At 38.8% G+C, this 57,671-nt stretch carries 48 protein-coding genes, 3 pseudogenes and 3 riboswitches (1 of these 54 cut by a window edge); of the genes and pseudogenes, 34 read left to right on the top strand and 17 right to left on the bottom strand.

Annotation, left to right across the window (positions count from 1 at the left end; all coding sequences use genetic code 11):
• Positions 1-611 precede the first annotated feature (611 nt).
• The 4 genes from CCK98_RS29855 (at position 612) to ftsZ (ending at position 4,157) form a co-directional block, all read left to right on the top strand.
• Positions 612-1,481, top strand: coding sequence for a DUF1002 domain-containing protein (locus CCK98_RS29855; RefSeq protein WP_142292207.1), 870 nt, complete (start codon positions 612-614; stop codon positions 1,479-1,481).
• Positions 1,482-1,666: 185 nt separating this feature from the next.
• Complete coding sequence (locus CCK98_RS29850) at positions 1,667-1,918, top strand: putative holin-like toxin (RefSeq protein WP_088089917.1); 252 nt, start codon at positions 1,667-1,669, stop codon at positions 1,916-1,918.
• A 93-nt stretch (positions 1,919-2,011) separates the two neighbouring features.
• The gene (locus tag CCK98_RS29845) at positions 2,012-2,779 is read left to right on the top strand and encodes a SurA N-terminal domain-containing protein (RefSeq protein WP_088089916.1); all 768 of its coding nucleotides are present in this window, start codon (positions 2,012-2,014) and stop codon (positions 2,777-2,779) included.
• A 220-nt stretch (positions 2,780-2,999) separates the two neighbouring features.
• Entirely contained in the window at positions 3,000-4,157 is a 1,158-nt protein-coding gene (gene ftsZ / locus CCK98_RS29840; RefSeq protein ID WP_088089915.1) for a cell division protein FtsZ, read from the top strand.
• A 498-nt stretch (positions 4,158-4,655) separates the two neighbouring features.
• On the opposite strand, the pseudogene CCK98_RS29835 reads toward ftsZ, so the two are convergent.
• Both CCK98_RS29835 and CCK98_RS29825 read right to left on the bottom strand, forming a co-directional pair.
• Positions 4,656-5,057 (bottom strand): annotated as a pseudogene (locus CCK98_RS29835) (BCCT family transporter).
• A 651-nt stretch (positions 5,058-5,708) separates the two neighbouring features.
• Positions 5,709-5,794: riboswitch (cyclic di-GMP riboswitch) on the top strand.
• A gap of 488 nt (positions 5,795-6,282) precedes the next feature.
• Positions 6,283-7,266 carry an LCP family protein gene (locus tag CCK98_RS29825; protein WP_088089913.1) on the bottom strand — a complete coding sequence of 328 codons (984 nt, stop codon included), beginning with the start codon at positions 7,264-7,266 and terminating at the stop codon, positions 6,283-6,285.
• Between the two features lie 337 nt (positions 7,267-7,603).
• Here CCK98_RS29825 and rfbA point away from each other — a divergent pair, with 337 nt between their 5' ends.
• From rfbA to CCK98_RS29800, 5 genes are all read left to right on the top strand, one after another.
• Positions 7,604-8,482: a glucose-1-phosphate thymidylyltransferase RfbA gene (gene rfbA / locus CCK98_RS29820; protein ID WP_088089912.1), complete on the top strand. Its 879-nt coding sequence runs from the start codon at positions 7,604-7,606 to the stop codon at positions 8,480-8,482.
• 13 nt (positions 8,483-8,495) lie between these two features.
• Complete coding sequence (rfbC, locus tag CCK98_RS29815) at positions 8,496-9,056, top strand: dTDP-4-dehydrorhamnose 3,5-epimerase (protein ID WP_088089911.1); 561 nt, start codon at positions 8,496-8,498, stop codon at positions 9,054-9,056.
• A gap of 3 nt (positions 9,057-9,059) precedes the next feature.
• A complete protein-coding gene (rfbD, locus tag CCK98_RS29810) occupies positions 9,060-9,914 on the top strand; it encodes a dTDP-4-dehydrorhamnose reductase (protein ID WP_088089910.1) in 855 nt (284 codons plus the stop codon).
• Positions 9,914-10,942 (top strand): dTDP-glucose 4,6-dehydratase, encoded by a 1,029-nt coding sequence (gene rfbB, locus CCK98_RS29805; protein WP_088089909.1) that lies wholly within the window; start codon positions 9,914-9,916, stop codon positions 10,940-10,942. The genes rfbD and rfbB overlap by 1 nt, the downstream gene beginning before the upstream one ends.
• A gap of 345 nt (positions 10,943-11,287) precedes the next feature.
• Positions 11,288-11,422 carry a BA3454 family stress response protein gene (locus CCK98_RS29800; RefSeq protein ID WP_088089908.1) on the top strand — a complete coding sequence of 45 codons (135 nt, stop codon included), beginning with the start codon at positions 11,288-11,290 and terminating at the stop codon, positions 11,420-11,422.
• A 201-nt stretch (positions 11,423-11,623) separates the two neighbouring features.
• On the opposite strand, the gene CCK98_RS29795 is transcribed toward CCK98_RS29800, so the two are convergent.
• Positions 11,624-13,339, bottom strand: a complete 1,716-nt coding sequence (locus CCK98_RS29795; protein WP_088089907.1) for a fibronectin type III domain-containing protein — start codon at positions 13,337-13,339, stop codon at positions 11,624-11,626.
• 246 nt (positions 13,340-13,585) lie between these two features.
• Between CCK98_RS29795 and CCK98_RS29790 the strand changes: the two genes are divergently transcribed.
• The 8 genes from CCK98_RS29790 (at position 13,586) to CCK98_RS29755 (ending at position 20,294) form a co-directional block, all read left to right on the top strand.
• A complete protein-coding gene (locus CCK98_RS29790; protein ID WP_088089906.1) occupies positions 13,586-14,095 on the top strand; it encodes a DUF2179 domain-containing protein in 510 nt (169 codons plus the stop codon).
• A gap of 98 nt (positions 14,096-14,193) precedes the next feature.
• Positions 14,194-14,787: a YdeI family protein gene (locus tag CCK98_RS29785; RefSeq protein WP_088089905.1), complete on the top strand. Its 594-nt coding sequence runs from the start codon at positions 14,194-14,196 to the stop codon at positions 14,785-14,787.
• A 39-nt stretch (positions 14,788-14,826) separates the two neighbouring features.
• A complete protein-coding gene (locus tag CCK98_RS29780; RefSeq protein WP_088089904.1) occupies positions 14,827-15,012 on the top strand; it encodes an AraC family ligand binding domain-containing protein in 186 nt (61 codons plus the stop codon).
• Positions 15,013-15,214: 202 nt separating this feature from the next.
• Positions 15,215-15,892: a FadR/GntR family transcriptional regulator gene (locus tag CCK98_RS29775; protein ID WP_088089903.1), complete on the top strand. Its 678-nt coding sequence runs from the start codon at positions 15,215-15,217 to the stop codon at positions 15,890-15,892.
• 16 nt (positions 15,893-15,908) lie between these two features.
• Complete coding sequence (locus CCK98_RS29770; RefSeq protein ID WP_088089902.1) at positions 15,909-17,090, top strand: PLP-dependent aspartate aminotransferase family protein; 1,182 nt, start codon at positions 15,909-15,911, stop codon at positions 17,088-17,090.
• A 52-nt stretch (positions 17,091-17,142) separates the two neighbouring features.
• The gene (locus CCK98_RS29765) at positions 17,143-18,462 is read left to right on the top strand and encodes a sugar ABC transporter substrate-binding protein (protein ID WP_256942494.1); all 1,320 of its coding nucleotides are present in this window, start codon (positions 17,143-17,145) and stop codon (positions 18,460-18,462) included.
• A gap of 66 nt (positions 18,463-18,528) precedes the next feature.
• Entirely contained in the window at positions 18,529-19,461 is a 933-nt protein-coding gene (locus tag CCK98_RS29760) for a carbohydrate ABC transporter permease (RefSeq protein WP_256942493.1), read from the top strand.
• Positions 19,461-20,294, top strand: a complete 834-nt coding sequence (locus CCK98_RS29755; RefSeq protein WP_088089901.1) for a carbohydrate ABC transporter permease — start codon at positions 19,461-19,463, stop codon at positions 20,292-20,294. Before CCK98_RS29760 ends, CCK98_RS29755 begins: the two co-directional genes overlap by 1 nt.
• Before the next feature lie 83 nt (positions 20,295-20,377).
• Here CCK98_RS29755 and CCK98_RS29750 read toward each other — a convergent pair whose 3' ends face one another.
• Positions 20,378-21,751 (bottom strand): sigma-54-dependent Fis family transcriptional regulator, encoded by a 1,374-nt coding sequence (locus CCK98_RS29750; RefSeq protein WP_088089900.1) that lies wholly within the window; start codon positions 21,749-21,751, stop codon positions 20,378-20,380.
• Positions 21,752-22,026: 275 nt separating this feature from the next.
• On the opposite strand from CCK98_RS29750, the gene CCK98_RS29745 reads away from it, so the two are divergent.
• The 5 genes from CCK98_RS29745 (at position 22,027) to CCK98_RS29725 (ending at position 27,553) form a co-directional block, all read left to right on the top strand.
• Entirely contained in the window at positions 22,027-23,109 is a 1,083-nt protein-coding gene (locus CCK98_RS29745) for an aromatic ring-hydroxylating dioxygenase subunit alpha (RefSeq protein ID WP_088089899.1), read from the top strand.
• Complete coding sequence (locus tag CCK98_RS29740; protein ID WP_088089898.1) at positions 23,102-24,553, top strand: aldehyde dehydrogenase family protein; 1,452 nt, start codon at positions 23,102-23,104, stop codon at positions 24,551-24,553. The genes CCK98_RS29745 and CCK98_RS29740 overlap by 8 nt, the downstream gene beginning before the upstream one ends.
• A gap of 17 nt (positions 24,554-24,570) precedes the next feature.
• Complete coding sequence (locus tag CCK98_RS29735; RefSeq protein WP_088089897.1) at positions 24,571-25,662, top strand: tartrate dehydrogenase; 1,092 nt, start codon at positions 24,571-24,573, stop codon at positions 25,660-25,662.
• Positions 25,663-25,901: 239 nt separating this feature from the next.
• Complete coding sequence (locus CCK98_RS29730) at positions 25,902-26,090, top strand: DUF3311 domain-containing protein (protein ID WP_088089896.1); 189 nt, start codon at positions 25,902-25,904, stop codon at positions 26,088-26,090.
• Entirely contained in the window at positions 26,087-27,553 is a 1,467-nt protein-coding gene (locus CCK98_RS29725) for a sodium:solute symporter (protein WP_088089895.1), read from the top strand. The genes CCK98_RS29730 and CCK98_RS29725 overlap by 4 nt, the downstream gene beginning before the upstream one ends.
• A gap of 452 nt (positions 27,554-28,005) precedes the next feature.
• Here the strand turns inward: CCK98_RS29725 and CCK98_RS29720 are convergent, their stop codons facing one another.
• The 3 genes from CCK98_RS29720 to CCK98_RS29710 form a co-directional block, all read right to left on the bottom strand.
• The gene (locus tag CCK98_RS29720; RefSeq protein WP_088089894.1) at positions 28,006-29,505 is read right to left on the bottom strand and encodes a sodium:solute symporter; all 1,500 of its coding nucleotides are present in this window, start codon (positions 29,503-29,505) and stop codon (positions 28,006-28,008) included.
• Positions 29,505-29,708 (bottom strand): DUF3311 domain-containing protein, encoded by a 204-nt coding sequence (locus CCK98_RS29715; protein ID WP_088089893.1) that lies wholly within the window; start codon positions 29,706-29,708, stop codon positions 29,505-29,507. The genes CCK98_RS29720 and CCK98_RS29715 overlap by 1 nt, the downstream gene beginning before the upstream one ends.
• A gap of 418 nt (positions 29,709-30,126) precedes the next feature.
• Positions 30,127-32,349, bottom strand: a complete 2,223-nt coding sequence (locus tag CCK98_RS29710) for a glycerophosphodiester phosphodiesterase family protein (protein WP_256942492.1) — start codon at positions 32,347-32,349, stop codon at positions 30,127-30,129.
• 539 nt (positions 32,350-32,888) lie between these two features.
• Between CCK98_RS29710 and CCK98_RS29705 the strand changes: the two genes are divergently transcribed.
• Complete coding sequence (locus tag CCK98_RS29705; RefSeq protein WP_088089892.1) at positions 32,889-33,548, top strand: hypothetical protein; 660 nt, start codon at positions 32,889-32,891, stop codon at positions 33,546-33,548.
• A gap of 269 nt (positions 33,549-33,817) precedes the next feature.
• Here CCK98_RS29705 and CCK98_RS29700 read toward each other — a convergent pair whose 3' ends face one another.
• Entirely contained in the window at positions 33,818-34,318 is a 501-nt protein-coding gene (locus CCK98_RS29700; protein WP_088089891.1) for a DinB family protein, read from the bottom strand.
• Between the two features lie 260 nt (positions 34,319-34,578).
• Here CCK98_RS29700 and CCK98_RS29695 point away from each other — a divergent pair, with 260 nt between their 5' ends.
• The gene (locus tag CCK98_RS29695; protein ID WP_088089890.1) at positions 34,579-34,791 is read left to right on the top strand and encodes a hypothetical protein; all 213 of its coding nucleotides are present in this window, start codon (positions 34,579-34,581) and stop codon (positions 34,789-34,791) included.
• A gap of 929 nt (positions 34,792-35,720) precedes the next feature.
• Positions 35,721-36,338, top strand: a complete 618-nt coding sequence (locus tag CCK98_RS29685; protein WP_088089888.1) for a hypothetical protein — start codon at positions 35,721-35,723, stop codon at positions 36,336-36,338.
• A gap of 357 nt (positions 36,339-36,695) precedes the next feature.
• Here the strand turns inward: CCK98_RS29685 and CCK98_RS29680 are convergent, their stop codons facing one another.
• From CCK98_RS29680 to CCK98_RS29665, 4 genes are all read right to left on the bottom strand, one after another.
• Positions 36,696-37,121, bottom strand: coding sequence for a MaoC family dehydratase (locus CCK98_RS29680; RefSeq protein ID WP_027323078.1), 426 nt, complete (start codon positions 37,119-37,121; stop codon positions 36,696-36,698).
• A gap of 360 nt (positions 37,122-37,481) precedes the next feature.
• Positions 37,482-37,961, bottom strand: coding sequence for a hypothetical protein (locus CCK98_RS29675; protein ID WP_088089887.1), 480 nt, complete (start codon positions 37,959-37,961; stop codon positions 37,482-37,484).
• Between the two features lie 399 nt (positions 37,962-38,360).
• A complete protein-coding gene (locus CCK98_RS29670; protein ID WP_088089886.1) occupies positions 38,361-39,431 on the bottom strand; it encodes an LLM class flavin-dependent oxidoreductase in 1,071 nt (356 codons plus the stop codon).
• A gap of 263 nt (positions 39,432-39,694) precedes the next feature.
• Positions 39,695-40,321, bottom strand: a complete 627-nt coding sequence (locus tag CCK98_RS29665) for a 4-hydroxyphenylacetate 3-hydroxylase C-terminal domain-containing protein (RefSeq protein ID WP_088089885.1) — start codon at positions 40,319-40,321, stop codon at positions 39,695-39,697.
• 18 nt (positions 40,322-40,339) lie between these two features.
• Between CCK98_RS29665 and CCK98_RS36875 the strand changes: the two genes are divergently transcribed.
• Together CCK98_RS36875 and CCK98_RS29660 are read left to right on the top strand one after the other, a co-directional pair.
• Complete coding sequence (locus CCK98_RS36875; protein WP_306298975.1) at positions 40,340-40,672, top strand: transposase; 333 nt, start codon at positions 40,340-40,342, stop codon at positions 40,670-40,672.
• Positions 40,599-41,465, top strand: a pseudogene (locus CCK98_RS29660) (IS3 family transposase); the annotation flags it as partial. The gene CCK98_RS36875 and the pseudogene CCK98_RS29660, both read left to right, overlap by 74 nt.
• Before the next feature lie 156 nt (positions 41,466-41,621).
• On the opposite strand, the gene CCK98_RS29655 reads toward CCK98_RS29660, so the two are convergent.
• The gene (locus CCK98_RS29655; protein WP_088089884.1) at positions 41,622-42,617 is read right to left on the bottom strand and encodes a S9 family peptidase; all 996 of its coding nucleotides are present in this window, start codon (positions 42,615-42,617) and stop codon (positions 41,622-41,624) included.
• A gap of 552 nt (positions 42,618-43,169) precedes the next feature.
• A riboswitch (guanidine-I (ykkC/yxkD leader) is annotated at positions 43,170-43,267 on the top strand.
• 66 nt (positions 43,268-43,333) lie between these two features.
• Here CCK98_RS29655 and CCK98_RS29650 point away from each other — a divergent pair.
• Together CCK98_RS29650 and CCK98_RS29645 are read left to right on the top strand one after the other, a co-directional pair.
• Positions 43,334-43,675, top strand: coding sequence for a multidrug efflux SMR transporter (locus CCK98_RS29650; RefSeq protein WP_088089883.1), 342 nt, complete (start codon positions 43,334-43,336; stop codon positions 43,673-43,675).
• Positions 43,675-43,989: a multidrug efflux SMR transporter gene (locus CCK98_RS29645; protein WP_088089882.1), complete on the top strand. Its 315-nt coding sequence runs from the start codon at positions 43,675-43,677 to the stop codon at positions 43,987-43,989. Before CCK98_RS29650 ends, CCK98_RS29645 begins: the two co-directional genes overlap by 1 nt.
• Before the next feature lie 289 nt (positions 43,990-44,278).
• Here the strand turns inward: CCK98_RS29645 and CCK98_RS29640 are convergent, their stop codons facing one another.
• Complete coding sequence (locus tag CCK98_RS29640; RefSeq protein ID WP_088089881.1) at positions 44,279-47,968, bottom strand: DUF2062 domain-containing protein; 3,690 nt, start codon at positions 47,966-47,968, stop codon at positions 44,279-44,281.
• Between the two features lie 752 nt (positions 47,969-48,720).
• Here CCK98_RS29640 and CCK98_RS29635 point away from each other — a divergent pair.
• The 5 genes from CCK98_RS29635 (at position 48,721) to CCK98_RS29615 (ending at position 54,274) form a co-directional block, all read left to right on the top strand.
• Complete coding sequence (locus CCK98_RS29635) at positions 48,721-49,941, top strand: benzoate/H(+) symporter BenE family transporter (RefSeq protein WP_088089880.1); 1,221 nt, start codon at positions 48,721-48,723, stop codon at positions 49,939-49,941.
• A 553-nt stretch (positions 49,942-50,494) separates the two neighbouring features.
• Positions 50,495-50,598: riboswitch (TPP riboswitch) on the top strand.
• A 113-nt stretch (positions 50,599-50,711) separates the two neighbouring features.
• Entirely contained in the window at positions 50,712-51,398 is a 687-nt protein-coding gene (gene tenA, locus CCK98_RS29630; RefSeq protein ID WP_088089879.1) for a thiaminase II, read from the top strand.
• Positions 51,395-51,991: an ECF transporter S component gene (locus CCK98_RS29625; RefSeq protein WP_088089878.1), complete on the top strand. Its 597-nt coding sequence runs from the start codon at positions 51,395-51,397 to the stop codon at positions 51,989-51,991. Before tenA ends, CCK98_RS29625 begins: the two co-directional genes overlap by 4 nt.
• Positions 51,969-53,540: an ABC transporter ATP-binding protein gene (locus CCK98_RS29620; protein WP_088089877.1), complete on the top strand. Its 1,572-nt coding sequence runs from the start codon at positions 51,969-51,971 to the stop codon at positions 53,538-53,540. The genes CCK98_RS29625 and CCK98_RS29620 overlap by 23 nt, the downstream gene beginning before the upstream one ends.
• Positions 53,537-54,274: an energy-coupling factor transporter transmembrane protein EcfT gene (locus CCK98_RS29615; protein WP_088089876.1), complete on the top strand. Its 738-nt coding sequence runs from the start codon at positions 53,537-53,539 to the stop codon at positions 54,272-54,274. The genes CCK98_RS29620 and CCK98_RS29615 overlap by 4 nt, the downstream gene beginning before the upstream one ends.
• Positions 54,275-54,355: 81 nt before the next feature.
• On the opposite strand, the gene CCK98_RS29610 is transcribed toward CCK98_RS29615, so the two are convergent.
• The 3 genes and pseudogenes from CCK98_RS29610 to CCK98_RS29600 form a co-directional block, all read right to left on the bottom strand.
• Positions 54,356-54,745, bottom strand: coding sequence for a VOC family protein (locus CCK98_RS29610; protein WP_088089875.1), 390 nt, complete (start codon positions 54,743-54,745; stop codon positions 54,356-54,358).
• 373 nt (positions 54,746-55,118) lie between these two features.
• The gene (locus tag CCK98_RS29605) at positions 55,119-56,960 is read right to left on the bottom strand and encodes a diguanylate cyclase (protein WP_088090591.1); all 1,842 of its coding nucleotides are present in this window, start codon (positions 56,958-56,960) and stop codon (positions 55,119-55,121) included.
• A 170-nt stretch (positions 56,961-57,130) separates the two neighbouring features.
• Positions 57,131-57,671, bottom strand: a pseudogene (locus CCK98_RS29600) (DUF5317 domain-containing protein) (it continues 57 nt past the right edge of the window).

Below are 57,671 nucleotides of genomic sequence, written 5' to 3'. Positions count from 1 at the left end.
GAGGTAAAACAACTTTATCCTGATTTAATGCGGAGTGCTTTGTATTACTACCCAAGTTGGCAACATGCCATAGAAGAAAGAAAAGTAGGTTAGAATATCTAATTTCCATCAAGACAATAGATTACCATGAACTCTGGTAACAAAAAGGTTTCGCTCCCTGTGAAGCCTTTTTGTCATGCTTAAAGTTCCTTTAAAGATTACCTAATTTGCAGTATTTTTACATAAATTCATCATTCGATTGGAATTTTTTACTATCGTTCCATTTCTTCGATTTGTCCCTCATATAGTTGTGGTCTTGGTAATTTTTCATCGTCTTTTTAGACTTCTTTCGATGTTTTACTCCATTAAATTATATTCGTTATACGTACGTCATGTTTATTAAGCTTTTTGAGGCTTACTGTAAAGGTTGTAACATTATTATCTACCATGTAAGAATCTTAATAGATTTTTAACATAAAAGTTACCCATTCTTTCAATGAAAGTCCCAACCTCTATGTTAAGATAATTCAAAGCCAATTTTTCAGGAAGTATTCTTTATTGATATTAAATATAATTGGCGAAACATTAACCATTCTTATATGAATGGTTAATGTATAAAAGGAGGTCTTTTTTTGAAACGAAAATTACAGGCAATGTTTCTTGCCATACCGATGCTTTTCTCTGTTCCTTCTATCAGCTTTGCAGACGTAGCAGAAGGAGATGTCATTGTTACATTAGGAGAAAACCTAACCGAACAGCAAAAAAATGAAATGTTAGCAGAGTTAGAGGTACCGGAAGACGCACAAATTATTACCGTATCCAATAAAGAAGAGCATGATTATTTAGGGGAGTCTATTCCAAAGGCACAAATTGGTTCCATTGCTATTTCATCAGCAAGCATCACAATGGGTGCCAAAGATTCCGGGTTAGAGGTTCAAACGAACAATATTTCATGGGTTACGGATGAAATGTATAAAAATGCCTTGACTACAGCGGGTGTAAAGGATGCAACAATTCAGATTGCCGCTCCGTTTTCTGTTACAGGTACAGCTGCTTTGACAGGAATTATGAAAGCTTATGAAACGACAACTAATGAAGAAATTCCTGAAGAAATCAAAAAAGTAGCGAACGAAGAAATGGTGAAAACAGCAGAGCTCGGTGACTCCATTGGAGCGGACAATGCTGCTGCTCTCATTGGAAAAGTAAAGGATGAAATCGCCAAGAATGAACCGAAAACAGAAGCTGACTTGCGTGCATTAATTGAACAAACTGCCACGGAGCTTGGGATTACTTTAAAAGATGCAGAGTTAGATATGTTAGTAGACTTCTTCAACAAACTGAAGGCTATGGATATTGACTGGAACCAAGTAAAAGAACAATTAAGTGTTACGACAGAAAAAATATCGACATTTTTGCAATCTGAAGAGAGTCAGTCATTTTTACAAAAGCTGCAAGATTTCTTAAATCGCTTACTTGATGAGATTCGCGTCCTCTTTGCTTAATGAACAAAGGTTAATATTGCAAACTATCTAAATAAAACTTTTTGATTTTAAGGAAAAATGAAGGGAGAAAGAAAATGGAGGAAAGTAAAGCGATTGTTGAAAGCTCAAAAAGTGATTTGGAGAAGTCAAAAATAGATGGTATATTCCCCCTTTTGGAAGGATAGGGGTAAGGAGGCGATTTATAAATGGCTACATTCGAAGTTCTGTCCTTGATACTTAGTTTTGGCATGTTTGTAATCGCTGTTTTGAAATTTCAGATCAAGATAAGATTTCTTGGACACGCTGTAAAGGCATGTTGTTTGAGACTATTCCTCGTTAAGGTGTATGTTCATTGGAAGGCTATGGGGCTTCACATACCATACAATGCAGTTGTCCCTTTTCCATATTATCCCTCCTTTATGTCATCAACATATCAAATTAAAGAAGTGGACCCTTAAGGTTTCATTTGATGTCTATGTCTAATATAATAATCACCAGATGATCTTTTTGAATGGAGAATCGTAATTCTAGGTCACGAAAGGAGAAGGATCATGAAGAAAATTATATATCCTCTTATTGCAGGAATCATCGCTATTAGTTTAACAGCTTGTGGTTCAAATGATAAAGGTGCACAATCCGATAATAGTAAAGAGCAAACTAAAACTGCTCAAACCGAGCAACAAGATCAGGAGAAACAGATAAAAGAAATGCAGAAGAAGCTAGATAAGCAAAAAATAGGGGAGAAGAAAACCGTTGCTATCATCAATGATGAAAAGGTTTTAGGTAGTGACTATAATATGGTGTTATCTTCTCTACAGATGCAAATGCAACAAATGGGACAAGATCCTACTTCTGAAGAAGCAGCCAAACAAGTGAAAGAACAAACCATCGATAACTTAGTGGGACAAACGTTGATTCTTCAAGAAGCAGATAAAAAAGGGTATCAAGCATCAGTTGAAGAAGTTGAAAAACAACTAGCTAAAATGAAAGAACCGTATAAAGAGGATAACAAATTTGAAGATGCTATGAAACAAGCAGGTTTGGGTATGACGACCCTAAAAACCAAAATTGCTAAGAATATTCAAATCATGAAGTACATGGAGAATGAAATACCAGTAGAAAAAGTAACGGATGAAGAAATTCAAGCCTATTATGACCAATCAGCCCAGCAAGGAAGTGCTGGTGGTCAAAAACTTCCAAAGCTTGAAGAAGTAAAACCACAAATCAAGCAACAACTTGAACAACAAAAACAACAAGAACAACTCAATAAACAAGTAGAAGTGCTTAAGAGAAATGCTGAAGTTCATATTAAAATCTAATGACTTCAAAACAATGACCCTTTTTTGAACGATAACTCGAATAATGGACCCTCACAAAAGGGTGCTCGTTATTCGAGTTTTTTATGTCGGGGATATCCTGCCTCCTAATCTACTAAAACATACAAATAAAGATAAAAACTTAGAATAATATGAAGAGTTCTTAGGACCTTCTTTGTATAGTGTGAAATCAAGGCAATTTGGATAACGAGGAGGAATGACCATGTTGGAATTTGATGCAAATATAGAACAATTCGCCAGGATTAAAGTCATCGGTGTTGGGGGTGGGGGAAACAACGCCGTGAATCGAATGATCGACGAAGGAGTTGAGGGTGTAGAATTTATTGCCGTTAATACAGATGCACAAGCTCTTAATCAATCAAAAGCAGAGGTCACGATGCAAATCGGTACAGCATTGACAAGAGGTTTAGGAGCAGGGGCAAACCCGGAAATAGGTAAAAGAGCTGTGGAAGAAAGCAAACAGCAGATAAAAGAAGTGTTAGAAGGCGCAGACATGGTTTTCGTTACAGCTGGTATGGGCGGTGGTACAGGCACAGGGGCAGCGCCTGCTATTGCTGAAATTGCCCGCAATCTTGGTGCCCTGACAATTGGGGTGGTAACACGTCCGTTTAAATTTGAAGGCCACAAGCGTGCAACTAACGCAGAAAGTGGAATTAACGAAATGAGGGAAGCAGTAGACACCTTAATTATTATTCCCAACGATCGCTTATTAGAGATTGTAGATAAAAAAACACCCATGATTGAAGCTTTCCGTGAAGCGGATAATGTACTACGCCAGGGTGTTCAAGGGATTTCCGATTTAATTGCTGTGCCAGGTTTAATCAATCTTGATTTTGCTGACGTGAAAACGGTCATGTCCCATAAAGGAACTGCCTTAATGGGAATTGGTATTGCCAACGGTAAAGATCGTGCTGCTGAAGCTGCGAGGAAAGCCTTAAATAGTCCGTTACTCGAAACTTCCATCAATGGAGCTCATGGTGTGATCATGAACATAACTGGCGGCCTCAATTTAAGTCTTTATGAAGTACAGGAGGCAGCCGATATAGTTGCTTCAGCTTCTCACGAGGAATTAAATATGATTTTTGGTTCGGTCATTAACGAAAACTTAAAAGAAGAAATTATCGTAACTGTCATTGCGACTGGATTCACTGAAAAAGAGGTTCCATTATTACAAACGCATTCCAAGCCATCAATGGAAGGAATGTCTAATCCAATTCAAAGGGAACGACGTAAACAACATATACAACGTGATCCGATAAACCGTGGCGAACCGGTTCAAGATTATAACCGACATTCAGAACAGCCAGAAGAATCTCTGGATATTCCAACGTTCTTGCGCAATCGAAAAAAACGATTTTGATAAATTTAAAATATGCTTTTTCCATACAGCCCTAGCGTGGGAAATGTGATAAAGGGGTTGGTGCTATCCCTTATTATCAGAGATTTTAGAAAATAGGTCTTTTAATATCCTCTTTTTCTTAATTTCAATGGGATTACCTTTCATTCAGAAAGCCATTAAAGGTAAGGATTCTAACAATAAAGGCAGTACCGTTTGTTGCACCAATAGGTTTATCCGCAACTCCTTATAGAGGAAATTAACCGATCTGTCAGAAAACTCCTGGATGAGTATTCAAAATAATTGTTAGTATATTTCAGTAGGCAACTAAAACATTCTTAATGGAATGGAAACAATTATTTTTTATGATCGAAACTACATTATATTAGAGCATGGACCAGTTTATCTGGTCCTTTTAGCGACAGACTCAGTTGTAATGTTCCAGTAACTAAGTATGAGTAGAAACAAAAAATCTTCCTGAGCAATGACACAATCAGGAAAATTTTTTGTTTAAATAGCCTTTTAAGAATGTTGCACGCTTCTTTTATTGCCTCTTTGTACGTCGACTTCACTTTTTAAACCTTTCAGTAATGAGAAGCACATGACGATCATGATAATGGCAAAAGGTAGAGCGGCTGCGATGGAAGCTGTTTGCAATACGTTTAAACCGCCAGCTAAAAGCAATACAGTAGCCAAAGCAGATTGAATGATACCCCATGTCATTTAAATTTTATTCGAAGGATTTAATGTTCCACCTTCACTTAGCATCCCCAATACAAAGGTGGCTGTATCGGCAACAGTTATATAATAAATGGCTACGATAGCGAACCCCAAAATGCTTAACACAGAACTTAATGGAAGATAATCAAAGAATGTAAAGATAGACAATGACACGTTTTTTGGTAATATATTTTGCCAGATCATGGTTACCTGTGTTTTGAACAATTTCAAGCGCGGAGCCCCAATATGGACATCCAGAGACATGTTCCGAGTGTAGGAACTACCAACACCCCAACCAATCGATTTTCCACTGCAGAAGAGAAAGTAGATTTCTAAATATAAAAAAGCGTAAAATCCTTATGAGATAAGGATTTTACGCTTTTTTTTACATGATAATGTTGAGTTTAGTCCTATTAGAAAATAAAATGAGTGATTACTTTGATCCAACCGAAAAACGCAATCCATAACGGAACACTAAGTGATGTACCCCAAATTAATCCAATTAATAGATTCCCCTGCTTGTCCATGAAATCCACTCTTATGATCGACATAGATAAACATTTATGGTTTTCGAGTTTTGCTGATAACGCTTTCAATAGTTAAGATCTCAAATAGGCCTTCCCCTACTAAGGGGTGTTAAGTTTTCAGATTGTTTCCTTATATGATACCCAAACACAGTTAGGGAAAAACGTAGAAATGTGCGAAAATTGAAAAAAAATTTCGACAATAAATGTGGTGAAGTGCGAATGGATGTGGGACTGTTGTTGCGCCACTTTATTATCAAATTAAATAGGTTTATAGGGCTATTTTTAATCCTAGTAATCGATGGTATAATATCAAAATAAACACATAGTTCGTACGAAAGGGCACTCCCATTGAAAAATGGTGTCGCAAAACTAGAGGGGCTAAAGTTTTCATAACTATGCTAGCCAGTTACCGAATATGATCGATCACCTTACTACGAATTATAAAACATACTCTAGGAGGTAATACTATGTTTATATTTATTGCAGGCTTATTTGTTGGATCGTTCTCTATGCTTTTGATTATGAGTCTAATGGTTGCAGCGAAAAGAGGAGACCAGTTAATCGAAACACACCAATAAATGAAAGCGTTTTCTAGAACAATCCCGTCTTTTTAGGGGTTGTTTTTTTATTTTTAGGTCAGGCGATCAGGGATTCAATCACATTTTCGTCGCCTAGTAGCTCTACGTGACTGGGCTCAAAATTTTCGCACTTCTTGGGTCACGTAGAACTACCCTACGTGACTGAACTCAAGAAATTCCAACGTTCTGGGGAACGTAGAGCCACTTAACGTAACTAACTTCTTTGCCAAAGTCTATTTTTAAAGGGTCACTTCTCCACTCCAAAGCGAAAAAAAGCCAAATGATGCTTTATCATCATTCGGCTTAATAGAGTTACCATTCTATTTAAAAGTTCTGAGCTACTAGATCTTTGACTTTATCCTGATCAATCACTAATTGGTAGTTATTTGCTTTTAAGATATCATCGTACATTCTTTTTCCTTCACCGGGAATTTGGTGGTATTCCAACTGGGTGTTGGGGTCGAAATCTTTCGCTGCTAGTCCAAGGCTTAGCATATCTTGTGTAGACATATTGGTCGCAATTACAAAGTCCGGAATGGATTTCACTAAAGAAGGCAAGTTGGTGATATTATTTGGACTTAAGGCTTTCTTTGCAATTCCTTTTAGTGCTTCTTCTTGTAACTTTTGACGACCATATTCGCCACTTGCGAGGGAATAGCGCTCGTGTACAACCTCAGCCACCATTTTTCCATCAAAGGAATGGGTTCCTGCACTTATCACTTTATTCTTGTTTTCACCATACCAAGGATGTGTTAATTTCACATCAAATGGTACGCTCATCTCAATGCCATCGACGGCATCCACCATTGCTTGAAAGCCGCCATAATTGGTTTCGACATAGTAATTGATCGGAGTTCCTGTTAATTCAGCGACTGCATTGACTGCTGCTTCTACCCCTTTTGTGGCGCCTTTTGTGGCCTGCATAATATATTGAACACTTGTTAGTTTGGTATAGCCGTACCCATCTAAATGAACGCGGGTATCACGTGGAATGCTAACCGCATCATATTGATGTTTTGTTAAATCAACATGGACCAACATCATTGAATCCGAGTGACCCACATTTTGACCTTTCCGTTCATCGGAACCAATCAATAACAGGTTAAAAACGGGTTCTTTTACCTCGACAGATTCACTTGTTGATGTGGTATCATCCGTTTTTCCTGAACTTACCACAGGCACCGTGGTAAAATGATTTGTCGGCTGTATCTTATAGTATTCATATCCAAGGCCCGCAACGATGAGTAAAATAATCCCCAATATGCTATAGCCGGCAATCTTCCATTTGCGTTTATTCTTCTTTTTCATAATTTCCTCCGATGGATTAGCAAAATCAATTCTATTAATTTTACAGTTTTTGAATCATCTATTCAATCATAATTTATGGGAAATCATTGGCAATCATGTGTCATCGATTCAATCATTCTAAGATTCCCAGTAATCCTAAAAATAAGCTCGATTGCCAACGTAGGAATCGGGCTTTTTATTTTTACCAGCGTTATCTAAAACATCGAACATTTCTGTTCGTATGTAGCGGTGGAATATTTCGTGAACTACAAAATAAGCATATATACATAAAGGAATGACACCCGATAGGCAGCCCAAACCAAAATTCCTTCCATAACGACCCGGAATGGAGGTTACGATGAAAGCTATTATTCTAGCAGGTGGAAGCGGGACACGCTTATATCCGTTAACGATGGTCACCAGTAAACAATTATTACCCATTTACGATAAGCCGATGGTCTATTATCCGCTTTCCACCTTAATGCTTGCAGGGATTCGTGATATTTTGATTATTTCAACTCCAGAGGATACCCCGCGTTTCGAGGCGCTGCTCGGGGATGGATCCCAGTTTGGAATACATCTAGAATATAAAATCCAGTCGAGCCCAGATGGATTAGCCCAGGCTTTTTTAATTGGGGAAGAGTTTATTGGCGATGATTCCGTCGCGATGATTTTAGGAGACAATATTTTCTACGGCAGTGGGATGCGAAAAATTCTCCAACGTGCGGCCCAAAAGGAGAGTGGGGCAACCATTTTTGGTTACCATGTGCAAAATCCAGAGCGTTTTGGTGTAGTGGAATTTAATGAAAATGGAAAAGTATTAAGCGTCGAAGAAAAACCTCAGGTACCAAAATCAAATTATGCGATCACGGGATTGTACTTTTACGACAATCGAATTGTGGATATTGCCAAAAGTGTCAGACCATCGGCACGAGGTGAGTTAGAGATTACCACTGTAATCGATCGATATTTACGGATGGGAGAACTCGAGGTTGAGCTGCTTGGACGAGGTTTTACGTGGATGGATACGGGAACACATCAAAGTTTAGTGGAAGCCACTAATTTTGTAAAAACAATTGAGGATCATCAAGGAATTAAAATCGCGGCACCCGAGGAAATCGCCTATATTAATGGCTGGATTGATATTGATAGATTAATTGAATCAGGTGAGAAATTCTCCAAGACAGGATATGGTCAATATTTATTAAAAGTAGCCAATGGCAGCATCAAGTATTAAAAGAGGTGATAGGTTGAATGTGATTGAGACTTCCCTGCCAGGGGTAATGTTTATCGAGCCAAAACTAATTGGCGATCATCGCGGTTGGTTTATGGAGACTTATAGCGAGGCAAGGCTTCAGGAAGCAGGAATCGATGTGAAGTTTGTTCAAGATAACCAATCATTCTCGGCAGCCAAAGGGACCTTACGGGGATTGCATTATCAATTAAATCCAAAAGCGCAAACCAAGCTCGTTCGCTGTACCAAAGGGTCGATATTTGATGTCGCCGTCGATCTTCGTAAAGGCAGCCACACGTTTGGAAAGTGGTTTGGAATCGAGTTAAATGTGGAAAATAAACGTCAATTATTGATTCCTAAGGGGTTTGCACACGGATTCTTGACGTTGACCGATGATGTAGAAGTTCAATATAAAGTAGACCACTTATACGCACCTGATTGTGACCGGGGCATCAGCTGGAATGATCCAACCATTGGGATTGAATGGCCAGTTGAGATGACTCCGATATTATCAACAAAAGATGAAATGGCTCCATTCCTAACAGATGCGGAAAATAATTTTAACTTTGGAGAATAAACGATGAAAATTCTAGTGACGGGTTTTACAGGACAGCTCGGCTTTGATGTGGTTCATGAAGGCGAAAGGCGCAGTTTCGAAATGATTGGCGTGGGGTCAAAGGAATTGGACATAACGGATGAAGCTTCTGTTTACAAGGTTGTAAAAGAAATCAATCCGGATGCGATTATCCATTGTGCTGCCTATACTGCGGTTGATCAAGCCGAGGCTGATCAAGAAAATTGCTGGAAGGTGAATGTCGATGGGACCAAGTATTTAGCCTGCGCTGCCAAGGAACTAAAGGCAAAATTCATGTTTATCAGTACAGATTATGTATTAGATGGATTGGGTGAAGCACCTTTTGACGAAACGATCGCGCCCAACCCCTTCGGATATTACGGGGTGACCAAATATGAAGCGGAGAAAATTGTCCAAACGACCTTATCCGAATGGTTCATCGTCCGGATATCTTGGGTTTTTGGACTAAACGGGAATAATTTCGTGAAAACAATGCTGCGATTGTCTGAAACTAAAAATGAACTACATGTGGTGGGAGATCAAGTGGGTTCGCCGACGAATAGCTTGGATTTGTCGCGTTTATTAATTGATATGATTCAAACGGATCGATATGGAATCTATCATGCCACGAATGAGGGATTTTGCAGCTGGGCTGAATTTGCTGAAGAAATTTTTCACAAAGCGGGCAAAATAGTAAAAGTCCATTGCATTAAAACCGAGGAATATCCGACCAGGGCAGTTCGTCCCAAGAATTCCCGAATGTCGAAGCAAAAGCTGCTGGACAATGGATTTATTCCATTGCCGTCTTGGCAGGAATCCTTAGAGCAGTACTTAAAAGCGTTAAAGCAAGAGGTGAAGTAATGCAAGGGAAAAAGCTTCTTGTAACAGGTGGAGCCGGATTCATCGGAGGCAACTTTGTTCAATATATGATTAACAAATACCCTCAGTATGATATTTATAATTTAGATGGATTAACCTATGCGGGCGATCTAACCAAGCACCGCGAGATCGAAAAGATGGAAAACTATCATTTTATGAAAGCGGATATTGCTGATCGCGAAGCCATTCTACCGCTTTTTGAAAAAGAAAAGTTTGATTATGTGGTCCATTTTGCCGCAGAAAGCCATGTCGATCGCTCGATTTCGGAACCAGAAATATTTGTTCGGACGAATGTGCTAGGGACGCAAGTGTTACTTGATGCCGCCAAACAAATAGAAGTCACCAAGTTTGTTCATGTATCAACGGATGAGGTATACGGTGAGTTAGAGCTGGATTCATCGACATTGTTTACCGAAGAGACGCCATTACAGCCCAATAGTCCATACAGTGCTAGTAAAGCGTCCTCTGATTTCTTGGTTCGTGCCTATCACGAAACATTTGGACTGCCAGTCAATATTACACGTTGTTCCAATAACTATGGTCCCTTCCATTTTCCGGAGAAATTGATCCCGTTAACGATTTCTCGCGTTGTAAATAATCAGAAGGTACCTGTTTATGGTGATGGAAAGAATATCCGTGATTGGCTGCATGTCCATGATCATTGTGCAGCACTAGACCTTGTTTTGCATGAGGGTGTTACCGGGGAAGTCTATAACATAGGCGGGCACAACGAGCGGACAAATTTAGAAGTGGTTAAAACGATTATTACCACGTTAGGAAAATCGGAAGAGTTCATTGAGTTTGTCCCAGACCGTTTGGGTCATGATAAGCGCTACGCGATTGACCCTACGAAGTTGGAGAAGCTAGGATGGAAACCAACCTACACATTCGAAACGGGAATCGCTCAAACGATTGATTGGTATGTGGATAACAAGTGGTGGTGGGAGCTAATTATTAGTGGGGAATACCAGGATTACTTCAAGAAGCAGTATTCTTTTGATCAACCATAGACCCCGCATTCACAATTGTGGATGCGGGGCTTTTTAGTTTATATGTTTCGACATTTTTCTGCATTATAAGAAGTGTAAAAAAATACATAAGAGATTAGAATCATATAAAGTTTGTTGATTTTACTGACTTTTCCAGTCATTACCGTTGCTAGTGAGTATATTAATTTTTGTTAAGTTGAGAATTTGTCAAATCTTGACCTTTTATTTAGCTTTAATCACTTTCATTTTATTTGTAAAATATAAAAAAGTTAAAAAACATTTTTTAGGTATAACTAAATGAACTTTGATTTATTACAGAAGTGGAATGAACAAAAAGTTAGAATTAAATAAAGGAGATAGAAAAAAATGTACAAGTATACAATCTATGTAACTCATAAAGGTAAAGTCTATCAAACCAACGTAATAGCTAGCAAAGACCAAACAGAAGAAGAAGTTTATCGTATGGCACAAGAACAAGTTCTGAAACAATGGGCAAATTAAATACGGGATCCTGGGATTAAAAGGATTGAATGGAACTTGCACTTGAAGAATAGATTTGGATAGCTTCCTTTACTTGAAATCCAGCTGCCAATGGCGGCCTTATTTCAGCACTTGCACTTATAACTCGTGCTGGTGGTTTACTAGCATTTTTAGTCCGTAAAAAAAGCCTGGCTGCCAATACCAGGCTTTTTGCTTTCTCTTTTACGGTCTTGCGCTTGAAACAGCGGTCCAGCCACTGTACACTTTTACAGTGCCGACCATCTTGTAGGACCTTGCTTTATAATAATAGGTTCTTCCGGTTGTCAACCCAGTATTGGTGAAATACAGGGAGGTCGTAGTTTTGACCAGGCTGTATGTTCCGGTGCTGGAAGTCGCCCTATACACTTCATACCCGCTTGCCCCTGTTACCGCACTCCAGGTTGTTTTGATGCTTGTTGAACTGTATCTTGCTGCCTTGAAATTAGTTGGGACGGACGGGATTGGCTTGGCTGAGACCACTGTGGTATAACCGCTGTAAACTTTGGTTGTCCCGACCATTCGGTACGCCTTGATTTTGTAATAATATAGTTTGTTGGTAGAAAGCCCTGTGTTCGTGAAGCTCGTTGCGGTCGTGGTTTTACCGACTAAGGAATACGTCCCCGTTGAGGAGGTTGCACGGTATACTTCATACCCACTTGCTCCGCTGACAGCCGTCCAGCTGGTTTTGATGCTGGAATATGAAGCGGATGCTGCCTTGAAATTAGTTGGAACGGACGGGATTGGCTTGGCTGAGACCACTGTAGTATAACCGCCGTAAACTTTGGTTGTCCCGACCATTCGGTACGCCCTGATTTTGTAATAATATACTTTGTTGGTAGAAAGCCCTGTGTTCGTGAGGCTCGTTGCGGTCGTAGTATTACCGACTACAGAATACGTCCCCGTTGAGGAGGTTGCACGGTATACTTCATACCCGCTTGCCCCGCTGACGGCAGTCCAGCTGGTTTTGATGCTGGAATAAGAAGCCGATGCTGCCTTCGGAGAAGCTGGGACCGTTAGTACTGGCTTTGCGGAAACAACCGGGCTGAATGCACCGTAAATCTTTTCGCCATTATCAAATTTAAAATAAGTCTGGATTTTATAGTAATACGTTGTGCCAGTATTCAAGCCTGTGTTTGTGTAATAATAGGCAGTAGGATCAGCGATACTGGTAATTTTCGTAAAGGTTCCGTTGCTAGATGTTGACCTGTAAATGTCATAACCATCGACGCCTGTTGCAGGAGTCCATGTCAGCTTTATGCTATTATAGGAGCTCGCTGTCGCTTTCGATGTAACGACAGGCTCAAGATAGGATGGGTCAGTTGTAAACCACTTATAATTGATTGCACCCGTTGACTGGTTCACGCCCGTACTAATCCTGATCACCGGGAGGTCGGCTGACTTTTTGACAAGAATCCCATACCATACTTCGGACGCTGATGCTTCACGGTCTAAATTAACACCGTTTTCATCCAGTCCTGCTAATTGGTCTGTAAACGAGGCGGTTGCAATTGGGGTGATTTTCTCCCCGCCCTTTGTATAGAAATTATAATCGCTCCGAATGAGATCAGCGCGCATTAAGGATTTTTCCGGTCCGGAGATATAGGACATATCAAAACCCATCAATATCCACTGTTCATCCGCTGCCGGATCCTGGTTGGATCCATCTTCAGTTTGGATGATATCGTTGGCCTCTTCACCAAAATACATATCAAATTGCTGTAAACCCACCACTTTAGATGTGTCAGAACTGGATTTCTGCAAAGTGAACTCGTGATAATCCCATGCACTGTACGGTGTCGCTCTGTCCCCTATTGCTGCAAAAGCTTTTTCTGGAAGTAAGGAGACGGCTAATAAAAAGAAAAAGGACAATAAAAAGATGGTAACCTTGCTGTTTCTCATAATTTCCCCCTAGATAGGATATTTTCGGTATAGATCACCTATTTCTCTCTTTTTTTACAGGCGGATCTATCCAATCTTAATTCTACAAGGTTTGAGAAAATCTGACAATATATCATTTTTATTGAAATTTTTGTAGTAGAAACGTTAAATATCTTCTATCCTATTAAAGTAAGAATAACACTATTTTATTTAGATAAAAAAAGATAAAATAAAGTGTATTTTAAATATGACGATAGAGGTGCCAAAGTGAAAGAGATTCTTTTGATTTTGCTGTTGCAACTGATTTATGTACCTATATACACGCTAAGAACAATCTTTTTGGTTAAAAATATAACTGTGTTAGCATCGATATTAGGTATTGCAGAAATGTTAATTTATGTTTTTGGCCTTTCTCTCGTATTTGGTGGAGATCAAAGTTTTGTATCAATGGTTGTTTATGCAGTTGGCTTCGGGTTAGGAATTATACTTGGGACGAAATTGGAACAAAAAATAGCTATTGGTTATATAAACGTAACGGTTAATACACAAGAAAAAAATAGTAATTTGATAGACACATTACGACAAAATGGCTTCGGCGTTACTTTATATACGGGTGAAGGCCGAGACAGTGAACGTTATCGAATGGAAATATTGACAAAGAGAAATAGAGAAAATGAACTAATTGCAACTGTGGAAATGTTTGAACCTAGTGCGTTTATTATTTCATATGAGCCAAGAAGATTTAAAGGCGGTTTCTTATTGGACCGACTTCGATAGATGAATTGAACACAACGAACTGTTGTGTTTTTTATTATTTTAAAAAAACAGATTATAATTTAATACTCGGGCCAAAAATTGAAGAGGGGTGTTCCTGGATGACCAATAGTAGAATGAATCCTAAGGTTGATGAATTTTTAAGTAAAGCTAAAAAGTGGAAGGAAGAATATGGGAAGTTGAGAAATATCGTTCTTGACTGTGAGCTGACCGAAGAATTTAAGTGGATGCATCCTTGTTACACGTTTGAGAAAAAAAACATAGTTTTAATACATGGATTTAAAGAATATTGTGCGCTGCTGTTTCACAAAGGCGCCTTGTTAAAGGATACCCATGGGATTCTAATCCAACAAACGGAGAATGTACAGGCGGCACGCCAGATTCGGTTCACGAATGTTCAAGAAATAGTTGAAATGGAATCCATCTTGAAAGCCTATATTTATGAAGCCATTGAAGTTGAAAAAGCCGGTTTGGAAGTGAATTTTAAAAAGAATACAGAATTTATAATTCCTGAAGAACTTCAAAATAAATTCGATGAAATCCCTGCCTTGAAAACTGCTTTTGAAGCATTGACGCCGGGACGGCAAAGAGCATACATACTTTATTTTTCCCAACCCAAACAATCCAAAACTCGAGAGTCAAGGGTTGAAAAATATATGCAGCAAATTCTCAATGAAAAGGGATTAAATGATTAATATTCGATGAACTAACAGGCTCTTCACAACAACCCAATAATGGGTGGAGCTGATTTCTCATTTAATGACCATTATTTGCTTATCAGTGTAATTAAGGGTGACGGGACACTTTCTCATAATGGTGATCAATATGAACTTGAAAAGGGGACTCATTTTATTATCCCTGTAGGATTTGGTGACTTTGAGGTGGATGGGAATTGTGAATTGATTTTTTTACATATGTAATATGGTGAAATTTAGCTAATACAAACGAAGCGTAAAGATCCTATTTGAGTTTGGATTTTTACGCTTTTTTATTTTTTGCAGAAGAGATAAAGTTATTTAAATATAAAATTGACTTTTTGAAATTTTCAGAATAAACTTTACCTATCGGATAGGTGGACAGTCATAGAGCAGCAAAAAAGATTCTTAGAAGGGTGACCGTCTTATGAAAAGCATTAAAAAAGTTTCCATGCATGAAATGATTGCAGAGGAAATCAAGAGATTTATAAACGAACATCAATTAAAAAGGGGAGATAAACTCCCGTCTGTTGCAGAATTAACAACAAAACTAGGTGTTAGCAGATCGAGTATTCGCGAGGGTTTACGGTACCTTGAGGGTATAAATGTAATTGAGATACAAAACGGTAAAGGGATTTTTGTAAAAAATGGTGATGAATTAAAAATAGAAGCCAAAATCGATGTGGAGCAGGAGAAAAATTACTTATTGCATATTAGCGAGCTGCGAAGAGCTCTTGAAGGAAAAGCAGTAGAGCTAGCCACATTAAGGGCGACAGATGAGGAAATTAAAGAAATGGAAAGACTGATAGCTGAGGTAACCTCCCTAAAAGATGCAGGGATTGATTCTTCTGAAGAAGATTGGGCTTTCCACAAAGCCATTTATAAAGCATCCCATAATCCACTTTTAGAAAGTGTCGCTGAATCGGTCTCAGACACATTTAATAAACTTTGGAGCAAGCCTTTTGGAATCGACCATATTTTTAGTGATACCTTACCATTTCATCTCACCATGCTGGAGGGCATTAAACAGAGGGACCCCGCTTATGCGTTACAAGAGTTTAATAAAATAATAGACGCTGTCGAACATACTGTTAGAAAAATTTAAGAAAGAAGGCATGAGAATGAATAACAATTTGTTTTCAGATGAGCATGTTTGCACACACCTAGGGGACGAGTATGACCGTTTTCATGGTGCTGTTGTTCCCCCAATCTATCAGAATTCACTCTTTGTGTTTAAGAACTTCGATGATCTCACAGAAGCGATGAAAGATGAGCAAAGCAATTATCTATATTGGCGCGGTATGAATCCAACTGTTGAAATAGTTGAGAAAAAAATTGCCGCCCTTGAAAAAGGAGAAAAGTGTAAATTATTTTCCTCAGGGATGGCGGCGATATCATCGGCTATTTTAACGTTTTTACAAGCTGGGGATCATGTTTTAAGTATTAGCAATATTTACGGGCCTACTACTAAATTCTTCACCTATATTGAAAAATTCGGTGTCGCCCATACCAATACTCTTTCCACGGATTTGGATGTCATTGAGTCATTGATTCAACCTAACACCAAGGTGATTTACCTAGAAAGCCCAACCACAATGACCTTTAAGCTTGTTAATTTGAAAGCGGTTTCAACTCTTGCTAAGCAACACGGTATTAAAACAATAATTGATAACACATGGGCCACTCCATTGTTCCAAAATCCGCTAACCTTTGGAATTGATATCGTCGTCCATTCTGTTTCCAAGTATTTAGGAGGGCATAGTGATCTTGTGGGCGGTGCTTTGATAACAAGTAATGAAATCATGGACCATCTATTCTACCACGAATATCAATTACTAGGCGGAGTAATGCCACCTTATGAAGCCTGGTTATTAATGCGCGGACTGCGTACCCTGCCTATTCGTATGAGGGCACATCATGAGAGCGGATTGAAAATAGCTTCATTTTTAGAAGATCATTCTTCTGTAAAAAAGGTCCACTACCCAGGCCTAAAAAGTTCTCCTGACTATGAACTTGGAAAACAACAATTAAAGGGGTATTCCGGTTTGATGAGCTTCGAACTTGCTAATAATTCTTTCGATTCCGTGCGAAAAGTCATTAACAGTTTGAAACAATTTCAAATTGGCGTTTCCTGGGGCGGCTTTGAAAGTTTAGTGATTTCTCCAAACTATGGGAATAACACAGAGCATTTAATCAATAGCGGTATAGATCCAGGTCTGATTCGAATATCCGTAGGGCTAGAAAATAGTGATGAACTGATGGAAGACCTAAGCACAGCATTGCAACAGAAACTAACGGTATAAAAGAAGCTAAATTCTTTTATATATAAACAACCATTTCAGAGGGGGATAAAAATTGATAATTCATCTCAAAAAAGGATTTCTGTTTTTGGTGTCATTAATGGTGTTATTAAGCCTCATTGCAGGCTGCTCCAGCACAAAAGATGTAAGTTCTGAAGAAAAAGATGGAAAAGTCACGTTAAGGATGGTAGAGAGTATCACAAGTCCTGCAAGAACAAAACTATTAAAAGAAATGTTAGCTAAATTTGAAGATGAAAATCCAAACATTAAAGTTGAGTTAATTTCCCCGCCATTAAAGAGTGCAGACGAAAAAATAACACAAATGCTAGTGGCGAAAGAGGATATTGATGTATTAGAGGTTCGCGAACAAACGGTTAAAAATTTCTCCAATAACAAATTCATCGAAGACCTTTCTCCGTATACAAGCAAGTGGGAGAACTGGGATACGTTAACGGAAACCATCAAGCACGGAGCTACAGCTGTTGACAATAAACCTTATTATATTCCGTATGGTGTGTATGAAAAAACGTTGTTCTATAGGAAAGATTGGTTTGAAGCGGCTGGCTTAGAAGTTCCGAAAACTTGGGATGATTTAGTTAAGGCAGCTATTAAACTAACTGATCCTTCTAAAAACCGCTATGGTTATAGCTTTAGAGGCGGTGCGGGTGCGTCTGACTATATCGAATTTATGACATGGTCCTATCTTGGCAAGCAAATTGCTCCGAAGGATTCTTATTTCACGCAAGACGGAAAAGTTATGTTTGATACACCTGAAGCCAAGCAAGTGCTAGATACCTATGTGAAATTGTATAAGCAAGCATCGCCACCTGATTCCATTAGCTGGAGCTATCCTGAAATGGTTCAAGGCTTCACTTCCGGAATGACTGCCATGTTGATTCAGGACCCAGAGGTTATTGTTACAGCGGATGAAAACATGAAAAAAGGGACATGGGCTACGGCTCCAATTCCAAAAGGAACGCCATCTGGTGTAGCTCAACAGCCTGCAGGAACGGCTGGCTGGGGAATCGGTGCTTTTTCTAAGCATAAAGACGAAGCCTGGAAGCTCGTTTCCTTCCTTTCAAGCCCTGAGCAAAACTTAAACTTTGCGAAAAAGAATTCTTTAATTCCGATTCATTTAAGCGCAGGGGATGACCCATACTTCAAGGATGGCTATTTCAGCTCTTATATTGAAATGAATGCAAAGCCAGAAGAGTTCTTAATTGCTGATCGTCCTGTTGAGTATAAAGGATATGCCGAATACAGAGCATTGGCTGAAAAAGACATACAAGCACTGCTTTTAGGGAAGTTAACTAAAGAAGATGCTTTATCCAAATGGACGAATTTTTGGAAAAAAGAAAAAGAAAATAAAAAATAAAGTTGTTTGGGGGCAGTCATGTTCTTCTGCCCTCATTTCTTTTTTACGGAAAGGAGATTATAAAAGTTGAAAACACAAACTGAAATCGTAACTGAACGGGGATTGCCGTCATTTCGTATATCTAAACATGGACTTTTTATTTTCCTTTGCTTACTCCCAGCTTTATTGCTCGTCACCATCTTTATCTATTACCCATTATTCAAAGGGATTGTCATGGCCTTTCAAAGCTATTCGTTATTTGACTTAACGAACATCGAGTTTATCGGTCTTGATAACTTTAAAACCATCATGGCTGAAGCTGGTTTTAGAGAGTCACTGATTAATAGTTTCTATTGGGTCTTTTTCTCATTAATCCCTCAATTTACTATTGGTATTATTGTCGCGTTATTATTAAGGAGAAAATTCCGTGGCAGAGGAGTTTACCAAGCTTTTATTTTTTTTCCATGGGCGATGTCCGGTTTCTTAATCGGCTTGATTTGGCGTTGGATGTTGAATGGCCAAAGCGGAGTGATTAATGACCTTTTAATGAGGTTGGGTTTGATTGATACTGCAATCCCTTTTTTAGCGGATCCGACCTGGGCCATGGTTTCTGTCATTGTTGCTAACGTTTGGTATGGTATTACCTTCTTCGCCATTATGATTTTAGCAGCCTTGCAATCTATCCCAGACGAATTGTATGAAGCTGCCAAGATCGACGGGGCAAACTATTTCCAGCAGCTTTTTAAGATTACCATTCCGTATATCTTACCGACACTTATTGTCACTACCTTATTACGCGTGATTTGGATATTAAACTTTCCTGATTTGATTTATTCACTAACAAATGGTGGGCCTGCGGGTTCGACCCATATTCTCTCGACCTATATGCTGGAGAAACTTATAATGGGACAAAACTACGGACAAGCAGCAGCAGTGGGTGTCATTATGATTTTCCTTCTACTTTTCTTTTCTATTTTTTATTTGTTGGCAACGAAATTTAATAAAGCGGGTGATTTTTAATGGCGAGACACATCAACTGGCGACTGCTGTTTAAGGTTATCTTTTTATCCTTATTCCTTGTCTTTACCGTGTTTCCGCTTTACTGGATTTTCATTACTTCATTAAAACCAGAGAAGGAAATGTTTACTTTTCCGATTCACTATTGGCCAGAAACGATTACGTTTGATAATTATATTAATATTTTTAAAATCTCTAGCTTTAATATCTATATCATGAATAGTTTAATCCTATCGATCGTGGCAGGGATTTTCTCGCTTATTATTGCAACTCTGAGCGGCTATGTACTGGCGCGGTTTGAGTTTAAAGGGAAATCGCAAGTGATCTTTGCTTTTTTCATTACACAAATGATCCCATTATTCATTGGGTTGGCGCCTTTATATTTATTGATGTCCAAGCTTCAGTTGCTAAACCGCCTACCCTCTCTTATGCTAATGTATACGGTGATGATGGTCCCTTTTTGTACCGTTATTATGAAAGGTTTCTTCGAACGGATTCCTTCTAGTCTTGAAGAAGCGGCTATGATTGATGGTTGTTCGAGGATTAACGCTTTATTTAAAGTCATCATTCCTGTGATGCTGCCTGGTATTGCGGCTACCTTTATTTTCGCCTTTGTCCAGTGCTGGAATGAGTTGTTTCTAGCAATTATGTTTATCGACAAAGAAGAAGCGAAAACGATACCTGTCGCCATGAATTCCTTTATCACAAAATATGATATTGATTGGGGTGCCATGTCTGCAGCTACTGTTTTATCTGTTATTCCTACGCTTATTTTGTTCGCATTTGCGCAGAAATACATCGTGGAAGGTATGACACAAGGCTCTGTTAAGGGCTAAAAGAAGGGACTCAATGAAGTCCCTTCTTTTAATTCTTCAAATAAATGGGTTGAGAGCAATATGTCTAAGAAAGTCTAAGACGCTCAATTAATCATCAAATCCTCGCAGTACTCCCGGATTAGTTTCGAGGCTTTCGTCTGGCTGATATCGAGGTCTTTTGCGACTTTCCTGGACGATTTGTGAGTTTGGTAAGCTCTTCTAATTAAGAACCGCTTTGTTTCGTCAATCGCTTTATCGAGTGAAGTGGGGAGAGCGAGCTGGGTGACTTGTTCAACGTTGTCGGTGATCATATCAGGCAAGTCGGCCACCTGGATGATTGAGTCGCTAATGACGACTAGCCGTTCAATCAAATTTTCGAGCTGGCGTACATTTCCCGGCCATGAATAATGGATTAATATATTCAAGCATTCTTCCGAGATGACTTTGTTGTCATGGTACTTTTTATTGAATTGGTGTAAAAAGTTGTACGTGAGCGGAATGATATCTTCTTTGCGCTCACGCAGCGGCGGCAGGTGAATGTCGATCACATTCAGCCGGTAAAATAAATCTTCCCGGAATCTTTTGTCATGGACCATTTCAATTAAGTCCCGGTTTGTTGCGGCGACGATGCGGATATCGACTTTTTTCAATTCGCTGCTGCCGATTGGAATGAACTGTTTATCTTGGATTACTTGTAAAAGCTTTGCCTGCAGAGCGAGCGGCATTTCTCCAATTTCATCAAGAAAAACTGTGCCGCCATTCCCAGCTTCGATTAACCCCGGTTTTCCGGTTTTGTTTGCTCCGGTAAATGCCCCTTTTGAATAGCCGAATAGTTCAGATTCAAGCAGCTCTTCAGGAATGGCCGCGCAGTTAATCGTCAGGAACGGGCCGCTTTTCCGCTTGCTAATCCGGTGGATGTAATGGGCGAGAACGCCTTTTCCTGTTCCTGATTCTCCCTGGATTAAAATCGTGGAATCCGTTGGCGCCACTTTTTCGCAAAAAGCCAGGATTCGATTGATTTTGCTGCTATTAGTAATGAACTGGCCCGCTTCATCTTCCGTTTGAGTGGTTATTGACTCACCACTTATTCCATTTACTTTTCCCATTTTATATGTCTGCAATTCGGTCGATGTGATGACGACGAGTTCGATTTCCCCCTCGTCATTTAAGATGGGAACCGCCGACGTTATCAGTTCAGCGCCGATATACGTCTGTTGCCTCAAGTAGCAAGGCTTTTTACTTTTATACACTTCCGGCACAATGGACGGTTTCCAGTAGCCTTTTTCAAATAATTCGACATTGTATTTGCCGATGACATCACTCGGCTTCAGCCCATAATGGCGCTCACAGACCTGGTTCACATAAAGAATCCGCTTTTCACCGTCGAGGACGAAAATTTCATCGGAGGAATGATCGAGAATTTTTAAAAGAGATTGAAGCGTCAACTCAATATTGCCTGTTGCATCAGGACTTTTCATAGAATGATCCTCTCTTTTCAAAAGGGAATGAGTTAATTTTGACAAAAATGTGACTATATCGAGTCAATTATAACTCAAAATGACAGCGTTTTTAATAAAAATCGAAATTATTTGTGTGTTTGCACTGTTTTGAAAAGTTGGCACACAAATTGCATATATAAGATTGACAGGCTGCAAAGCTAGTATGTCATTAATTGTTGTACTATTTTAAATATTTAATAGAGTCTTTGCCAGCAAGTACTTAAAAATAATATATTTATGAGGGAGAATGAATTATGGCTTATAACACAGTAGGAAATGCAACCAATCGGACATTTGAAAGAACATTGACTTATGACAAATACACAGATCCGAAAGTACTTGAAAAAGAAATGGATCTTGTTTTCTCTAAATCTTGGCAGCTTGTGGGGCATGTTAGTCAGTTAGAAAAAGTAGGTGCTTTCTTTACGACGGAAGTAGCTAACGAACCGATTATCGTGACTCGTGGCCAGGATGAAGTCATCCGCGCCTTTTATAACGTCTGTCCGCACCGTGCGACAAAGCTTGAAAAAAGTGAGTCAGGTAAGAAGAAAATTTTACAATGCGCCTACCATGGCTGGACATTTAAATTAGATGGGCAATTAAACAAAGCACCTAACTTTAAAGGTGAAGATGCAGCTTGTGTACAAGACGCTTGTTTACGTTCAGTCCGCATGGAAATCATGGAATCTTTAATCTTTGTCAACTTGGACGATAACGCGAAGCCGCTTAGCGAATCTTACGGCGATTTCTTCGACCGCTTGAGCAAATATCCGTTTTTAAGTGAGTTAAAAAGAACTAACCAAACATCACGGGTGATTAAAGCGAACTGGAAAGCGTTTATTGACAATTATTTAGAGTGTGACCACTGTCATGTCGCTCATCCAAGCTTCGTTGCAGCCCTTGACATGGATGATTATCAAATTATTACCTGTGAAAATTATTCACTACAAGGCTCCATTGTTAAACCGGATAAAAATTATGGAACAGTCGATTTAAATCAGGCGGAAATGCAAGGCGGATCTTTCTTCTGGCTGTGGCCAAACCTAATGTTGACCATTTATCCGGGACCTGGCAATATGGCGACGATTCAATTGGTGCCGATTGATCATGAAACAACTTTGATTCTTTATACTTATTATTTCCGTGATGAGAATTTGACTCAAGAAGAAAAAGACTTAGTTGCTTTTGCTGAACAAGTTCGCCTGGAAGATGTGGAACTTGTCGAGTTAGAACAAATCGGTTTCCGCTCTCGTGCATTTAACAAAGGAAGATATTCGTCTTCAGAAAAAGCAATTGTACAATTTCATGAAATGGTATTGGAGGCCCTCAATGAGTAATTTAGCGAATGAAGTAAAAGCGAAGAAGCAGTTTCTGATGATCAATGGCGAAAAAGTAGAAACAGCAACATATGCTCCTTTATACTCCCCGTATTCTGGGGAAGAAATCGCTCAAATTGCGATGGCAGATAAACACCTGACGGTACAGGCGATTGCGGCGGCCTACGAGGCACGCGCAAGTATGGCGAAAATGCCGGCGTATCAGCGGGCGGAGATTTTGGAAAAGGTTGTGGCGCTTTTAAAAGAGAAAGCGGCTGAAGCGGCTGAAGTGATTTCTCGTGAATCAGCTAAACCAATTATGTTCGCGAAAGCGGAAGTGGCTAGAACGATTGAAACGTATAAGTTTGCGGCTGAAGAAGCAAAAAGAATTCACGGAGAAACTATTCCTTTTGACGCAGCCGTTGGCGGCGTCGGACGAATTGGTTACACGGTTAGAGAGCCGATTGGGGTGATTGGAGCGATCACACCGTTTAACTTCCCGATGAACCTTGTTGCTCATAAAGTCGGGCCGGCGATTGCGGCTGGCAATACGATTGTCTTGAAGCCAGCATCGCAAACACCGCTGTCTGCCCTCTTTATCGCGGAAATATTTGAAGAAGCGGGTCTCCCAGCGGGAGTATTAAATGTAGTAACTGGTCCCGGTGGCACAGTCGGGGACGCCATTGTCGAAGACGACCGTGTAAGCATGGTCACATTCACAGGTAGTCCGGGCGTCGGCATCGGCATCCGAAGCAAGGCAGGTTTGAAAAAGACGACACTTGAACTCGGTTCAAACGCGGCATTAATTATCGACAAAGATATTGACGTCGATTCCATTATTGACCGCTGCATCATGGGGGCTTTCTCTAACCAAGGGCAAGTATGTATTTCTCTGCAGCGTGTATATGCACATGAAGATGTGTATGAAGAATTTGTTGTGAAGTTCACTGAAGCAGCGAAGAAACTGAAAATCGGCGACCCGCTTGATTCGGACACATATATTTCCGCTTTAATCTCTAAAGGGGAAGCTGAACGTGTCCTAGGCTGGATCGAAGAAACGAAAGGCAGCGATGCAACAATAGCTACGGGCGGCAAACTTCAAGATGGCGTTCTTCAGCCAACAATTATTACAGATGCGGACCATTCGTTAAAAGTTTCTTGTCAGGAAGCATTTGCACCGGTTGTCGTTGTAAACAAAGTGAGTTCAGTTGAAGAAGCGATTGAGCAAGTGAATGATTCCCGCTTCGGATTGCAGGCCGGAATTTACACAAACAATGTAAAAAATGCTTTATACGCTTCACAGGAATTGCATGTGGGCGGCGTAATTATTAATGACGTGCCGACCTACCGTGTCGACCAAATGCCATACGGCGGTGTGAAAGAAAGTGGGACAGGCCGTGAAGGAATAAAATACGCTGTGGAAGAAATGACTGAAATGAAATTGGTCGTTTGGAACCAAGGCTAAAAACGAGGGAGATCATTGTGAAGCAATTTAAAATAGCAGTTATCGCCGGTGACGGCATTGGCCCTGAAGTCATTAATGAAGGGGTCAAAGTATTAAATAAAGTGGCTGAACTTGATGCGGGTTTCCAATTTAATTTCACTTACTTTCCATGGGGATGCGAATTTTACGCGAAAAATGGAAAAATGATGGATGATGATGGAATTGAACAGCTGAAAGAGTTTGACGCGATTTATTTGGGAGCAGTTGGGTTTCCCGGTGTCCCGGACCATATTTCCCTATGGGATTTGTTGTTGAAAATCCGAAAAAGTTTTGATCAGTATGTTAATATTCGGCCTGTGACGCTGTTAAAGGGGGCTCACTTGCCGCTTGTGGATGTGAAACGCGAAGACATCGATATGCTGTTCATTCGTGAAAACAGTGAAGGCGAATATTCAGGCGCAGGTGACTGGCTGTTTAAAGGGCAGGAACACGAAGTCGTTTTGCAAAACGGTGTATTTTCCCGTAAAGGCACAGAGCGAATCATTCGTTACGCGTTTGAAACGGCGAAAAAAGAAGGAAGATCGCTGACGAGCATTTCTAAAGGAAACGCCCTTAATTACTCAATGGTTTTCTGGGACCAGGTATTTGAAGAAGTGAGCGCAGACTATCCTGAAGTCAAAACTGCAACTTATCTCGTCGACGCGGCGGCGATGTTGATGATTAAAGATCCAAAACGCTTTGAAGTCGTTGTGACATCGAACTTGTTCGGCGATATTTTAACGGATTTGGGTGCGGCGATCGCTGGTGGAATAGGGCTCGCTGCTGGAGCGAATATTAACCCGGAAAGAGACTTTCCGTCAATGTTTGAGCCGATTCACGGATCAGCTCCTGATATTGCAGGACAGCAGATTGCCAATCCGCTTGCCGCTATTTGGTCCGCAAGCCAAATGCTCGACTTTTTCGGCTATGAAGCATACGGAAAACTAGTGTTGGATGCGATCGAACAACTTTTGGTGGAAGATGAAGTTTTGACACCTGATATGAATGGAACTTCTACTACATCAGACGTAGGTAACCGTGTAGTAGACCTGATGAAATCTTTAGTTTTTTCTCAAAATGTGAAAAGCTGATAGACTGATAGATTCATCTGCTGTATTAGGTACTACATAAAAGGTCTCAATTCGGCCTTTTATGTAATACTCATTTCATTTTTGTTTTCAAAAATTTAAAGCGTTTTCAAACATGATGCTAAACTCACTTGTTTTTATATTACCAATACTCTACTCTAATAGAATTCGGTGAATTCGAAATAAGCAGAGAGTATAAAGTCTGAAAATTCATACTAAATTTCGTGAGGGGGAATATCTGAGTGAAAGTTTTAATTTGGATCCTAGCAATAATTCCTATTATTGGTGCGTTCACAGTTGTAAACCGTATCGAGCCGTATATATTTGGGTTACCCTTCATTGTTTTTTGGGCGACTGCCTGGCTCGTTTTAACTTCATTATTTTTGTACATTATTAATATTCTGATAGATAGACAGGAGGGAATTAAATGAATAGTGCTATCTTCATTCTCATAGCTACTCTTCTTCTTGCTTTCTATTTAGGTGTCCGTGCCCGCAAAGGACAACAGCTCGAAGAATGGGCCGTAGGCGGCCGTAATTTTGGTTCTATCACCATGTTTGTGTTAATGGCTGGTGAAATTTTTACAACGTATGTGTTTCTGGGAGGAAGCGGCGGATCCTACCGAATGGGAGGACCTATCATTTATATCTTCAACGCCTTCTGTTATATTGTGCCGTTCTGGATTTTGCCTCCTATTTGGCGTTATGCCAAAAAGCATCGAGTGATTACTCAATCTGACTTTTTTGCAAAGAAGTATGATAGTAAACCACTCGGGTTATTAGTAGCCATTGTCGGGGTCGTTTCGATGATTCCTTATATCGTTTTACAGTTAAAAGGACTTAAAATCATTGTATCAGAGACTTCATATGGTGCGATTTCACCGAATTTAGCGGTGTGCATTGGGGTGGTTGCTGTCACCATATTTGTGACATTGTCTGGTATTCACGGTTCAGCCTCAACAGCCATTTTAAAAGACATTCTCCTTCTCGTTGTGATTCTATTTTTAGGTATTTATTTGCCGTATCACTACCACGGCGGAATAAAGCCGATGTTTGAAACATTGGATGCGGCAAAGCCGGAGTTTTTATTAATTCCTAAAGAAGGATACAGCATATCCTGGTATATTTCGACATGTTTAACGATCGGATTAGGGCAATATATGTGGCCTCAATGCTTTGGTGCAAGCTTATCATCAAAAAATGAAAGGACACTGCGCCAGAATGCTGCTATTTTGCCGCTTTACCAAATCATTTTAGTATTCATTTTATTCATTGGCTTCACAGCCCTTTTACAAATTCCAAATTTACAAGGAACAGATACAGATTTAGCTCTCTTTAAAATCGCAAAAGCAACGTTCGATCCGTGGGTGGTCGGAGTCATAGGAGCCGCCGGTATCTTAACCGCACTTGTTCCGTGTTCGATGTTATTACTAACAGCCTCGACGATTTTATCGAAAAATATATATAAGGCGATCAAACCGAATACCACCGATGAGCAAATTGGACGATACACGCGTAGGTTTGTCCCGATTGTGGCACTAATCGCTTTATTTTTCACTTTTTTCGGTGGAAACAGTATTATTGCCTTGCTGATCATGGCTTACAGCTTTGTGCTGCAATTATTCCCTCCACTGCTTTGCAGCTTATGGAAGAAAAACCCTGTAAACAAAACAGGCGCATCTGCAGGAATTATAGCCGGTGTCATCATGGTCGCTTATGTAACCATAACCAGTTCAACTATGGGGACGTTCTTTCCGGAAGCCCCTTCGTTTATAAAAGATCTTGATATCGGTATAGCGGCCCTTGTCGTTAACATTGTTTTCATGTTCGCGGTCAGTGCATTTACTAGAACATCAGTGAAAATAGAGACAGGGATTGAGACAAAAGCTGTATAACTGTTATCGAATAACAGCCTTTATCCTAACGGGTTCACTTTATAGGTGCAAACAAGATGCAAAAGGTTGAACAAGAAGCGTTAAAAGTTTAGTTTAAAAAACCTAATCACTTATCTCCAACTAACCTACAAAGGATGTTCCTTTGTAGGTTTTTTATAAATGCAGGAATTTACAATACCAAAGCAAAATTCAAAGAAAGGACACCAGGCAACCTCTAATGCGGTAGCAGGACCATGTAATCTATGCGACCGTAGCATATAGCGGCTAGGATTCCGAACGAGTAAGGGTTAAAATAATGAGCAAAAAAATAAGAGGGGCTTCGTCCTTTTTTGGATTGTGCCCGCTCTTTTAGCTATAAGATGTTAGTGTAATTTTCCAATAAAGAAGCCTCTTACTTTTAAGATGAAACTCAGCATTGATTGGGCTACCCACTGGGGGCTAAAACGCCCCCATTATGCGCCTGTTCTAAGTTTTGATTTTACAGATTTTGATGGATTAAACAGATACTCTTTTACAGAATTTGTTTGATATTTCGCTTTTGCTGCGAAAAAAGGATTCAAAATAATAATAGATAATAAGTTGGCTGATAATCCCCAAAACCCTTCATAAATACCAAATGAGCTGTTTGTTCCGTATACTGTAAATGTTGTTGCTAATCCCACGAGTAATCCAATAATTGTTGCCTGTTTCGTTTGATTTTTCCAGAATAAGCTGACAACAATCGCTGGGAAAATTTGCACCATTCCTGAAACACCTAAGAGCTGTAAAGATACTAGTGCTGTAGGGAATAACAGTCCAAATAATAATGCAAGACCAATGACAACAAACACCATGGAGCGAGTGACGAGAGTTAATTTAGCGCCTTTTACGTTGGGATTGATTAAATCGCGATAAATGTTGTTTGCAAATAAGTTGGAAGCACCGATGGCCATAATCGAGCATGGGATTAATGATGCTAAGGCAATTGTTGAATAAGCTAAACCTTGTCCAATACCGCCGTATGAAACTTGGATTAGATTTAAAAAGGCAAAACGCGGATCGCTTCCAGCCGGCAACACATGGTAAGCCACAAAACCAAGGAAAATAACTAGGATTAAGACCACATTATATAACGGCAAGAACATGGCATTTTTTCGAACGGCATCCGCACTTTTCGCTGTGAATACTCCTGTTGCTCCATGAGCCCACATAAATAATGCCAAGGCAGAGACAAGTGATGCGGTCATGAACCATGGAATGCCTTTAGGGCCAGATGTAGGAATCGTCAGTAATTGCGGTGATTCCTTCACAAGTGTATCAATCATTGGGCTCCAGCCGCCAAAATGGATAATCGGAAGAGAAATCACAAGGAATAACATAATCGCCCATACGAGAACATCTTTAATGATGGCTGTATAGGTAGGGCCTTTGATTCCGCTAAAGAATGTAAAAAGTGCAACAAGTAGGAATGACGTAATGACGACTACCTTCACATTAATATAACCTGTTCCAGCGACTTGAAGCGTATCTTGAATCCCGGCTAACTGCAAATCAATATACGGGATGAGCATTAATACGCCTACTATAGCAATAATAGAAGAAAGAAGTTTACTGCCAAAACGCTCCCGCGCATAATCGGCCAGTGTGGTTAGCTTAAATTGATTCGCTACTTTCCAGAGTTTAGGAAGGTAAAAGTAAGAAACAAAATAGGCTAAAATACAGTAAGGGATAGCAAAGAATGCAAGACTTCCAGCCGCGTAGGATGTACTTGTTAGTCCTAAAAATGTATATGCTGTATATAAATCAGCGCCTACTAAAAACCAAACCAGCAATCCGCCAAAGCGTCTGCCGCCAACAGACCATTCCTCTACTGAGCTTCGTGAAGATTTATTTCTCCCAGCTATAAATCCAATCAAAACAACGGTCAAGACAATGAATACTGTGATTAACAAAGCTGTTAAATTTCCCTGCATTAGTCAAGACTCCCTTCTGATTTTTGAAGTTGATAAATGCCCAATGTGCATAAAGGTGTTAATACGATCCATAAAAAGAACCAAAATTGAAGGAAGGGTAACCCTAAAATAATCGGGTCAATTCGATTGACGAAAGGTAGTACCGCTAACTGAGAAATAAAAGGGAGTATAATTAATGTAAATTTCATGAATTTTCTGCCCATTTTAAGAACCTCCTGATGATCATAGTAGATTTTTACTATAAATGAATAGTAGTTTTATCCCTATAATAGTATTGTTAAATAATTTTACATGTACGTTATACTAACAATTTTTCCAAGAGATTACAAGTGAATTTTTTAATAATTTGTAAAATTCTAATTAACAAACTATTATTCTTTACTGGGTTTATTTTGGATTAATTATTATTTAATAAAATCATTAGTAAAATATGTGATGCGTTTTATGTTCCGCGGACTTCCTACAAAGAAGGGATAGCCCAGACCCTTGAGTTCATGTCCTCTCGCAGAACGTAAGGAAATGTTTTGATATTCGCTTGAAAAAAGCACCAGGCGGCGGCCCGGTGCTTCTTAGTGTTGATAAAATCAAGGAGACAGTCTCCTGGTTTTCGGTTACTATTTTTTAATCTTCAAGCTGGAAGGTTTGGCTGAAATGGACTTTTCCGTTTTCATCGCGGATTTCCACTCCTGCTTGATTTTTTGCCGGATCTACATGGAACACACCGAAGTTGAAGAAGTTTCCTTCCGCATACAAGCGTTCAGGGCCGAAGGTAGGATCCAATGTACCAGGATTGATTTTTACGGCTCCAATCGGACCGCTGATTAATTCGTGATAATCTGTTTTGCCGTCATGATTTGCATCATATTTGATGACTTCGGCAAAATGGACATCAGTTGTGACGAAATAAACGTTTTTGATTCCTTTTTCGATAATAAAATCAGAGATTTTTTTGAACTCGTTCTCATATCCTGTTAGATCATTAGGGTTTACTTGATTTCCATTTGCCCATCCATCCCTGGCAGTTGCTTTTCCAGTCGGAACGGAGATTGGCACGGAAGTCGCGACAAATTTAACCTTGGCATCTGATTCGAGAAGCTGCTGTTCCAGCCATTTTACTTGTTCTTCGCCGAGCATTGTTTTATCAGGTCCATCTGCCATGGTGTTTGGAGAGCGGTAGCCACGGTTGTTAAGAATGATCATATCCATTGATTTACCCCAAGAATACTTGTGATAAAGCTTGTTCGCTGAACTGCGTTCACTTGAAATGGGCCAATAATCCTTAAACGCACCCAACCCCGCTTGCGTCAACGGCTGGGAAGGACCTGAAAAGTCATTGGTCACTTCATGATCATCCCAGATCGCAAACGTTCCTGTTTTCTGTAAAAGGCTGCGTAATCCAGCATCCGTACGGTTCTCCTTATATTTCGCCCAGAAATCCTGAATGGTTTCAGAAGGAGGGTTAGGAACAGCCGGTGTCTTATTATCAGCATAGATGGTATCTCCGCTGAACAGGAAGAAGTCTGGATTGATGGCAGACATCGCTTTGAAAGATTTATATGGCGGAATCTCTCCCTGGCCGCCCGTATCTCCACCCCAAACGATTGACATTGGCTTTAAGCTGTTTTCTTCTGGTGCCGTTTTGAATGAACCATTTACGGTATACTGGCTTGAAACCGCATGGGCCCGGTAATAATATTTGGTATCAGCCTTTAATCCGTTAACCTCTACATTTACTGTATAATCATGCGCTACATCTGCACGGCTCGTTTTGACGATTGTATCGTGTTTGAAACTGCTGTCAGTTGAAATTTCAAACTGAACTCTTGCCTCTACATTGGTGCGCGCCCATAAAATCGCTGATGAATCCGTTACATCTCCGCTTGCCACTCCATGTGAAATATACGGCTTTTCCAGTAAATCAACAAGCTGGTCCGTATTGTTTGTGAACTCCCCGTCCACACCAAGGGAAAGCAAGGAAACCATATCGTCCTCTGAATTGACTGTCCATGGATGCACTAGAAGCTGATTCTGATGAGCGGCTTCCATTAGTTTCGGTACAACAAGCTCCTTACTAGGACCTACGCCGGCGGCATAGTCAGAGATCCGTTTCATTTCCTGGTATACATCCTTCCCCGTCAGCATACTTCCTGAATACAGTTGAATCAGCTTTACATTAGGGGCAAGCGTTTTTAATTTACGAAGGCTTTCCTCGCTAAATGATTCGAGAAAAAGCTTTTCGTCATCAAGTACATTGGTTTCTTTCAAGATTTCAATTACTTTCTCTTCCATTCCTGGATAAACGTTTGGCGCTTTTGTTTCCATGTAAAGGCCAACTTTTCCATTACCATGTTTTTTTACAAATTTAATGGCTTCCTCGAGTGTCGGCACATGCTGTCCGATGTATTCAGTTTTCGCCATGTTTGGATAAGTTTTATTAAACCACGAACCTGCATCCAGTCGGCTGATCTCTTCAAGAGTAAAATCCTTTACCCGCCAAGGTGCCCGGTCTGGATAAAGTTCCTTTGCATTGGTTGTTCTCGCCAGCGTTTCATCATGCATGGCAATCAACTGGCCATCTTTCGTCATTTGTAAATCGAATTCCACATAATCGGCTTTCATCGTCATTGCCTGCTTATAGGCTGCCAATGTATGTTCCGGACCGTACGCAGATGCCCCGCGATGGGCAATGACTGCAACATCAGAGGTAATTGGACGTAATGTAGATTGTCCATTATCAGTAGCTGCATTTTGAATAGGGTGGGCTAAAACGGCCAAAGGAGCACCTGAAGTAACCGAAAGAGACAGCGTAGCTAATCCAGCAATCAAACTCTTTTTCATTTTCATTTCCAATCATCTCCTATAAGTTTATGTATATCGTATTTAAAAATATAGGAGAATTGTAAAGTCGCTATTGATAGAATGTTAATGTTTGGTAAAACGGACAAAAATAGTACCTTTTTCTTATAATAGACTATTAAAAATAGATCTACTTTGCATGAAAAATTACCTATAATAGCTTAAGATCAGGCAGAAAGCTGAATGGGGATAATATCCATTCAGCTTTCGTTTTACTCTATAATTCTAGTTATGTTTGGTAACAAATGGAATCTAATCGTGCCCGTGAGCACAGAAAAGGGGAGTCAGCGGTAACAAAAAAAGCTAATTGTGCCCGTGAACACAGAAAAAGGGAGTCAGCGGTAACGATTAATAGTTAATACTATATCCCATCTCGAAAAATATAGTTTTTTTACAAAATATGATCTATTTGCAAGGTAAGTTAAATAGACTACCAAATTCTGTTTTTGTTTCCTACCCCCATAAGATATTTTGGTTCGTTCGTATTCTATTAGTATGAACACACAAAAAAACACGAGGGGTTTAACATGATTAAAATAACCAAGGGAGCCCTTGCGATGGTATTAGCAGGATCTGTTACGTTTTCTGTCGCCAACGCTTTGTTAGGTCAACCTATTAAACAATTAACAAAAGAAATAGCTTTACCTATATCGGCGGACCGAAAAAAAGCGGATGTAATCAACCCAGCAGAAAAAAAGGACAAACCTCAAACACCAGCAGCTAATGTGAAGGACCGTCCTGTTTTCAAGGTATCTTTAAAAAATAGGAATACCAATGATACGGCAGTAGCAGCCGTTCAACAAAATAGGGAAAAATCCAGCGATCGAACGACAACCAGCGTTGCTAATCCAAGAGGGACCACAACTACAAAGCCTGTTGCAAAAACGATACCTGTAAAAAGCACAAAAGCACCAACAACAACGAGTAAATCCACGACAACGAGAACTGCTGCAATAAGGACAACCACAAAGCCTGCTGCACCAACGATACCTGCGACAAGCGCCAAAGCACCAACGACAGCGACAACACCCACGACGTCGAAAACTAGTACAACTACGACGAAAACTAATAAGACAACTAGTGCAACCACAACAAAAACCAACCGAGGACAACAAGTTTCTCAAGCAGCTAAAGAAAAGGCAGCGAGTCAAAGCAATAAAAAAGAAAACAACGGAAAGAAAATGTAATTCTTTCAAAAAGGATCATCCAATGCTGGTAACTGATTCCATTGCCTATCGCAAAACGTGAATTCGTAGCTGCAAATGTATATTAAAATGTATATGAATTTGCACCGCATTTTGCGGTGCTTTTTGATTATAAAAATAAATAGCTCAGTCCAATTTTTGAACTGAGCTGCTTCAATATTTTAATTCAAAGCTACTTAAACTAACGCACCCGTTACTTGAATAAGAAAACAGGCTCGACAAAGCAATCCTATCCTCAACTTACACACCCGTTACTTAACAAGCCTTTGTTCTAACTCATCCTTTTGGCGCAAGTGATGACGAAAATGCATACCAACCAAATCATACCATTCCCTTGCATTCAGCCAGCCGGACCCTCCATGCTCGACTTTATAATTTGGGTTTATATTATCCACTTTCGATTCCCATTGGCTCAACCTTAGAATTACTTGATCGATTCTGCTGATAAGATCGTCCTTGCTATATGAATTATTAGGTGGAGCATTTAGTTCATCCGGTAATTTAATTTTAATTGGTGGAAACCCTCCGATCTTATATAAATGCTCACCAAACTCCGTTTTCCCAAGGGGTTGTTCATCATTTAAGGTAGCACATGTTTCCATATTATCTAGATACTCATGGCCAACAAGGATTAAATGGTCATACATTTGCCCAATAGACCAAACCGCTTCTTCAGATATATATCTTAGCTGTGCCAAAGAGTAATTTTGAAGCTCGTTTTTGTAAGTATTAATCAGTTTAAGTTCGCTCAATTTAATTCCTCCTTTGTATTAATTAACTCAAATCTAAAACTTTTACATTTTTTGTATATATAACTAATTATTCAATATTCGATTACAAATATCTTCTTCAACAAACCTGCTCCGTTAGTTCAACAAGATTAAAGCAGTATTGTCAAACGTATCTGTAATAAAATGACAAATTTATGAATCTGGCGAAAAACTCTTTTCAATTTCAGTTTTAATTGATATTATTCCTATTAGAGCAGTAGGAATAGTGGGTGTTTTCAAAAATGTCTTTGTATGAAAAATTACCAAGTGATTTTTTGATTCAATTTTATTATGAAGTGAAGAAAATGATTTCAAAAGGATTAGTTTCTAAAAATATGTACTATGAATTAGGACTAATAATTGCAGCTGCGTCAAGAAGAGGGATACTATTGGATAAGCCAAAAGATTATGAACAACACATTGTCCACGAATTATTAATGGAATTAAGTAACTAGAATTCCGCCGTGATTGAATAAATAGTTAATCGTAAGAGGTCTTCCATTAAACAAACAAAAAAGCCATTGATAAAAATCAGTGGCTCTCTTCAACTAAAGCACCCGTTACTTCAAGAAGGTAAGTCATATTTCAAGTGATTTCTTTTATAATAATTTCTAATGTATCACCGTCAAGTTCTAACGCTAGTTGATTATCCCAATTTAGAAATTCATCACATGTAATTAATAACTTATTCTTAGACCAACCATGAAATTTAATTGTGTCCATTTTAATTGGACTTTTCACTGGTATCGTATCTTTTATTGATGATTCTATTTTTTCAATGCTATAATAATCCGCTATTATGAAATCCCCTGATGGTGTTACTGTTAAACATTGATATTGAGGCTGGGATTCATATTCCGTTAATTCTCCGCTATCACTATCAACTTGAAATAAGTAATCGGAAGTAAGGACAAGAACTGTTTTATACTTCTTTGATACTGCAATATCCGTGGTGAACCTCTAAACTCACCACACCATTCATTAAAATCCTCGTCTTCAAATTTTACCAAAGTCCAATTTGGAGAATTCCATGAACTTGTTATGTCATAAATTCTCTCCTTGTACTGTCCCGAAAAAGGTTGATTTATTATTTCTGCTTTGGTTATCACAAGTCTTGTCCTCCAAAAAAGGGTGGTATCTCATAGATATTCGATATAATAATTCCTTATCCTTCTTCAAGTAACCTGCCAGTTCCTTAATAAGAAAAAGAAATTCCAATGACAACCCATGATCTTCAATTTACGCAGCCCCTCAATACTTGGGGTCTTTTCTAATGAAGAAAGTTAGTTTTAATAATTAGGTACACATTCGGACCTTAATTCATAATACTACGATAAAGGTTTTTTCTTATATACTTAAAGCTTGTGGCAGGTTGGTGGTTAAAATGGGAAGCGAATCTAAAGCAATAGTAGGTTCTGTGCTAGTATCTGTGGGAACAATAACAGCTGCAATTGGTTCTATGCCGTCCAACTATATAAAAAGTAACGTACGTGATGACTTAATTCTATTGGGAAACGTTTTACAGGCTGAAGGAAATGCTATTGATGCGGAGGCAAAAGGGACTGTCCTTAGGTCAGTTGGAAAAGAAATAACAGCAAGTGGGAATCTTACTGTCATTACAGGACTGGTTTTTGACATCAGGAAAGAAGCATCCTATAAATTATTCATTACAGGGAACTGGATACAAGCTTTAGGTTTAGCGGTTAATATTGGAGATGCAATTGATCTCCCTCCCTTCCCAGGCCAATCCGAAAACATTGTAGGAAGCATAACACAATTTATAGGAAACTCATTACAGGCAATAGGATGGTCAGAGGCACTAAAAAGAAAAGATGAAAATGATAATGAAAATAAACAAAAAAAGATAGGCTATTATTATGAGGACTATTATAAAAAAAATAATGGACAATCCGAATCCGAATCATTGGTAGCAACAGGTAGTTGGATCCAAGCAATTGGTTCTGTCATTTCAGTGATTGGAGTAATAAAAGAAGTAACCTAGGACAATTAAGTGGAAAGAAAGTAGGGCTTAAATCACACCTAACTTTTCTTCAGCCAGCTTTATATCCGATTCATCAAAACCAGGTTTTCTTTGTTTCGATTAAATATCTTACGTTTTCCATTTAGATAAAACCCCTTCACCAAAAAATCCTTCATTATTAATTCAATAACAAATTAAACATTTCTTTCTTCAAGTAACTGCTTCGTTAGCGTAACAAGAATAGCGACTGTTCTTATTGAACAATCGCACCCGTTAGTGGAATAAGACCCTTTCCAAAAATGAAATTATGAAAATACTCAACCCATAAGCCGTAATTGACTTCTGTAGATTATTTCACTTATTTTCAATTACAACACATCATCGCTTAATCAATCCCGACAGGTCTACTTCTAATACTTTATCTTCTTTATCGTTGTAAGTAGATAACAATACAGTAATGATTCCCGATTCATTCTTCGTCTCTTTCTTATCGATAACCTCGGCGATGGTATACAATTCATCACCTGGATACACCGGTTTTATAAATTTCATATTATTCATCCCTGTTCCAGCGATGATATCATCACCATAGATACCTTGTTCAATCCAAAGCCTTACTGAAATGCTTAATGTATGTAGTCCGGAAGCGATGATTCCATCAAATCTCCCCTGCTTTGCTTTTTCCTCATCTAAATGCATATATTGAGGATCAAATTCTCCTGCAAATCTCATAATATCCGCTTTTGTCATTTTGAAGGACTTAGTTTCAAACACCTGTCCAACTGTAAACTCATCAAACTTCATAATTACACCTCTTATTTAGAAACTTTTACACTTGTTTATATTAAGGTAGCATCAAATGCACATCAAGTTAAAAAAATACTCAAAATCCTCTAAAATCAATAGAAAAGAATACTTTTTTGGGGATATATATAATTCATCTTTGCAATTGTAAATACCTTATTTAACTATCCTGTTTCGTAAGTTCAATAAGAAAAAAAGATGCTGCTGCAGCAACCCATTCTTGAACTCTTGCACCCGATGTTTAAGTACATTATTTCACAATCTTTGATTTCATTATAAAAAAAGAATCGCCGCAGCGATCCCCTAGTTTCAACTCTTGCCCCCTTTCCGTGAAGTTAGAAAATTTAATTTACCTCTTTATTATTTTCTTATAATTTTTAATGTCCAAGGTAGAACAATCCCAAATAGCAACAAATAAAAAGGGATTGAGTAAACAGGTTTCCAACCTTTTAATTTTAAAAAACCTAATTTCCCTAATATATATTCCACTAGAAAAGATAACATTGAAAAGAAAATTACCCTGATTAACTTTGTAGGAGTGTTATATCGATTTAAAAACAAGATCGCAGTTGCAGCTGGTCCAATTACAAACATAAAAATATCAGGTATACCACCAATAGAGGGATCTCCTGAATCCATTTGATCAAATATAAAAAATAAGATAATGTTAGCCATCCAACCATAAAAACCAATCATTCCAAAAAGTAAAAGCCACTCTCTCCGTGAAATATTTTTAGTTGTAGTAATAGAAAGAGATAGCAGTATTGATCCTATTAGATAAATAAACCACGAACCTTTAGCAAATAGGTCTAATCTTTTTAATACACCATTCCAGTACATAACATCCCTCTTTAAATAAGTTAACTATTTTAAATCCAACTGATAAATACCCTTTCATATTATTTCAATTACTTACTTTTTTATGTACCATTGGAAAAAAAGACCTTCCAAAAATTTTTTTCTTTATTGAACTAACCTGCTTCTATAGTTTAAGTACATTTCTTCACAATCTCACACCAATATTAACATAAATATCCAGTTTTATCTGGAAGTCTTATTAAGTTAAATGATCCATTAACATAAAGAAAGAGCACAATTCTTGCTACAGAATTGCGCCCTTTAATGGAAAAACATAGTTTATGATTTTGATCAAACTTTTGAACTCCACAATACCGAGGGCCGTAATCCAACGGATACAGTTATAGCAATTGCTAGCTAAAGCTACTAAAGGTTTTTCTTTTAGCAGCCTTTTTTAGTTTCCCTGCGGACCACCGGAGCTACCTTAGTTGCTAATAGCTCTATGTTTTTAGCAACTTTTTTAAAAGGTAAACCACCTATGTCAATTTGAGCAAGGAAGCGTTGATGTCCAAACAATTCATGTTGGCGTAGAATTTTTTCAATAATTTCCTGCGGGCTCCCGACAAATAAGCTGTTATTCGGACCAGCCATTTGCTCAAAATCTGTTTGAGAGATTTTCAATTGCCCTCCGTTTTTCATAAAAGACTTGAAATAGTTTGTATAATAAGCGTAGAATTCTTCCTTAGCCTTTTGAGATGTTTTACTAATATAACCATGTGCACCAATTGCCACCTTAAGTTTTTTTGAATTGTGGCCAGCCTTTAACCCTGCATACCGATAGGCCTCGACTAGTGGCTTAAATTGAATAGGGTCTCCTCCAAGCACCGCTAACATCAACCCTTCCCCCAGCCTGCCAGTACGTTCTGCACTTTCTTGTGAACCTCCAACACCTATCCAAATGGGGATTCTCTGTTGAATTGGACGGGGGGCAATATCTACACCCTTAAGCTCCGAGCGGAAATGGCCTTTCCAGGTAATACGCTCATTCTCATTTAATTTTAATAAAAGTTCAATATTCTCGGAGAATAAACGATCATAGTCATCCAGATTATATCCGAACAGTGGAAATGATTCCAAAAACGCCCCCCGCCCTGCTACTATTTCAGAACGACCATTTGAAACAATATCTAATGTTGCGAAATCCTCGAATAAACGGACAGGATCGACTGTGCTCAGAACGGTTGTTGCACTTATCAGCTTAATTTGGCTAGTATTTTGGGCAATAGCCGCTAATATAATGTGGGGAGATGATACAGCAAAATCCAAACGATGGTGCTCACCAATCCCGAACACGTCAAGTCCTGCATCATCCGCCAGTTTTGCTGCCTCTATAATTTCATTTATACGTTGTTTTGCGCTTATTAATTGACCTGTATAAGGATCGCAAAGTAGTTCCCCAAAAGTGTAGATGCCTATTTCTATTCCAGAATTCAAATTTATTTCTTTTCCCATAAGTCTCCTCCTACTAAGGTTATTGGGATACCAGCGAACTAACTCATTCTATATATATATATAAATGACTCCTTTGACCAATACACTTTAAATTATTAAAACAAGCCGAATTATTGAAAAAATAAATTTTGTTAGTGTAAAGATAGAATCAATCATTCAAGCGAAATGGACTAGAGTTTTTAAAAGATTCGGAGAAAAACTTCAGGGACAGCCTTAGGAGACTGTCCCATGTCCATTAGAACAACTACATCTTTTGGTTCGCCTTACGTTTTGCCAATCGACGAGTTTTCATTAGCATTTTTTAAGAACGTATTTACCAGGGAGATACTTTGGTTCTTATCATAACTATGATAGATATTACTGGCCATTTTAATCGGATCACAAAAAAAGAAACGTTCGTATAACGATTGCCTGCTGCCAAATGCATTCATGCTTATGTTCCAAGCCAAACGAAAAAGTCTTCCTCGTTCATTCGCATTTACATTAGTAGCTTGTAAGTAGATTTCGAGGTCATTTTTTATTTCAGACGAAAAGTCAACTTCACTTAGAATCGATACGAGTCCACTGGCTCCAATTTGTTGCAAAATTTCGCAAAACCGAGGGTAAAAGCGGGTATATATTAAAATGGCTGTGCTTAATGGGTTAAAATCAGGAACCATTGTCCCCCATTTGTCCAATTTAGCATTCACTTCTGAGGTAGACAATAGTGCTCTAAGAGTTTCAAGTCCCGAAATCACTTCTGTTATCTTTTCATGAATATGTTGAAATTCCTCAACATTGATCGTATTAACAAGCATATGTGCAACACCGAGAATAAATTCAGTTTTAACAATTCTCCTAGATGTAATTTGGTGTGCAATTAGCGGATAAAAGCTGCTTTCAGCAAAGATTTTATAAGAGGCTTCTGGATGTTGATAACAAGGGTACCGCCAACATTTCGGAAATTTTGTACGCTAACCAAATATCAACATCAAAAAGCCGATTTCCTGAAGATGAACTGCACCCGAATTGTTAGACACACTCTAACAATTCGAGGTGCATTTTTTATGGTGAAATTTTCTCCAGAAGAAAAAATACAATCAGTAAAAGAATATTTAAATGGTAATGACGGTGGGAAAACAATTGCTAATTCTATCGGTGTACATCATAGTGTGCTTCACCAGTGGATTAAACAATATGAGATTTTTGGGGAAGATACAAGGAAAAATCACCAAACAAGACAAAGCGCAGGTAGTCTATGAATTAAGGCATGAATTTCCGGTGAAATCACTTCTACAGCTCGCAGACATTCCGCGAAGCACCTATTATTATTGGGTTAAAAATTTTGGTCGTCCTGATCCAGATGCAGAGCTAAAAAAATTGATTCAAGCAATTTATGACGAACTTAGAAATCGAGGACACAAAACAAACCATAAAAAAGTTCAGCGTATCATGCAAGAACTAGGATTAAAATGTCTTGTCCGTATAAAAAAATATCGCTCTTACAAAGGAAAGGTTGGGAAGATTGCCCCTAATCTTTTAGATCGCAATTTCCAAGCAGAAAAACCAAATGTGAAATGGGTTACAGATATAACGGAGTTTAAACTATTTGGAGAGAAGCTATATTTATCGCCGATGTTGGATTTATTTAACGGGGAAATCATTACATATACCATTGGTTCAAGACCAACCTATTCGCTTGTTTCAACAATGTTAGATCAAGCTTTTGACCGCTTAACGGACGAGGATAAACTCCTTATTCATTCTGATCAAGGCTGGCATTATCAAATGAAACAATACCGTCATGCCCTCTGTAAACGTGGCATTACACAAAGTATGTCACGCAAAGGGAACTGTTACGATAACGCCGTTATGGAAAATTTCTTTGGCATTATGAAATCCGAATTTCTTTATCTAAAAGAATTTGAGAGTGTGGAACACTTTAAGCAAGAACTAGAAAAGTATATAAAATACTATAATCACAAACGAATCAAGGCAAAATTAAAAGGCATGAGCCCAGTTCAATACCGAGTTCATGCCCAACAAGCTGCCTAACGAAATAATGTGTCTAACTTTACGGGGTCACTTCAAAGATAAGGAATCGACTTTTTTATTTGCTTGTTAAATTAAAGCACCCCGTTTGTTGAAGATGGGTCAATCCAATAAGGTTGAAATCTGGAATTCAGTCTTTCTTTTATCTTTATACTGTCGTTAATTTATTTGTTCTTTTAGATTTAATGTTCCAACTTTAGGTTCCAACATAATTTCAGTTAAATAGGTCCTTTTAAGCCAATCATTTACTAATGAAATAAGAGTGCTATCTAATGGTTTATCTAAGTTTTTCATATATATTTTTTTGATTTTAAGAAACGAAAGATCTTCTTCTTGGTTTCGAAGTATATGGTTAAGCCCTTCTAAAATATGATATTCAGATGGTCCTTTTACTAAACTTGCAATTTTTTTCGCATCATCAGGATTTACTTGAAGGTCTTTCGAACCTGTTATCGCAAGGACTGGACATTCAACGAAAGGTAAATCGTCTCCTACATCATACTGATGATGTTCTCTAATCCATTTTGCATTAATTTTTACCATACTTATCCTCATTACCGTTTTTTTGCTTCGATTCACTTTATCCATTGTCTTCTTATTTTGTTTTACAGCTCTTTGGTCTGCTTTCAAAACACGTAATAACCATCCCAAGAACCCTTTTTTCATTTTAATTTCCTCAGAAAATTTCCCCAATTGATAATCAATGGCTTCTGATAGGCTACCAACCGCTCCAGAAAGGAATACAATTCCGTCAACTGGTTCTATTTTGTTTACAGCAGGTGCAAGCAAGCATCCTTCACTGTGTCCCATTATAATAATCTTATTGTTATCTATTTGAGGATGGTTTTTTAAGAAGCGAATTCCTGCGACTGCATCGTTTACTAAATCCCACATTCCGCATTCTAGATAAGACCCTTCGCTTTCTTTTACACCTCTCTTATCGTACCTTAATGAAGCGACTCCTATTTCTGAAAAATACTTTGCAAAGGTATTAAATACGTCGATATTTTTAATACCTTTGACATTAGAATCTCTATCTCCTGGTCCTGAACCGTGTAACATAATAACCGCAGGAAATTTTCCATCTTTTTCTGGCAAAGCTAAAGTGCCTTTTAATATTAAATCACTTTTAAATTCTACTTGTTTTTCTATCAAGTCTTTTTCCCCCTATTAAATATAAAACTCTAGACCTGTATTTACCAATATAAACCAAAATACTAACTGAGTCACTAAAATACTAATAAAAAATTTAATGCAGACTATTTCTTTTGGTAAGGGTAATTTCCCGTTACTTCAATAAAAAAGAAAGCTGCATTAACAGCTCTGTCTATCTTCCCTTAAAGCACCTGATTATTTAATATGAATCCTGGCTTCCTTGCTACAAAGTTATTAACCCTTAAACGTTTATATACCAACAAAAATAAGCCATCTAATTCAAATGCGAATTAGGTGGCTATTTGCATTACTTTTTGTCTGTTTTGTACTCCAAAAGAGAACCCGTTAATATATTAGTGGGCAGCTTGTTTTTTAGATGAAGACGATTCCTTCACAAAGTCATATTTTTTATGACTTTGTGAAGGAATGTACTTAAACTAATCTGCCCGTTAGTTTAAGTATAATGTTTCACAATCCTACTTCTCTAATTTCTGTAATTTTAGTATTGACTAATATATAAATGTGTGTATAATTTAAAACTAATTGCATAAGCCAAATGTTTTCTAGGGTTCCGTAACTTTAATGTTGGTCTGGTCCGAGAGAGAACTCACAGCTATGCTGTGTCACGGAAGGATAAAAGCCTGGGAGAAACTGTTTACAGTCATCTCCCAGGCTTTTTTTGTTTTGGTAAAGAATAAAATTGGAGGTATGTTTAAATGAATGCAAACTGGATTAAAGTATTTGTTGCGGCTCTATTTGAAGTATTTTGGGTTATTGGATTAAAACACGCAGATGACTTTTGGACTTGGGCTGGAACAGTTATATCTATTATTATCAGCTTCTATGTGATGATTATGGCAGGACGACAACTTCCCGTAGGAACTGTATATGCAGTTTTCGTAGGACTAGGTACAGCAGGCACTGTCATTGCTGAAATTATACTGTTTGGAGAACCATTTAAAGTGAGTAAGTCACTTTTGATATTACTGTTACTAGCAGGTGTAATTGGATTGAAATTAGTTACAAAGGATAAGATTCAGGAAGGGGCTGATTCCTAATGGCGTGGTTTTCTTTATTCTTAGCAGGGTTATTTGAAATGTTTGGTGTTGCTATGATAAATAAACTTCATAAGGACCGTAATTTGAAATCCTTGATTCTATTAATTATTGGATTTGGAGCAAGTTTCATCATTCTAGCTTATTCAATGAAAACACTCCCTATGGGAACAGCATATGCAATATGGACAGGGATTGGAGCTTCTGGTGGAGCAATATTAGGAATGCTCTTTTACGGAGAACCAAAAGACTGGAAAAGATTGGTCTTCATAACGATGGTTTTATGTGCAGCAATAGGATTAAAACTTGTATCATAACGGAAAAAAGGATAAGTATTATATATCACCTATCATAATGGAATATGAAAAGCCTATTCTTTAACTCAACTTATTATTAAAGGGGCTTTTCTTATTCAACCTGCCCCGTTACTTTAAGTGCAACTTTACACAATTTATATTTTCATTTTCACATAAATATCCAATAACTCTTCGGTAAATCAACTTACGTTCACTTAAATGTTCTAATAAATTCAATCAAAATGTTGGTTAAATGTTGGGGTACAAAAAAAGTCTTCCCCGAATGGGAAAGACCTGTGCGAAGACTCCATTACATATTTTCCTTAACCTTCACCATCGAGGTTTCCTGTGTTACATTACCTTTGCGTTTTAGTTTACCCCAGCCAACGGTTACTCCCTTTATTGCCGAGAAGATCGATTTTATCACCACATAAGTCATCAGCTGCTTGTACAAGATTCGTTGCAGAAACAATGAGGCTAGTGGTTTGGGACTTTCTTTCTCCAAGCGAAACGCATAGAGAGAAGTACCGAAATCCAGCAAGTAGAAAAGAATAAATCCGATCGCTGCTCTTTCAGGGTGCGGGTTAAACAGGGCTAAAATAAACAAGATATCTGCAATAGGCGATATGGTTTGATAAATATATTGGAAAAGCCACATATTTGGTAGGGCGATAAATCCTAATGAGTTATGTTTTTTATTGAATAAAGCATCCCGATGTTTCCATAAGCATTGTAACGTACCGTAAACCCATCGGTAACGCTGTTTTGCCAGACTTTTAATATCTTCCGGCACTTCTGTAAAGGCATAAGCCTTTTCTTCAAATTCTATCTTTTTCCCTTGACGTAAAAGGGTAAGCGTGATATCGGTATCCTCTGCCAGTGTATCCTCTTGAAAGTATCCTGCATCTTCTACGGCCGTCTTTCTCCATGCACCGATCGCACCTGGTACAACCGTAATGCAATTGAGAGCGGCAAAAGCCCTTCTCTCCAGGTTAAAGCCTGTCACGTATTCGATATGCTGCCAGTTTGTAAGGAGGTTCCCCTTATTGCCGACCTTTACATTACCTGAAACCGCAGCAACATTTTCATTCTTAAAATGGTTAACAAGCAATGAAATCGCATTTTCAGCGATGAGTGTATCAGCATCAAGAGCCACCACGATTTCCCCGTTTGCCTCTTTAAAACCAAGATTAACAGCAGAAGATTTTCCCCCATTGTTTTTTTTAATTAATCTGACGAGCGGATGTTTTGTATATGTTTCTTGAACGACAACAGCGGTATCATCCTTTGATCCGTCATCGATAATCAGTATCTCAAAAGCAGGGTAGTCGCTCGATAAAATAGAATCTACTGTTTTACAAATTACTTTTTCCTCGTTGTAGGCAGCAATTACCACACTGACAAAAGGTGTGAAGTTAGGGTCAATCACGGTCTCTTTATACCTTTTTACTTGCTTCCTTGAAAGGAAAACGAAGATAGCCAGTCGTAAGATTCCTAACAGGATCGCTGAGTAGAACAGGAAGCTTAATCCTAAGTGCCAGCCTTGTATCACCATGAATACAGCCTTGTCATAGACCAAATAAGGGCTGTCCTTAACAGGGGGCATAATCTGACTATCACTTTTTCCAGTTAGATCAGCAATGGTGGTAAATGTATAGCCGCGCTGTTTGAGTTCTTTAATAATCGTAGGCAAGGCTTCTACCGTGTTGGAGCGGTCACCGCCAGCATCGTGCATCAAAATCACATTTCCTTCAGGCAGCTGATCCAATACCCTGTTTACAATTTCATCACTAGAAAGTCTTTGCCAATCGTCTGAGTCAATTAATTCACCGACCATGGTATAACCCATATCCTGTGCTCGCAATATTGGCTCCAGTTCGCTCTTTGTGCTCGGTTCCGCATTGGCCACATATGGCGGACGGAAAAGAGTCATCGAATGACCGGTAATTTCTTGAAATAATCGCTGATTTGCATTTAGCTCCATTCTCGTTTGAAATGGTGTGATCGATGCAACATCCGGATGGGTAAAGGTATGGTTGCCAATTTCGTGACCTTTTTTATACATCTTGTTAACCAGTTCTGGATGCTGCAGCGCGTTCTCTCCAATGATAAAGAAGCTCCCTTTTATATGATTCTTGTCCAAAATGTCCAATATTTGTGGTGTATAGGTTGGATCCGGACCGTCATCAAAGGTAAGGACGACTTCCTTACCTTTCGGCTGGCCATACCGAACGACCTCAGAAGGCTTTGGTAATTTAGTATAGGTCTCGGTTTGAATCAACCCATGTGAATCCAATTGAATCGTTCTTGTTCCTTTTTCTGATGGAGAGGCAATTTTTAAAATCTCTCCAGCACCTGTATAGTGAACAGACTTAGGGCTGACCAAGGTTTGAAGGGCATGGGATGGATCGGTTATTCCCTTTGGTTTATTCAGGAAATTCCAGATCGAAGGATCTTCAGAACCGAGCCGCCAAACCGCTATTCCTCTTGAACCGTGATCTATCACTAGCTTCATTTGATTATAAAATGAAGCTGCATCTAAAAACCAAACAACATGGTTTTTTCCGTTTCTTTTGTAGCGTACATAAGGGTTGCCTATTTGTTTATTCCATTGGATTTGGAGGTTGGTCCCAATTCCTAAATCCATGATATCGCCGAAAGCAACCGTATCTGCGGGCTGATGGGAGTTTTCTTCCCAGTCGTAACCGAAGCTTCCCAAACTCACAATCAATTTTTCAGAAGGAATATGGAGCTGGTTCAAGTTCTCTTTTACCCAATCAGACGGAGCCACAGGTCCAGGTTTACTCATCGAATGGTGCTGATCATAGAGCATGACAATCATGCGATCAACGTTCGTTGCTAAAGAAGTATAGTTAAAACTATTGTTATTCGGCGGAACATCCAATGTGACCATCAGACCATGTGGATGAAACGCCTCATAAACTTTACCGATAAAATGAGTGAAATCCTCTTTGTCCTTTGGCTGGATATCTTCAAAGTCTATATTAATTCCGTCAAAGTCATTTGTTCTCACATATTCCAACATCTTTTTAATAAAAAGATCTTCAGCACCGGGAGTAATAAATAAGCGGTGTAGAGCCTCGCCATCCCATTTATTATTACTAAAATTATTCACTAATGGGAGAATCTTTATATTATGGGCTTTGGCCTCTGCAATAATGGACTTGTCCGTGCTGGTTTTTAGGGTAAGACCAGGTGTCAGCTGCATCCACCCCGGCACTAATGTTGTAATCGAATCGCTATTCTTTTTAAAAGAAGTATGGCTGTTTTTGTCCCAATCGACGTAAAAACCATACACTTCTTGTTTCTTGTTCGATTGCCCGATATTTTTTTGAATAAGAGGGGATGGACTCGTTTTTTGAAACTGAGTGGCAAGCTGTTCTGCACTGAAACTTTTATTAATCGGCTCGATCCCGCTCTTTACTGCGCTTTTATTTAATTGTAGTTCAGGAAATTCAGGGTTCGTATTAAGACTTTCAATAAAAATAGTCGATACTAAAATAATTAAAACCGTAAAGCCTGCACTCATTCGTTTGATAATGGACCAGCGTCTTTTGGCTGGATCAAGAAAAACATGTTCTTGATTTCTCTCCCTCTTTTTCAGCCCTAAATTGTAAAACCAATGGAAAATAAAGTAGCAGACAAGACCAATCAAGCCTCCTAGGACACCTGAAGCCATGGTTTGTGAAAGCTGTATTTTAGACTGCAGGGTAGAAAATAACCAGTAATCCTCCAATAAACGCATATCCAGGAAGGGTAAATGATTCATCTTTGGTATAAAAAGCGGAATCAACGTTCCAAGAAATAAGGCAATGATATTAAGACGCAACAAAAGTGAAAGAACAAGCAATAATGGAATTCTAAAACTATCTAAAGGGAAAAACCCCATGAAAAAACCAAGTGTACTTGCAACCGCTCCTGCATTACCAGTGACAGGTGCAAATAATGATCTAACAATCCACCTAAAAATTCGATTCACATAGACTCCTCCTATAGGCGTAGTGTCAAAAATTCTATTTTAATCGATTGAGTTTATACAATTAAATCTGTAAAAGGTTCACTGAAACGTTAATCGAAAGGAATTATAAATCGTGCGCATCGAAGGGACAGACTTTTCGACAAAAAATGACTAACAGAATAAGCTTAGGTAGTCATTTAAAGATTTTGGGGGTAGGTAGAAAAAGTTCTTTTCAGTTTTTAATGGTAATTTGTAATTTTTTCAGAGTTTGATAGAGGTTGGAGGGGAGAAGTGTTCGCGCACTTCTCCTTTTTAGCTTGGTTGGAAGCTAGTGAAGGCGACTAGTGCACGTAGAGGTTGAAAAATTAGATGAACGGTAACCATAGGAAGCGAATGATGCCCGTGGAGGTTAAAAAAATGAATTCATCGGCGTAATGTCAGGCGGTATTATCTATGAAATAGTAACTGAAATAATACCTGCAATTCGGTCAAACTTTTAAATTTGTTTGTGGATCGTTTGAAAAAGTAAGCCATCAAAGGCTAAAAGAAAAAGGTGCAGTCTCGATAACCGGCGAGAATGCACCTTTTCCCTTTTTTAAGCTATTTTTTCCTCTAGTTTATTCCCCGTCCCTTTTGTTATGATAAGGACTGCCAGTGAGTTTTTAATAATATTAACGGTTGTCGAAGATTGCCTTTGTTCTATACATTTTGTAGAAGGTTGTCTAAACTAACAATAAAAGTTTTTTACTTGAAGAAGGGTATGAGGAGAAAAAATGGGGCATCCAAATAGATTAATTAGAGAGCAATCAATTGAACCATTACCTGAAAATAAAAGGAAATCAGTTTTTCAAGATCTAACGACTCAAAACGTATCTTCTGGATTAATTTCTAGTACTTTAGTCATGACAGGTCCAGCGTTAATCATTCTGCAGGCAGCAGCGGCAGGGCATTTCTCTAATCAGCAAACCATCAATTGGATGTTTGCCGTCTATTTCTTTGGAGGGTTGTTAGGGATCGTAATGCCTCTGTTATTTAGAATTCCCATTACCGGAGCTCACTCGATTTCGGGGGTTGCTTTTTTAGCGACAGTGACAGCACATTTTACTTATCCCCAGCTAATTGGCGGGTATGTGATGTCAGGGCTGCTGATTTTGCTGATTGGGTTGTCAGGACTTTTTACTAAAATTATTAAATGGGTTCCGAAAGAAGTCATTGCAGCCATGCTTGCAGGTCTGGTCACCAACTATGTGGTTCAGCTTGTTCAAGACGTTAAGGCCTTACCCTTAGTGGGTGGGGCAGCCTTGCTTAGTTTCTTTATCAGTACGAAAATCTCAAAACGGATCCCGGCCGTTATGGTCGCAGTGGTTGTCGCTTTTATTACTTTGTTTTTAACCCAAGATCTACATAGCTCATCTAAGGAGATTGCTTTTTTTCTACCATCCATTCAAATGCCGGAATTTACATGGATGGGCATGGTCACATTAGGTCTGCCTCTGGCCATGTTAATCCTAAGTAATGATATGGCACCTGGAATCGGCGCACTAGAAAGCTCGGATTTTGAACCTCCGATCCGAAAAATTGTTTCTTTTAGTGGAGTGTTTTCGATTATTGCCAGTTTTTTCGGGGGGCAAAGTGCGAATATTGCTGGCATGATGACCGCCATCTGTTCTAGTTCGGATGCAGGGGTAAAATCAAAGAGGTATATGGCAGCGGTGGTATCGGGGGTTTTGACATTATTGTTTGGAGTATTCGCTTGGAAAATTGTTCCGTTTATCCAAGCGTTACCCCACGCGTTTGTGTCGATGCTAGCAGGATTTGCGTTAGTCAGCGTCCTTCTTTCTAGTTTGCAGCTGGGTTTCTCCGAAAATAAATATCGCTTAAGTGCCCTATTTGCGTTCCTCATCGCGTTATCCAATGTATCATTTTTCCATATTAGTGCACCGGTATGGGGTCTGGTTGTTGGAGCGATTATTGCAAAGACGGTGGAAGCGTAATGTGCCTGTCACGCCCCGAAATTTGTCGTAGATTAATAGGTTGTTAGAGGGGAGAAGTGTTCGCGCACTTCTCCTTTTTTTTGCCGCAATCTAATTTCACTATCGGAAGATTAGCCGCTGTTCATATTATGGGTATGGGCACATGTTCTAGTTCAGCGGCTAAACATGGTTCCTTTTTAAAAGAGTTATTTATTGAGGAGAGACTAGCTGTTGTGTTTTCGCAAATAAAAGCCTTACTTTCGCAGGATTACATAATTTCGAATTCTTATTACATATTTTACGAAACTTATTACATAATTTTGGATTCTTACTACATATTTTACGAAACCTATTACATAATTTTGGATTCTTACTACATATTTTACGAAACCTATTACATAATTTCGCGCACTTACTACATATTTTACAAGTCTTACGACATTTGCTGGATAATAATTGGAAATGCCTTAGGATTTCAGTGCACCTATAATCCATTTGGTCTATTTTTAAATTTCAGATTTTAATTGATTGACAACATTAACCAGCGAGTGTAGAGTGAAGGTTAAATTAATAGGAAGACCACTAGGGGAGCCTTTTTATGGCTGAGACGAGAGTTATCTTGGACCCTTTGAACCTGATCTAGTTCATACTAGCGTAGGAAAGTGGAGTTCGTGTATGGATAAGATATAATTATTCAGCCGCTCCATTTTTGGGGCGGTTTTTTCGTGCTTGAAATTTCAGTCGCGCCTTCTAGAGTCTTCCCATTAAAACCAATAAGGGGGCAAAATTTTATGAGTTTTTCAGCAGAGTTAAGAAAAGATGCAGATCCTATTTTCGAGGCGATTTTTGAACATCCGTTTGTGCAAGGAATCGCTAATGGGGAGCTAGAGAAGGAACAATTGATTCATTATGTTAAACAGGACTTTGAGTATTTGAATTCGTTTATTCGCATCTATGGAATAGCGGTTTCGAAGTGTGAGAATCGTGAAGATATGGATATGTTTAATACGCAGATTTCTTTTATCTTAAACAGTGAAATCCATCCTCATAATAACTTTTGTCAAGTAGCAGGTGTTCCTTACGAGGTATTACATGGATATCCGTTATCTCCCTCGTCCCTTCATTACACGCGTCATATGCTTACCGTTGCGCACGAAGGTACTTTAGGGGAAATTTTAGCTGTGTTGTTGCCATGTCCGTGGACGTATTGGGAAATTGGGAAAAGATTAATAACGGAGGTTAACCCTGATCGTTCTCATCCCTTTTATGATTGGATCAGTTTTTATGGAAATCGTACCGATTCGATTACCACGAAATTTTGTGCCCGTCTTGATGAGTGGGCAATGACAGCAACAGAGAGAGAAAAGGAAAAGATGAAGGATCATTTCTTAATCAGTTGTCAGCTGGAATATATGTTTTGGGATATGGCCTATAAACTTGAAGAATGGCCTGTGAAAATGGAGGTAGTGAAACGATGACTTGGAAGATGAAGGAAGTTGTCCTTGCTGTGATTCTAGCGGTCGCTTGTGGAGTGATCTATTTAGGCTGGTCGACGCTTTGGATTCCCATTTCCGCTCTTGTCGGGCCGGTGGGCGCAGGTTTTATGTTTGGAATTTGGGTGATTGCTAGTCCAATCGTTGCGTATATTATTCAAAAACCGGGAGCAGCGCTTATTGCAGAGGTTGCAGCGGCGGCAGTAGAGTTATTAACAGGAAGTCATTTTGGTTTATCGGCCCTTTTAGTAGGTGTCTTTCAAGGGATTGGTGCAGAAATCGCATTCGCAATATTCGGATATAAACTCTACAATCTATTTACTTTAATGCTATCTGGAGTTTTTGCAGCGCTAGGCAGCATGATTTATAACTTAATCGCTAACGGTTTTGATTATTACACGAAGGAAGTATTTTTTACAACGTTAGGAATTCATGTCATCAGCGGAATGATTCTCGGTGGATTGTTAGCGAAGGTCATTGTGGACGCACTCGCAAAAACAGGTGTGTTAGAACAATATGAATTGATGAAGGAAAAAAGGAAAAAGGAAAACGTCAATGGACATGTTTCTGGGATGTAAGGATCTTTCGATTCGCTTTTATAATCGCTCTGAAAAAATACTTAGTCAGATTACTTTATCCATCAATAGAGGGGAGAAAGTATTAATACTAGGGCCTAGTGGGAGTGGGAAATCGACGTTGATTTCCGCTCTTGCAGGCATTATCCCGGAGCATTTGGAGGCAGAGGTAAGTGGTGAAGTATTCTGCAGGAAAGATGCCGGTGTGATGTTTCAAGATCCAGATTCGCAATTTTGCATGCTTCATGTCGATGAAGAAATTGCGTTCAGCCTCGAAAATCGATCGATTCCGCGAAACCAAATGGACCAAATGATTTCTGAGTTAATGGATAAAGTAGGGCTGATGGTCGATAAGAAAACACCGATTGAAACTCTTTCAGGTGGGATGAAACAACGATTGGCGTTAGCTTGTCTACTGGCATTAGAACCTGAAGTCATCTTCTTTGATGAACCAACAGCCCAGCTAGACCCAGCTGGCCGGAATGAGATATTTGTTTTATTGAATCAATTAGCCCAAAAGACAAACCATACGATGGTATTTGTCGAACATGTCCTAGACGGCTGCATCGAATGGATGGATCGAGTCATTATCCTAAATGAGAATGGATGTATTATCGGGGATGGTCAGCCAAAAGAAATGCTGCTGCATTTTAAAAATGAAATGAAAGAGGCGGGTATTTGGCGCCCTAAGTTGTTTCCTCACAAATGGGAGGAAGTTGTTCAAAATGACGCGCACCCACTATCTATCAAACTTGCTAATCTGATAAAAAACAAACCGCTCAAGGATGGCGATATTTTACTCCATACCGAAAATGTTGAAATTGGCTATCGGAAGAAGACCATTGTGAGCGACATTGATATAAAAATCCATAAAGGGGAATGGATTTCAATCGTCGGAGAAAATGGAAGTGGGAAAAGTACCTTTTTAAAAAGTCTGATCCGATTGGAGACGATTAAAAAGGGGAAAATTCTCTTTCAAAATACAGGGCTAAAAAAGTGGCCTGAACGAAAATTATATGAAAAAGCAGGCTTTGTTTTTCAAAATCCAGAACTTCAATTCATTACGGATACTGTCTTTGAAGAAGTTGCCTTTGGCGGCCGACAACGAAATTGGCCAGAAGAGGTGGTTCATACCAAAACCAGCCAATTGTTAGAGGAGTTTGGATTGGAATCGCATCAACATGCTCACCCGTTTACACTAAGTTTAGGACAAAAACGGCGGTTAAGTGTGGCGACGATGTTATTGTTGGATCAAGATTTATTATTGCTGGATGAACCAACATTCGGTCAGGATGAAAAAACAGCGAACGAACTGATTCAACGCTTACAGGAGAGGCAGGACCAGGGAACAACGATTGTGATGGTCACCCACGATATGGATTTGGTGGATGGTTATTCTGATCAAGTTATTCTCTTCAACAAGGGAAGAGTAACCTATCAAGGGACCCCCTATGGGTTATTTTCAAATCCGAGTAATTTCCGTGATAGTGCGTTAATTCCACCCCTCCATTACCAGTTGATGCATGCACGAATGGAGGGGGTTTTGGTATGAAGGCTAACGATTCATTCCTAGCAACTCTCAATCCTGCTTGTAAACTGCTTTCTCATTTGATCGTGATGTTTCTTTTAATGGCAATCTCAAATCCAATGGTGACTTTTTTGATCTGGTTACTTGCTGTATTGATCGGTATTTTTTTAGGCGGATGGAGAATGACTTACCTTCTGAAAAGGCTCTTGCCTTATTTAGGTTTTTTTATTCTTGTATTTTGGATGATGGCGGCGTTTGGAGAAGGGGAAGAAACGATTTGGAAATGGGCCTGGTTCCATATTACGCAAGAGAGCATGAATCATGGCTTAACAATCGGCTTGAGGATGTTAGCGTTTGTTACGTATGGATTATTATTCACCTCTACCACAGACATCACCTTGTTCATCATGAGTTTAATTCATCAATGTAAACTTTCACCTAAATGGGCGTATGGGCTATTAGCGGGGTTCCGCTTTATCCCACTATTCCAATCTGAACTAAACCAAATGAAGACTGCTCATAAAGTCAGAGGTTACAAGCAGAAAAATAGCTGGAAAGCTTTTATGAGGTACTCTTTGCCACTGTTCACTCAAGGAATAAGAAAATCAGAACGGATTGCTATCGCAATGGAAGCGCGTGGATTTACGGGCACAAGAGACAGAACGTATTATCAAACACCGAAAATAGTATCGAAAGACTTGGTCTACTTACTTTCTTTGGTAATTGTTGGATTGGGGATTATTATTTTTATTGGATGAATGGGAACGAATAGTTAGAGGGGAGAAGTGTTCGCGCACTTCTCCTTTCTACTTTGGAAGGTTCGTCAGTTGCCGGCATTCCTAAAGGTCTTTTTGATCGACGTTTAGTTCAATTAGATTCCCATCAGGGTCCGCACAGAATATTTGCGCAAAACCGCTCATGCCATTGGGTTTCTCTAACAGCTCAACATCCTTACTTTTCAGCCAATTCAGAGTCTCTGTGTAATCCTTCACTCTTAGTGCAAAATGACCTTCTCTGCTGCTCAGGCACTTATCTTGGCGAATCGTTTGTGATGTAGGAAGAACGATTAAATGGAGCTGTTGTCCCTCAACTTCGTACCAGGCACCAGGAAAATCAAAATTAGGACGTTGTATTTCTTTTAAACATAAGATGCTGCTATAAAAATGCTTGGCACGTTCTAAATTAGTAACCGTTAGACTAACGTGGTGGAGCTCTTTATATTGAATCACCGCAGTCATCCCCCCTAAATAAATTTATTTTCATCATAACACAAATAGATGATTGATACGGCGCGTTAAAAATTGCACCTAGGAATCACTTTTTTAGTTACCAAGTGATTTACAAGTATCCACTTTATTGAAAAAGACCAACTTACTACAACTTTATTGGCACTTACTACAAAATTACGGACACTTACTACATATTTATTGAGACTTACGACGAAATTGTGGTCACTTACTACATACTTTTCCGAAACTCTGCCGGTTTTGGAGATATATCGGCCACTTCCGATTTTCCTCAATCACCCACCCCAATAAAACCTAAAAAAGCCAGGCGGTTAGCCTGACTCAGGTCATTGTCTCAATTCTCACTGCCTGCCTGTCAGCTATTCACTCCAACAAGCTCTTTTTTCCGTTCATCCCCGGAGTGATCAAACTCCTTGATCATCGCTATAAACGGTTCAATGAATTGAGGATCAAATTGTTTTCCAGAGCAGTCGCGCAATTCAGCGATCGCTTCATGGAAGGTTTTTGTTTTTTGATAAGGACGCTCGGTTGTCATTGCGTCAAAGGAATCGATCACACAGAGAATTCGCGCCAGCTTTGGAATCGATTTTCCTGCTAAGCCATATGGGTAGCCGTTCCCATCATAGCGTTCATGGTGGAGTTCAACTAGAGGAATCAAGTCTTCTAATTTCTTATTTGTTGAAATGATCTCTTTTCCATAGGTTACGTGCTTCTTCATCAATTCCCATTCATGAGACTCAAGCTTTCCTTTTTTATTTAAAATCTCCCGCGGGATTTCTATTTTTCCAATGTCATGGACAAGAGCTCCAAGTATCAGCGTTTTGCGTTCATGAACACTTAAGTTAAGCATCCGTGAAAAATCAACCGCATATTGGTAGACCCGTTTACTGTGGCGATAGGTATAGATATCTTTTGAGAGGAAGATCTTTAATTGAAACTCCGATTCCTCCAGCTCTTTTTCAAGTGAAAGCGAGTGATGAACGGAATATTCGGAAAGCCCATTATAGATTTGGACTAGATTTTTCCCTTGGTTCTTCGCCGCATACATCGCTTGATCCGCTTTGTTCAGAAGTTCAGAAATATTGTAGGTCTCTTTTTCACATTCGGCAATCCCAGATGAAAAGGACAAGCAGCCGTAAGGGAGACGTTCCACCCCTTTATAGTAGGTGTCATTTACTTTCTTCCGTAATTCATTCATGAACGAATAAGCTGTTTTACGATTGGTGTTTGGCATGATAATCGAAAATTCTTCGCCGCCATAGCGTGCAACGATAAAATTTGCCGCGTCGGACTCGGTTTTCAAAATGGCACCAAATTCCTGGAGCAGATGATCGCCTTGAATATGCCCGTACAAATCATTAAATTTTTTAAAATCATCGATATCAAGGATGACCACACTTAAAGACTGATCGGTTTCCTTTGCGATCGCTACTTCTTTTTCCAAAATTTCTTTAAAGTAACCGTGGTTATTGAGGCCTGTCAAGGTATCTTTGTTGGCTTTCTCGGAAATCTCTTTATATAAATTAAAATACTGTTTAAATGCTAATGATAATAAAAACGCAATACAGGTGAAAAGAGACAGACCGAATAATTCGTCGGGTTTCATTAAAATGACTAGGACTAATGAAAGTACAAGTGTGATAATATATGTGGCAGCTGTCTCTTCAATAATTTCCTTAAAAAAGTTTACGATGTTTTCAGATGTTGCCAATATGAAATAAATCCCAACTAATAGTAGATTTAGTGCAAAATAGGTGCAAAAAGAAAGTAAATAGGAAAGAATGTTATCGACACTGATCGGTCCAGTGATACCATTTGTATATATAAAAACATAATAGGCACTATTAATCATTAAAGAATAAACAGAGAAGTTAAACACATGTTTCCACCAGGCGATTTTTCGCTGGAATAAAGCAAATACAATGGAATGTATGAATAAAACAAGTAATGATGTATTTAGTCCAAACAAAAAAAGACTTGCTAGATAAATAGAAGAATCCATGGAAAGGGAATTACCCTTTGGAGGAATCAGTACGGTGTAGTAATTAAGCAATAAGATGGCACCGGAAAAAGAAAAAATAACAATCCAATCCATTTGAGAGTACTGTGGGATTTTAATTGAGAAAGTAAAAAACAAAATGCCTAAGACTGAAATTAAGAAAAGATATATATTTGCAGGTGTCTTTATATTACGCATACTCATCACTCTCATAAATAAATTTAGGAGAAGTAACAAAAATTACTTCTCCCTACCATTCTACTCTTATACTAATTTATATCCAGATGTTAAAGCAATAATAATTGAACCAATAATGATTGCATTGAAAAGAATTCCAGTTAATTTAATGCCTTTTTTTTGTTCATTTTTCATCTTTTTTCACCTCCTCTAAAGGAGACGGGTGTGTATTCACTCTTTTTGGCAACTGGATGATGAACCATGAGATGTTGGATGAAAAAGAAGATTCCAATATTCATAACGATATCACCGATACTGATGATTTGCGTTCGTGGATAGGGGTCTGTGATGGGAATAACATCGCCCAAAAATCCAAGATACGTAGAAGACGTTAGCATCGTATGCTATGGCGTATAGGCTTTCTTTAAGGACTTCGATATATTCAGGATCCAAAACGGCAGCTGCTTCCAATGAAACCGGCATTCTTCCGCCGTTGATCACCATGACTAAAAAATTGAGAAATACACCAATTAGAATGAGAGTAAATCCTGGGTTATTGCGGTTCATAAATAAAAATAGCAAACCGAGTACATATACCACAATGTAGATGTATCCGCTTACCTGTCCCAGAAATTTGTAATCGTTTTGGAGCATAAAAACGGCTAGTTCAACAACCAATAGGAGAGGAAAGATCCATCCCCACTTTAACTTTAGCTGTGCTAGAGCTCTTAG

Origin of the sequence: Bacillus sp. OV166 (assembly GCF_900177675.1) — a bacterium.
Lineage (GTDB): Bacteria > Bacillota > Bacilli > Bacillales > Cytobacillaceae > Neobacillus.
The sequence above is the reverse complement of the archived record's forward strand: the minus strand, read 5'-3'. Positions and strand labels throughout refer to the sequence as shown.

Bases quoted from the DNA above. Each gene is read 5' to 3' on its own strand.
- CCK98_RS29850 (WP_088089917.1), top strand. From the start codon at position 1,667: ATGGCTACATTCGAAGTTCTGTCCTTGATACTTAGTTTTGGCATGTTT.
- CCK98_RS29845 (WP_088089916.1), top strand. From the start codon at position 2,012: ATGAAGAAAATTATATATCCTCTTATTGCAGGAATCATCGCTATTAGT.
- ftsZ (WP_088089915.1), top strand. From the start codon at position 3,000: ATGTTGGAATTTGATGCAAATATAGAACAATTCGCCAGGATTAAAGTC.
- CCK98_RS29825 (WP_088089913.1), bottom strand. From the start codon at position 7,266: ATGAAAAAGAAGAATAAACGCAAATGGAAGATTGCCGGCTATAGCATA.
- rfbA (WP_088089912.1), top strand. From the start codon at position 7,604: ATGAAAGCTATTATTCTAGCAGGTGGAAGCGGGACACGCTTATATCCG.
- rfbD (WP_088089910.1), top strand. From the start codon at position 9,060: ATGAAAATTCTAGTGACGGGTTTTACAGGACAGCTCGGCTTTGATGTG.
- rfbB (WP_088089909.1), top strand. From the start codon at position 9,914: ATGCAAGGGAAAAAGCTTCTTGTAACAGGTGGAGCCGGATTCATCGGA.
- CCK98_RS29800 (WP_088089908.1), top strand. From the start codon at position 11,288: ATGTACAAGTATACAATCTATGTAACTCATAAAGGTAAAGTCTATCAA.
- CCK98_RS29795 (WP_088089907.1), bottom strand. From the start codon at position 13,339: ATGAGAAACAGCAAGGTTACCATCTTTTTATTGTCCTTTTTCTTTTTA.
- CCK98_RS29785 (WP_088089905.1), top strand. From the start codon at position 14,194: ATGACCAATAGTAGAATGAATCCTAAGGTTGATGAATTTTTAAGTAAA.
- CCK98_RS29780 (WP_088089904.1), top strand. From the start codon at position 14,827: ATGGGTGGAGCTGATTTCTCATTTAATGACCATTATTTGCTTATCAGT.
- CCK98_RS29775 (WP_088089903.1), top strand. From the start codon at position 15,215: ATGAAAAGCATTAAAAAAGTTTCCATGCATGAAATGATTGCAGAGGAA.
- CCK98_RS29770 (WP_088089902.1), top strand. From the start codon at position 15,909: ATGAATAACAATTTGTTTTCAGATGAGCATGTTTGCACACACCTAGGG.
- CCK98_RS29755 (WP_088089901.1), top strand. From the start codon at position 19,461: ATGGCGAGACACATCAACTGGCGACTGCTGTTTAAGGTTATCTTTTTA.
- CCK98_RS29750 (WP_088089900.1), bottom strand. From the start codon at position 21,751: ATGAAAAGTCCTGATGCAACAGGCAATATTGAGTTGACGCTTCAATCT.
- CCK98_RS29745 (WP_088089899.1), top strand. From the start codon at position 22,027: ATGGCTTATAACACAGTAGGAAATGCAACCAATCGGACATTTGAAAGA.
- CCK98_RS29740 (WP_088089898.1), top strand. From the start codon at position 23,102: ATGAGTAATTTAGCGAATGAAGTAAAAGCGAAGAAGCAGTTTCTGATG.
- CCK98_RS29725 (WP_088089895.1), top strand. From the start codon at position 26,087: ATGAATAGTGCTATCTTCATTCTCATAGCTACTCTTCTTCTTGCTTTC.
- CCK98_RS29720 (WP_088089894.1), bottom strand. From the start codon at position 29,505: ATGCAGGGAAATTTAACAGCTTTGTTAATCACAGTATTCATTGTCTTG.
- CCK98_RS29715 (WP_088089893.1), bottom strand. From the start codon at position 29,708: ATGGGCAGAAAATTCATGAAATTTACATTAATTATACTCCCTTTTATT.
- CCK98_RS29710 (WP_256942492.1), bottom strand. From the start codon at position 32,349: ATGAAAATGAAAAAGAGTTTGATTGCTGGATTAGCTACGCTGTCTCTT.
- CCK98_RS29705 (WP_088089892.1), top strand. From the start codon at position 32,889: ATGATTAAAATAACCAAGGGAGCCCTTGCGATGGTATTAGCAGGATCT.
- CCK98_RS29695 (WP_088089890.1), top strand. From the start codon at position 34,579: ATGTCTTTGTATGAAAAATTACCAAGTGATTTTTTGATTCAATTTTAT.
- CCK98_RS29685 (WP_088089888.1), top strand. From the start codon at position 35,721: ATGGGAAGCGAATCTAAAGCAATAGTAGGTTCTGTGCTAGTATCTGTG.
- CCK98_RS29680 (WP_027323078.1), bottom strand. From the start codon at position 37,121: ATGAAGTTTGATGAGTTTACAGTTGGACAGGTGTTTGAAACTAAGTCC.
- CCK98_RS29675 (WP_088089887.1), bottom strand. From the start codon at position 37,961: ATGTACTGGAATGGTGTATTAAAAAGATTAGACCTATTTGCTAAAGGT.
- CCK98_RS29670 (WP_088089886.1), bottom strand. From the start codon at position 39,431: ATGGGAAAAGAAATAAATTTGAATTCTGGAATAGAAATAGGCATCTAC.
- CCK98_RS36875 (WP_306298975.1), top strand. From the start codon at position 40,340: ATGTTGATAACAAGGGTACCGCCAACATTTCGGAAATTTTGTACGCTA.
- CCK98_RS29650 (WP_088089883.1), top strand. From the start codon at position 43,334: ATGAATGCAAACTGGATTAAAGTATTTGTTGCGGCTCTATTTGAAGTA.
- CCK98_RS29645 (WP_088089882.1), top strand. From the start codon at position 43,675: ATGGCGTGGTTTTCTTTATTCTTAGCAGGGTTATTTGAAATGTTTGGT.
- CCK98_RS29635 (WP_088089880.1), top strand. From the start codon at position 48,721: ATGGGGCATCCAAATAGATTAATTAGAGAGCAATCAATTGAACCATTA.
- tenA (WP_088089879.1), top strand. From the start codon at position 50,712: ATGAGTTTTTCAGCAGAGTTAAGAAAAGATGCAGATCCTATTTTCGAG.
- CCK98_RS29625 (WP_088089878.1), top strand. From the start codon at position 51,395: ATGACTTGGAAGATGAAGGAAGTTGTCCTTGCTGTGATTCTAGCGGTC.
- CCK98_RS29620 (WP_088089877.1), top strand. From the start codon at position 51,969: ATGGACATGTTTCTGGGATGTAAGGATCTTTCGATTCGCTTTTATAAT.
- CCK98_RS29615 (WP_088089876.1), top strand. From the start codon at position 53,537: ATGAAGGCTAACGATTCATTCCTAGCAACTCTCAATCCTGCTTGTAAA.
- CCK98_RS29605 (WP_088090591.1), bottom strand. From the start codon at position 56,960: ATGCGTAATATAAAGACACCTGCAAATATATATCTTTTCTTAATTTCA.